General features: G+C 39.7%; 48 protein-coding genes and 1 pseudogene (1 of these 49 running past the window's edge). 26 read left to right on the top strand and 23 right to left on the bottom strand.

Annotation, left to right across the window (positions count from 1 at the left end; genetic code table 11):
• The 3 genes from I2I13_RS04865 to I2I13_RS04855 all read right to left on the bottom strand — a co-directional run.
• Positions 1-115: the 5' portion of a TonB-dependent receptor gene (locus I2I13_RS04865; RefSeq protein ID WP_195648948.1), read on the bottom strand. It extends 3,146 nt beyond the left edge of the window; only the first 115 of its 3,261 coding nucleotides appear in the window; the start codon lies at positions 113-115; the stop codon falls past the left edge of the window.
• Between the two features lie 242 nt (positions 116-357).
• Complete coding sequence (gene cysS / locus I2I13_RS04860; RefSeq protein WP_148364218.1) at positions 358-1,839, bottom strand: cysteine--tRNA ligase; 1,482 nt, start codon at positions 1,837-1,839, stop codon at positions 358-360.
• A gap of 231 nt (positions 1,840-2,070) precedes the next feature.
• Positions 2,071-2,883, bottom strand: a complete 813-nt coding sequence (locus I2I13_RS04855) for a Cof-type HAD-IIB family hydrolase (RefSeq protein WP_195648947.1) — start codon at positions 2,881-2,883, stop codon at positions 2,071-2,073.
• A 147-nt stretch (positions 2,884-3,030) separates the two neighbouring features.
• Here I2I13_RS04855 and I2I13_RS04850 point away from each other — a divergent pair.
• Positions 3,031-3,264 (top strand): annotated as a pseudogene (locus I2I13_RS04850) (AAA family ATPase); the annotation flags it as partial.
• A 137-nt stretch (positions 3,265-3,401) separates the two neighbouring features.
• Here I2I13_RS04850 and I2I13_RS04845 read toward each other — a convergent pair.
• From I2I13_RS04845 to I2I13_RS04835, 3 genes are all read right to left on the bottom strand, one after another.
• Positions 3,402-5,402 carry a PL29 family lyase N-terminal domain-containing protein gene (locus I2I13_RS04845; protein WP_195648946.1) on the bottom strand — a complete coding sequence of 667 codons (2,001 nt, stop codon included), beginning with the start codon at positions 5,400-5,402 and terminating at the stop codon, positions 3,402-3,404.
• Positions 5,403-5,423: 21 nt separating this feature from the next.
• Positions 5,424-8,012 carry a DUF4955 domain-containing protein gene (locus tag I2I13_RS04840; protein WP_195648945.1) on the bottom strand — a complete coding sequence of 863 codons (2,589 nt, stop codon included), beginning with the start codon at positions 8,010-8,012 and terminating at the stop codon, positions 5,424-5,426.
• A 144-nt stretch (positions 8,013-8,156) separates the two neighbouring features.
• Positions 8,157-10,994, bottom strand: coding sequence for a DEAD/DEAH box helicase (locus I2I13_RS04835; RefSeq protein ID WP_148364215.1), 2,838 nt, complete (start codon positions 10,992-10,994; stop codon positions 8,157-8,159).
• Between the two features lie 53 nt (positions 10,995-11,047).
• Between I2I13_RS04835 and mnmA the strand changes: the two genes are divergently transcribed.
• The gene (mnmA, locus tag I2I13_RS04830; protein WP_195648944.1) at positions 11,048-12,184 is read left to right on the top strand and encodes a tRNA 2-thiouridine(34) synthase MnmA; all 1,137 of its coding nucleotides are present in this window, start codon (positions 11,048-11,050) and stop codon (positions 12,182-12,184) included.
• Positions 12,185-12,437: 253 nt separating this feature from the next.
• Here the strand turns inward: mnmA and I2I13_RS04825 are convergent, their stop codons facing one another.
• Positions 12,438-13,964, bottom strand: a complete 1,527-nt coding sequence (locus tag I2I13_RS04825; protein ID WP_148364213.1) for a GH3 auxin-responsive promoter family protein — start codon at positions 13,962-13,964, stop codon at positions 12,438-12,440.
• Positions 13,965-14,101: 137 nt separating this feature from the next.
• Here I2I13_RS04825 and I2I13_RS04820 point away from each other — a divergent pair, with 137 nt between their 5' ends.
• Positions 14,102-15,112, top strand: coding sequence for an ATP-dependent 6-phosphofructokinase (locus tag I2I13_RS04820; RefSeq protein ID WP_148364212.1), 1,011 nt, complete (start codon positions 14,102-14,104; stop codon positions 15,110-15,112).
• Here I2I13_RS04820 and rnc read toward each other — a convergent pair.
• The 3 genes from rnc to I2I13_RS04805 are packed head-to-tail and all read right to left on the bottom strand — an operon-like array spanning position 15,054 to position 17,490.
• Positions 15,054-16,010, bottom strand: a complete 957-nt coding sequence (rnc, locus tag I2I13_RS04815) for a ribonuclease III (RefSeq protein ID WP_148364211.1) — start codon at positions 16,008-16,010, stop codon at positions 15,054-15,056. The two genes, I2I13_RS04820 and rnc, sit on opposite strands and share 59 nt — an antisense overlap.
• A complete protein-coding gene (gene fabF, locus I2I13_RS04810) occupies positions 15,976-17,238 on the bottom strand; it encodes a beta-ketoacyl-ACP synthase II (protein ID WP_148364210.1) in 1,263 nt (420 codons plus the stop codon). The genes rnc and fabF overlap by 35 nt, the downstream gene beginning before the upstream one ends.
• 15 nt (positions 17,239-17,253) lie before the next feature.
• Positions 17,254-17,490 (bottom strand): acyl carrier protein, encoded by a 237-nt coding sequence (locus I2I13_RS04805; RefSeq protein WP_002558672.1) that lies wholly within the window; start codon positions 17,488-17,490, stop codon positions 17,254-17,256.
• A 98-nt stretch (positions 17,491-17,588) separates the two neighbouring features.
• Between I2I13_RS04805 and I2I13_RS04800 the strand changes: the two genes are divergently transcribed.
• Entirely contained in the window at positions 17,589-18,224 is a 636-nt protein-coding gene (locus tag I2I13_RS04800) for a phosphoribosylglycinamide formyltransferase (RefSeq protein ID WP_008998182.1), read from the top strand.
• Positions 18,225-18,282: 58 nt separating this feature from the next.
• Here the strand turns inward: I2I13_RS04800 and pdxB are convergent, their stop codons facing one another.
• Positions 18,283-19,323 (bottom strand): 4-phosphoerythronate dehydrogenase PdxB, encoded by a 1,041-nt coding sequence (gene pdxB / locus I2I13_RS04795; protein WP_195648943.1) that lies wholly within the window; start codon positions 19,321-19,323, stop codon positions 18,283-18,285.
• Between the two features lie 117 nt (positions 19,324-19,440).
• Between pdxB and I2I13_RS04790 the strand changes: the two genes are divergently transcribed.
• The 5 genes from I2I13_RS04790 (at position 19,441) to I2I13_RS04770 (ending at position 24,271) form a co-directional block, all read left to right on the top strand.
• Entirely contained in the window at positions 19,441-20,046 is a 606-nt protein-coding gene (locus tag I2I13_RS04790) for a DUF4254 domain-containing protein (protein ID WP_195648942.1), read from the top strand.
• Between the two features lie 3 nt (positions 20,047-20,049).
• Positions 20,050-21,081, top strand: a complete 1,032-nt coding sequence (locus tag I2I13_RS04785) for a glycosyltransferase family 9 protein (RefSeq protein ID WP_195648941.1) — start codon at positions 20,050-20,052, stop codon at positions 21,079-21,081.
• Between the two features lie 22 nt (positions 21,082-21,103).
• The gene (glf, locus tag I2I13_RS04780) at positions 21,104-22,207 is read left to right on the top strand and encodes a UDP-galactopyranose mutase (protein WP_195648975.1); all 1,104 of its coding nucleotides are present in this window, start codon (positions 21,104-21,106) and stop codon (positions 22,205-22,207) included.
• 11 nt (positions 22,208-22,218) lie between these two features.
• On the top strand, positions 22,219-23,259 hold the full coding sequence (locus I2I13_RS04775) for a galactofuranosyltransferase (RefSeq protein ID WP_195648940.1): 1,041 nt from the start codon (positions 22,219-22,221) through the stop codon (positions 23,257-23,259).
• 100 nt (positions 23,260-23,359) lie between these two features.
• Positions 23,360-24,271: a serine/threonine protein kinase gene (locus I2I13_RS04770; protein ID WP_195648939.1), complete on the top strand. Its 912-nt coding sequence runs from the start codon at positions 23,360-23,362 to the stop codon at positions 24,269-24,271.
• Between the two features lies 1 nt (position 24,272).
• On the opposite strand, the gene I2I13_RS04765 is transcribed toward I2I13_RS04770, so the two are convergent.
• The 8 genes from I2I13_RS04765 to I2I13_RS04730 all read right to left on the bottom strand — a co-directional run bounded on the left by I2I13_RS04765 (position 24,273) and on the right by I2I13_RS04730 (position 31,506).
• Entirely contained in the window at positions 24,273-25,178 is a 906-nt protein-coding gene (locus I2I13_RS04765) for a glycosyltransferase family 2 protein (protein ID WP_195648938.1), read from the bottom strand.
• A gap of 5 nt (positions 25,179-25,183) precedes the next feature.
• Positions 25,184-26,314: a glycosyltransferase family 1 protein gene (locus I2I13_RS04760; protein WP_195648937.1), complete on the bottom strand. Its 1,131-nt coding sequence runs from the start codon at positions 26,312-26,314 to the stop codon at positions 25,184-25,186.
• 24 nt (positions 26,315-26,338) lie between these two features.
• Positions 26,339-27,151 (bottom strand): phosphorylcholine transferase LicD, encoded by an 813-nt coding sequence (locus I2I13_RS04755; protein ID WP_195648936.1) that lies wholly within the window; start codon positions 27,149-27,151, stop codon positions 26,339-26,341.
• Between the two features lie 18 nt (positions 27,152-27,169).
• A complete protein-coding gene (locus tag I2I13_RS04750; RefSeq protein ID WP_195648935.1) occupies positions 27,170-27,901 on the bottom strand; it encodes an NTP transferase domain-containing protein in 732 nt (243 codons plus the stop codon).
• Positions 27,898-28,950 (bottom strand): histidinol-phosphate transaminase, encoded by a 1,053-nt coding sequence (locus I2I13_RS04745; protein WP_195648934.1) that lies wholly within the window; start codon positions 28,948-28,950, stop codon positions 27,898-27,900. The genes I2I13_RS04750 and I2I13_RS04745 overlap by 4 nt, the downstream gene beginning before the upstream one ends.
• 9 nt (positions 28,951-28,959) lie before the next feature.
• Positions 28,960-29,760: a glycosyltransferase family 2 protein gene (locus I2I13_RS04740; protein WP_195648933.1), complete on the bottom strand. Its 801-nt coding sequence runs from the start codon at positions 29,758-29,760 to the stop codon at positions 28,960-28,962.
• 12 nt (positions 29,761-29,772) lie between these two features.
• Complete coding sequence (locus I2I13_RS04735; RefSeq protein WP_195648932.1) at positions 29,773-30,573, bottom strand: glycosyltransferase family 2 protein; 801 nt, start codon at positions 30,571-30,573, stop codon at positions 29,773-29,775.
• A 120-nt stretch (positions 30,574-30,693) separates the two neighbouring features.
• Complete coding sequence (locus I2I13_RS04730) at positions 30,694-31,506, bottom strand: glycosyltransferase family 2 protein (protein WP_195648931.1); 813 nt, start codon at positions 31,504-31,506, stop codon at positions 30,694-30,696.
• A gap of 195 nt (positions 31,507-31,701) precedes the next feature.
• On the opposite strand from I2I13_RS04730, the gene I2I13_RS04725 reads away from it, so the two are divergent.
• Together I2I13_RS04725 and I2I13_RS04720 are read left to right on the top strand one after the other, a co-directional pair.
• Positions 31,702-32,955, top strand: coding sequence for a glycosyltransferase family 4 protein (locus I2I13_RS04725; RefSeq protein ID WP_195648930.1), 1,254 nt, complete (start codon positions 31,702-31,704; stop codon positions 32,953-32,955).
• Positions 32,952-34,202, top strand: a complete 1,251-nt coding sequence (locus tag I2I13_RS04720) for a glycosyltransferase family 4 protein (protein ID WP_272225184.1) — start codon at positions 32,952-32,954, stop codon at positions 34,200-34,202. Before I2I13_RS04725 ends, I2I13_RS04720 begins: the two co-directional genes overlap by 4 nt.
• A gap of 127 nt (positions 34,203-34,329) precedes the next feature.
• Here I2I13_RS04720 and I2I13_RS04715 read toward each other — a convergent pair whose 3' ends face one another.
• A complete protein-coding gene (locus I2I13_RS04715; protein WP_195648928.1) occupies positions 34,330-35,529 on the bottom strand; it encodes a glycosyltransferase in 1,200 nt (399 codons plus the stop codon).
• A gap of 127 nt (positions 35,530-35,656) precedes the next feature.
• Between I2I13_RS04715 and I2I13_RS04710 the strand changes: the two genes are divergently transcribed.
• The 6 genes from I2I13_RS04710 (at position 35,657) to I2I13_RS04685 (ending at position 42,452) form a co-directional block, all read left to right on the top strand.
• Positions 35,657-36,475, top strand: coding sequence for a glycosyltransferase family 2 protein (locus tag I2I13_RS04710; protein ID WP_195648927.1), 819 nt, complete (start codon positions 35,657-35,659; stop codon positions 36,473-36,475).
• Between the two features lie 24 nt (positions 36,476-36,499).
• Positions 36,500-38,278 carry an LTA synthase family protein gene (locus tag I2I13_RS04705; protein ID WP_195648926.1) on the top strand — a complete coding sequence of 593 codons (1,779 nt, stop codon included), beginning with the start codon at positions 36,500-36,502 and terminating at the stop codon, positions 38,276-38,278.
• A gap of 179 nt (positions 38,279-38,457) precedes the next feature.
• Positions 38,458-39,162, top strand: a complete 705-nt coding sequence (locus I2I13_RS04700; protein ID WP_195648925.1) for a GNAT family N-acetyltransferase — start codon at positions 38,458-38,460, stop codon at positions 39,160-39,162.
• Positions 39,163-39,165: 3 nt separating this feature from the next.
• Positions 39,166-40,299: a dTDP-4-amino-4,6-dideoxygalactose transaminase gene (gene rffA / locus I2I13_RS04695; protein WP_195648924.1), complete on the top strand. Its 1,134-nt coding sequence runs from the start codon at positions 39,166-39,168 to the stop codon at positions 40,297-40,299.
• On the top strand, positions 40,296-41,570 hold the full coding sequence (locus I2I13_RS04690) for a glycosyltransferase (protein ID WP_195648923.1): 1,275 nt from the start codon (positions 40,296-40,298) through the stop codon (positions 41,568-41,570). The genes rffA and I2I13_RS04690 overlap by 4 nt, the downstream gene beginning before the upstream one ends.
• 21 nt (positions 41,571-41,591) lie before the next feature.
• The gene (locus I2I13_RS04685) at positions 41,592-42,452 is read left to right on the top strand and encodes a glycosyltransferase family 2 protein (protein WP_195648922.1); all 861 of its coding nucleotides are present in this window, start codon (positions 41,592-41,594) and stop codon (positions 42,450-42,452) included.
• Positions 42,453-43,095: 643 nt separating this feature from the next.
• On the opposite strand, the gene I2I13_RS04680 is transcribed toward I2I13_RS04685, so the two are convergent.
• A complete protein-coding gene (locus tag I2I13_RS04680) occupies positions 43,096-43,707 on the bottom strand; it encodes an HU family DNA-binding protein (protein WP_195648921.1) in 612 nt (203 codons plus the stop codon).
• A gap of 602 nt (positions 43,708-44,309) precedes the next feature.
• On the opposite strand from I2I13_RS04680, the gene I2I13_RS04675 reads away from it, so the two are divergent.
• From I2I13_RS04675 to I2I13_RS04645, 7 genes are all read left to right on the top strand, one after another.
• Positions 44,310-46,388 (top strand): BT4734/BF3469 family protein, encoded by a 2,079-nt coding sequence (locus tag I2I13_RS04675; RefSeq protein ID WP_195648920.1) that lies wholly within the window; start codon positions 44,310-44,312, stop codon positions 46,386-46,388.
• A 78-nt stretch (positions 46,389-46,466) separates the two neighbouring features.
• Complete coding sequence (locus tag I2I13_RS04670) at positions 46,467-47,600, top strand: ATP-binding protein (RefSeq protein WP_195648919.1); 1,134 nt, start codon at positions 46,467-46,469, stop codon at positions 47,598-47,600.
• 120 nt (positions 47,601-47,720) lie between these two features.
• Entirely contained in the window at positions 47,721-49,556 is a 1,836-nt protein-coding gene (locus I2I13_RS04665; RefSeq protein WP_148364182.1) for an ABC transporter ATP-binding protein, read from the top strand.
• 14 nt (positions 49,557-49,570) lie between these two features.
• Positions 49,571-50,374 carry a polysaccharide deacetylase family protein gene (locus I2I13_RS04660; protein WP_148364181.1) on the top strand — a complete coding sequence of 268 codons (804 nt, stop codon included), beginning with the start codon at positions 49,571-49,573 and terminating at the stop codon, positions 50,372-50,374.
• Positions 50,371-51,327 (top strand): glycosyltransferase family 2 protein, encoded by a 957-nt coding sequence (locus I2I13_RS04655; protein WP_148364180.1) that lies wholly within the window; start codon positions 50,371-50,373, stop codon positions 51,325-51,327. Before I2I13_RS04660 ends, I2I13_RS04655 begins: the two co-directional genes overlap by 4 nt.
• Positions 51,311-51,730, top strand: a complete 420-nt coding sequence (locus tag I2I13_RS04650; RefSeq protein ID WP_148364179.1) for a GtrA family protein — start codon at positions 51,311-51,313, stop codon at positions 51,728-51,730. The genes I2I13_RS04655 and I2I13_RS04650 overlap by 17 nt, the downstream gene beginning before the upstream one ends.
• A 46-nt stretch (positions 51,731-51,776) precedes the next feature.
• Complete coding sequence (locus I2I13_RS04645) at positions 51,777-53,756, top strand: LTA synthase family protein (protein ID WP_195648918.1); 1,980 nt, start codon at positions 51,777-51,779, stop codon at positions 53,754-53,756.
• Here the strand turns inward: I2I13_RS04645 and I2I13_RS04640 are convergent.
• Positions 53,743-55,518 (bottom strand): glycosyltransferase family 39 protein, encoded by a 1,776-nt coding sequence (locus I2I13_RS04640; RefSeq protein ID WP_148364177.1) that lies wholly within the window; start codon positions 55,516-55,518, stop codon positions 53,743-53,745. The genes I2I13_RS04645 and I2I13_RS04640 overlap by 14 nt on opposite strands.
• Positions 55,519-55,547: 29 nt before the next feature.
• On the bottom strand, positions 55,548-56,183 hold the full coding sequence (locus I2I13_RS04635; RefSeq protein WP_148364176.1) for a viroplasmin family protein: 636 nt from the start codon (positions 56,181-56,183) through the stop codon (positions 55,548-55,550).
• Between the two features lie 140 nt (positions 56,184-56,323).
• On the opposite strand from I2I13_RS04635, the gene I2I13_RS04630 reads away from it, so the two are divergent.
• Together I2I13_RS04630 and I2I13_RS04625 are read left to right on the top strand one after the other, a co-directional pair.
• A complete protein-coding gene (locus I2I13_RS04630; protein ID WP_148364260.1) occupies positions 56,324-56,926 on the top strand; it encodes a nitroreductase family protein in 603 nt (200 codons plus the stop codon).
• A gap of 115 nt (positions 56,927-57,041) precedes the next feature.
• A complete protein-coding gene (locus tag I2I13_RS04625) occupies positions 57,042-57,569 on the top strand; it encodes a shikimate kinase (protein ID WP_074558244.1) in 528 nt (175 codons plus the stop codon).
• The last annotated feature ends 102 nt before the right edge of the window (positions 57,570-57,671 follow it).

The following is a 57,671-nucleotide window of genomic DNA, read 5'->3' as shown; positions in this document are numbered from 1 at the left end:
CGGTTGAATCGAGTACTGTACCTGTGATCTGACGGCCTTGTGCAAAGGCAATTAAACATAGCATGCTCAGAAAAAGAGTCACTGCTAATTTTCGGACTTGCGTTTTTAGATCCATAATTTTATGTTTTTATAGTTATTAAATAAGGTGTATAACAGGATAATTTATGCTGTTACGATATGCGAAATTAAAAATTATTTATAGTTGTAATGTGGAAAAATTAATCTTTGATGTGAATTTTTTAGTCAGTATGCAGGAATGATGCCTTTTGCAGCAGTATCTTTACAATAAAAAGAAGATAGCAGATCTTTTACAGACCTGCTATCTTCTTTTTATTGTAAAGCTTGGAAATATAAATATTACTTATTCAGTCTCCATTCGAAACCGTCTTTGGTATCTTTGATTTCAAATCCGAGTGCTGTCAGTGTGTTGCGGATCTCGTCGGAAGTAGCCCAGTCTTTGTTGGCTTTCGCTTTCATACGTTGTTCCAGTAGCATATCTACTACCTTGCCGTAAGCTGCTTCACGACCATCTGAAGAGCCTTTTTCTTCTTTCAATCCCATGATGTCGAAACTGAACAGATGGAATGTTTCTTTCAGGTCTTTCAGGTCTTCGGCGGAGATAGTGGCATTGCCGGCAATGATATTGTTAATGATGCGGGCGCCTTCGAAAAGCTGTGCGATGACAATCGGTGTATTCAAGTCGTCATTCATTGCTTCGTAGCATTTTGCACGTAGCTCTTTCACGTTGATTCCCTCTGAAGTTGCCGATGCGGGAGTTATCTTATCCAATGCGTCGATAGCTTCCATCAGACGTTGCAAGCCTTTTTCGGATGCTTGCAATGCCTCATTGCTGAAATCTACCGTACTGCGGTAATGAGCTTGCAGGATGAAGAAGCGGATCGTCATTGGTGTGTAGGCTTGTGCCAACAGCTTATGGGTACCGTTGAAGAATTCGTCCAGTGTGATGAAGTTGCCAAGTGATTTACCCATCTTTGTTCCATTGATGGTAATCATATTGTTGTGCATCCAGTAGTGAACCATGTCGTCCCCTTGCGAAGCTACCGATTGTGCGATTTCACATTCGTGGTGGGGGAAAATCAAGTCCATTCCTCCTCCGTGAATATCGAAGTGCTCACCCAGGTATTTGCGTCCCATAGCGGTACATTCGGCGTGCCATCCGGGGAAGCCGTCGCTCCATGGAGACGGCCAGCGCATGATATGTTCCGGTTGTGCCTTTTTCCAAAGGGCGAAGTCGGCAGGATTGCGTTTTTCGCTTTGTCCGTCAAGGTCACGGGTGGTATTTAATACGTCGTCCAGATTACGTCCGGAAAGTTTTCCGTAGTGGTAATCCTTATTGTATTTGGCTACATCGAAGTAGACGGAGCCTTCGCTTTCATAGGCGTATCCGGCATCCAAAATCTTCTGTACCAGTTGGATTTGTTCAATGATATGTCCTGAAGCATGTGGCTCAATGCTTGGAGAAAGTACATTCAACGCTTCCATTGCTTTATGATAGCGGTTCAGGAAATATTGAACAACCTCCATTGGCTCCAACTCTTCCAGACGTGCTTTTTTGGCGATTTTGTCTTCTCCGTCATCGGCATCGTGTTCCAGATGACCTACGTCGGTAATATTTCGTACGTAGCGTACTTTATATCCTAGGTGGGTGAGATAGCGGAATAACACATCAAAGGTTATAGCCGGGCGGGCGTGTCCTAAATGGGCATCTCCGTAAACAGTCGGTCCACACACATACATGCCTACATGAGGTGCATGAAGCGGTACAAACAACTCTTTCTTTCTATCTAAGGTGTTGTAAATGGTAAGTTGATGTTCCATAACATTTTATATTTGTTTTATTGGAATCGCAAAGTTAGTATAAAATCTGAATATGCGCCCTATCTTTAATCGGTTGATTTTAAGTGTTGGGTCGTTTTTGCTAGTAAGGTGATTTGTTTCCCGGTATGAAACTGACAGTTTCACACCGAGGAAACAATAGTTTCACTACGAGGAACCAAAGGTTTCTCACCGAGAAACTAAAACTCTGTCAGCATGTCAGTAAATGTTTGGCTATTGTTGATTACAAAACTTATTGATTGCTTCTGCTACACCGTCTTCTTCGTTACTTAGAGTGATGTAATCTGCTGCTTTCTTTACAGGTTCTTGAGCATTTCCCATGGCAACCCCCAGTCCTGCAAACTTAATCATGGAAAGGTCATTATAGCCATCACCTATGGCAATAACTTCTTCACGTGCTACTCCTATTTCTTTTAACAGGACGGCCAAAGAAAGAGCTTTGTCAATACCTTGCGGGACTAATTCGAGAAAATAGGGTTCTGAACGGAAAACATTAATGCGACCTTGCAGCCGGAGACAAAGTTCGGCTTCAAGTGGAATCAGTTTATCGGCATCTCCTACGATGAGGCATTTGGCTACGGGAAGCGTGATGTCTGTCAGGAAGTCGTTTGTCTCCCGAACTGCCATTTTATTGAGAAAGGCCTCTTTTAATACGTATGGATCTTGAGAGTTTTCGGTTATTATCTCTGCTCCGTCATAGGTTAATATACTTAGTTGATGGGTACGGGCACATTCGTAAAGCATTGGAACGACTTCATTAGGCAACACATTTTCATATACCATCTCCTGTGTTTCCCAATTAATGATTTCTCCTCCGTTATAGGACAGGATGAATCCACCGAATTCATTCATACGTAACTCATTAGCTAATGGCACAATACCATAAGTAGGTCGCCCGGAAGCTAATACCAGTCGTATTCCTTGCTCTTGCATACGTATCAGAATTTCCCTGTTGCGGGGAGTGATTTCCTTTTTAGAGTTGGTGAGTGTGCCGTCAAGATCGAGCACGATAAGTTTGTATTTCATGTAGGGTTGTTTTGGATGCAAAGATAAATTAAAAAAGTTTTTCTGCAAGGTGGTGGGGGAAAAGATGTGGTTTTAGCTGAAATTGCACTGTGATAGTGCAATTTGTTTTGTTGTTTGCACTATTATAGTGCAAATAATCGTATCTAAGCCAGCCATCGTTTGTTCGACTTGGCAGATGCTTTTGTAAAGATGGGAGGCAAGTACTTGTTTATTGATGAAATTTATAAATATAAAGATTGGTCGAAAGAGCTTAATTTGATTTATGATTATCATTCAAAGTTGGATATTGTTTTTACAGGTTCATCTGTATTGGATATTAATAAAGGAGCTTCAGATTCGAGTCCTCGCGCTGTTATGTATCAGATGCAGGGATTTTCTTTTTGAACCAGACCCGTGTTTTTTCGGATGTAGTAGTTTCTCCTGTTTCTGATTTCTTGGTTGATGATATGACATTTAGATAAATAAAAGCCGCATAACTTTCGTTATGCGGCTTTTATTATTAAACTGGTAAAATAGTTTTATTCAATTGTTGCTCCATAACCAGCTACGTCGCTAGCTAATGTAAATATACCATTTACATAATCATATTGAGTAATAGGAGCTGTTGCGTGCTTGGTTATGTTATTACTGCTTGCTGGTTCTTTAACTTGAGAACCTGTATGATAATAATTCCAATTTTTTGTTAAGCCATATACGATATTGTCGGTTACATCTATTTGAGGCGTGCAACTTTCTAAGAAAGAATAATAGTAGGAGCCGAATTCTGCTTCCGGACTTACGTCAAAGATATTCTTGCTTATAGTCAATGATGTTCCTTTTTGGTATCTGAAGAATATATTGCTACCTACCATGTTGACAAAAGTATTATTTATAATTTCGGCAGAAAGTACACCATCTGATAAAGGAGTATTACCAGTAGCCCAGTTTAATATTTGTACGCCTTCTTGAGGTGTCTGACTATACACAATATTGTTCTTGAAGTTGAAAGTTTTATAATCTCCTAAATTGAAGCCTTTATATATATTTATCAAGGCAATTTTTATAGCATTAACTTCAATACGAGTGTCTTGAACAGAGATGTTATTTATACCAAAATATCCCTTTTGTGCTGCATCGTAATAAATTGGTTTCAAGACATTCGCAATCAGGCAGTTGTCAAAGCATATGTCAGTGAAGTCTCCACTGCTGGCAACACCTGCATTGTTTATGAAGTAACCAGTATTGCTAGCGACTCCATCGAGATCTCTTAAATCTATTTTTATATTTTTTAAAAGTAGCTTTCCTTTGCATGATTTCCAGCAATTAGCAGGACGAAGTGTTACTTGCTCGTCATCATATTGACCGATAATAATAACATCATTACTGATTGATTTTACTCCGGCTGTGGTAAAATTGTGTGCTGTACCTGTGAGGAACAGTATAACTGGTTTACTCATTGTGGCACTAAAGTAAGTATCAAGTGCTACATCGGCATCTGTTGCATCCAATATTTGTATGTCAGCATCTGAATAAATTTGGTTGTTGATGGTGATGCCGCCGATAGTAATGTCTTTTCCATTATCAAAATCAGCCTTATAATCCGTACGATTCTTGATACTAACCTGAATCTTTGCAATCATAGCATACTTTCCACTTGTTGCCAATACCGCAATATCAGTACTGTTATCAGCTGTTGCACGAGTCATCATCTTTGCGCTTGATGCAGGGGCAGTAACAACCAATACATTTTCTTTTCCAGCTTCCTTAGAGAATTTAGCACTCCATCCTTCGGGAGCAGTAATCATTGTATTTTCTACTCCTCTCACGGTCATGGTAAACTCTTTCACTTCACCTGCCGAAAACTCCTGTACTTGTTTTAAATCTTCGGCTGCAAAACTACATTCGAAATCACGAACGATAGGGATACGTATGGTTGGAGCATCCTCACCTGCAAGTACTAAGACCAGTTCGTTGTTTTCTACTGTTACACTCTTGAAGTTTTTGTCTTCTGTCGGAGCAGAACCGTCACCGGTTGCACTGACTTTGTCGTTAGTTCCTTCTTTGTATATATAACTATAATTCTTTCCTCCGTCATAGCTAACCTGCCAGTAGCCTTCACTATCTACATTGAATGTAGGAGTCTTACCACTCTCTCCATTAGCTTTCACAGGTTGTCCGTTTACAGTCAGACGTTCCGGGGTTTCATTTTTGTTATAAAGAACAGTCCAGTAGCCTTCTGAATCGATACCGATAATAGGGCATAACAGGTTATTATCGTTTTTCATATATAGATTTACTGTCTTTCCATTGCTCAAAGTGAGTGTGTAAGAATCAGACTTTTCCTCTATATTAGTAATAAATGTTCCTTCATTATAAAGTTCGCGAAGAGCTTCAGTATTACTATTTATATCACGTACTTGTGTTTCGAGTGCGGTAACGCGCTTTTTCAGTGCGTCTACATCATCTTCCAAATCGTCAATGTTGGTACATGCTACCAGGCATACAGCCAATAACATGAACATACTCCATACTTTTTTCATGATTATATTGTTTTAAAGTTATTATTTTAAAGAGGATAGCCAGGAGGGAACATATCCCAAACGTTTACGTAATTGAGCTTCATAGAGTGAATATGGTTCCACAGCAGTTCCGTTGCTTTCGAGTCGCTTCATTTGAGTATCATCAAAATCTAAAGGACTTCCATGGAAACCGACAATGATAGGAGGCATAAATTTCCACCAAAAGCCGTTACCATCCCACCAGGTAAATTTACCTCCTGTATCGATGTCCTGGTCTGTTTGTGCATTTGTTGCGTAGAAATTCCATATTGTCAGATTCTCCATATGATTAGGCATTTGGGCAGAGTCTCCTCCTTGTCTCCAATGCATGAAACCACCGGAACAGCAGTCGATTAGTGTTGCACGTGGCTGTGTGGCATGTGATTCAAAGCAAGAATCATCTCCCCATCTAACATTCCATATTACAGCACCCATACTTTGCTTTGAAACACCGCAAGCGTGATATTGTCCAACATTCGTTTTATATTCCATCAATGTGCTTTCACCTTCTCCTTTTCTAAGTGTGTAGCCATTGCTGTTTTCAGTTACTTTTCCAATAAAGATACGGGAAGAAGCTTGCGATCGGATAGAAGCATGTCCACGATTACCGCCAATAGTGATGTCATAAGCAGAACAGTTGGCAGAATTGGTGATTGACATGGCTTCACTAACACTCTCAAAATTAACCCGGCGCATCCACGAATTGGTCAGACGCACAAAATCGATGAGCTTAAAACCACCATCGTCAATGTCAGAGCCGTGGTGAATGAACTTCTCTTTGGCGTGTCCTTTGAAGGTCAGGTCTTCTACACCCACATTGGCATAGTTTGCGAACTTATGTACTTTCCATCCCCAATCTTTATTGATAGCGTGCATGATCGGCTCTTTGAAGGTAACATTGTTACCGCTGATTTTCTCAATCTGATGATATTCGTATATCTGAATCCCTTTTGTCTTGATATTGGGAGTACCACCTTGCTGTATCTTAATATCTTCCCATTTGTGTGGATATAATTCGGAGTTAATTACATTGTCATCCGTATTTTCCAACACAAGGCATACCCAGCTGCCTCCGCTTACTCCTGTTAAACTAGCCGTTATGGTTTTGCTGCCTATCGGAGCATCTTCGGTGATGGTACCGACAGATTCTCCTAATCCTGTATTGTGTTTGAACTCCATCATGACAGGAGCATTCCACATCTCTTCGGTTGGCTTGGGAGAATTATTGGCAGCGGTCATTTCGAGTGTCGTTTTGTTTTTTCCGGCTCCTTTTAAAACAATATCACTCATTGATATACGAATCCTGCGATCTTTAGAATCCTCATCTTGCAGAATATAGTTTCCTTCGGGGAAGTAGATAATAGCTTTAGCATTTTCCTTGATATATCGGTCGGTCATATTGTTGTCTTCTTGCTTTGTTTGACTCGCTATTTCTGCCAAGACCTTCATGAAAGCTGCTCTGTCAGATTTACCGTCGTTGGGGATAGCTCCATATTTGGGATCTGTAACATCGTATACTTTATATCCTTGCGCTGTTAGCGTTTCTATTTCGGGAGGAGCCATTTCACCATACTTATATCCGGCGTATGAAAAGTCTAATAACACATTCTGTTGGTCAGCGTTAACAAACTGCTGCCAGGCTTCTGCTCCGGCTTCGCTGGAAAGTTGTTTAACTTCAATAGATACAATACGGATATAATTCTTTGATGAAGTCAGTACAATTTTAATAGTTTCTTCCACATCCTTTGTCGCAGTTGCTTGTGGTGTGATAGTTAACAAGTTCTCGGACAAAAGAACATTCCATCCTTTAGGAGCTTGTACTACGGCTTGTTGTACGTCATTCTGTTCTACTTTATATTCCTTATGATTCTCATTGGGGGCGAAAACCTGCACGGCTTGTTCGCTGTCGGCATCATTGAGACCATAAATTATCAGTCCAAAGGTGTCATCTACCGGAAAGGTATATGTTTTTCCTCCATCGGATAATGTGAATGAGAAAGTGTGGTTTGCTTCATTATATTCTACCTTACTGAATATACTGGTTCCTCCCTGACTTCCACCTTCGGCCTTAGTTCCTAAGCTTGTATACGTTTGTCCATTATCGTAGCTCACTTGCCAATATCCACTGGAGGATACGCTGATTAATGGAGTTGCCACCACATTGCCTTCTTCATCACGGGGCCATGCCGATACTTTCTCTCCATCGGCTCCCGGCAGATATTTGAAATCGGTATCACTACTTGTTTTATATATCCAGTAGCCTTCTTCATCTACGGAAAATTCAGGGACAGATGCCTGTACCGCTTCACTTTCCATGACTTTAATGCTTGTTCCGTCACTAAGTTCCAGCAAATATCCCAGACCATCTTTAGTCGGAGTAATTCCGATAATGACTTTGTTTTTTTGCATAAGGGCTTGCAGACTGGCAAATGAAGTATTCAGTCCTTCCGTTGCTTTTTCCAAAGCAGCGACACGGTCTTTCAGAGAATTGATGTCTGCTTCCAGGTCATCTGTTTTCTGGCACGATTGCATGATTGCCAACATGCTGCAAATACCAAATAGTAATAGGTAGGTAATGCTCCTGTTTTTCATACGTTTATTATTTCGGGTTATTTATAATTTTCACAATGGCAAAGATAACCGGATAAAATAAGAATATATGGATAAAAAAATTCAGGAATACGATGAAATAATACATTTTACACGCCTCTGTGATAGATTGTGACTTATGTATTATTAGAGCAGGTCTACCCATTGCTCGTTGCTTAACATAGGTAATGGCTCACTATCGGCAACAAATGTTTCCGCCAGTTTCCGTTTCTCATCTTGTAGGTGAAGAATCTTTTCTTCGATACTGTTTTGGGTAATGAAGCGGTAAGCAATCACTTGCTTGTCCTGCCCGATACGATGGGCGCGGGCGATCGCCTGCGATTCGGCGGCAGGATTCCACCAGGGATCTATGATAAATACATAGTCGGCTTGAGTCAGATTAAGTCCCACGCCTCCTGCCTTTAGTGAAATCAGGAATGCCTGGACATCTTTTTGATCGGTGAAATGGGCGATTTCGGAAGGGCGGTTGTTGGTCGTTCCTGTTAATAAGGCATATTTCCAACCCCGTTCGTGGAAAGCTTCGGCGAGCACCTCCAGATGCCTGACGAATGAGGAGAAAATTAAAACTTTGTGGCCTTCGCTCTGTAGCGTATCGAATGTTTCGATTATCTGTGCCGTTTTTCCGGATGTTCCGGTATAGTCGGGAAGGATCAGTTGCGGGTGGCAAGATAGTTGTCGTAAACGTAAGATGCCATTTAATACACTAAACGAATGAAGCCTGTCGGTACTTTGAGGATGCTGAAGAAGGATGTTACGCAGACTGTTTTTCTCCTGTTCGTAACAAGTGTTCTGTTCTTCGGTCATGTCGCAGTAGATGGTCTCTTCGGTAAGTGCCGGAAGTTCCGGAGCTACCTCTTTCTTGCTTCTACGGAGGATAAATGGGGCTGTCAGCTGCTGCAATAATACTTTTGCACGGGTATTCCCCTGACGAATCGGCATTATAAACTGCTTTTGGAAAGCACTTTCCGTGCCCAGTAAGTCTGGTTGTATAAAGTGAAACTGAGCCCACAGGTCCTTTAATGAGTTTTCGATGGGAGTACCTGTAAGCACAAGCCGGTGTTTACTTTGTAGTCGAATGGCTGACCGGAAGGTGAGCGATTCACTATTTTTGATATTCTGACTTTCATCGAGCACGATGTATTCGAAACGGTATGAGCAGAGTATATCAATGTTATTCCTCATCATACCATACGTCGTAAAGATCAAGTGAAAATGACCGAAGAATTTTTCCGGTCGTTCCTTGTCTATAGCCACGGTGTTGTTGTATTCCGTCATCGAGAGCGCTGTAAAGCGTTTGGCTTCCCGTCGCCAGTTATGAAGTAGCGATGTGGGGACAACGATCAGGGTAGCCGGTTGCTTGGGAGTAGATGGCTTATATATATACTGTAATAGAGTGAGAGTTTGAAGTGTCTTCCCAAGTCCCATGTCATCTGCCAGGCATCCGCCAAATCCTTGTTTGTGCAAGTGTACCATCCATGAGAATCCTTTCTGCTGATAGGGACGTAACGTTGCTTTGAGTTTTCTGGGTACGGCAACATTTTGTATCTGTTGCTTCACCGGAAATTTCTTTAATTCCTCTTCACTTAAGGCAGTTTGTGCAGCACCTGCAAATGTATGTTTCAAGCGGATTCCTTTTTCCGTTTGAATTCCTATCTCTAATAAATTCGCATATTTGCTGAACCATTCCTCTGGCAGGAGAATCATGCGGCCATCGGGTAGCAGATACTCTCTCTTTTCTTCCAGGATATGTTTGCGGAAACGTGAAAAAGGAATACGCAGATTACCGATAACAACGGTGATGCGCAATTCAAACCAGTCGACCTCATCGTCGCAACTTTGCTCGATGCGTATCTCGTCCAGGCAATAAGGTGTGTTTCCCATATTGCTGGTGAGATGGAAGGACTGCTGCAACATCTCCCGATGGCTGTTGATCCATTCGACAATCGTTTTTTCCGGAGCTTCGGGGGATAGGCTGAAATGTGTATCATTGAGTTGTTGCAGGCCTGCATCCGTTAAGAGCTGAACGGCTTGTTTTTCAGCAGTAATGTTCCGGCGAAAAAAGAAGATCCCACCGGATTTCCGATAGACGATTTTCTTCATTTCAAGGGCGCTATCCGGTGTAAATGTCTGATCTCCATAACGGAAACCAAGCTGCAATGCTTGTCCGTTGTACGTCGTGTCTTCGAATGAGAGAATTGCTTCACAAGTACATTTTTCTTCCATCATACTCAAACCGTGAGCCTCGATTTCGTGATAGCGTGCAATCGGGATGACAATGTTATCTATGTATTTTTCAATTTGGGAAGCGTCTACGCTGATCGATCTTTTCTTTGTAAAAGGTAAGATACGTGCACTTTCAATGTGCGGAAAGAAGTATAGCTCCATTCCCAATAATAGTGTCGTCGGCGAGGAAGTCAGTACAACCACAGGTTTCAACTCGCTCAAAGAGAATGGCTGCCCTTCATAATAGCACTGCAACTGATAACGGAATGTTTTATTGTCAACATGAAACGTTACGCGAATTTCTGCATTATGAGGATTTATGTGATAGGCATGATGGGCGTATAGTATTTTACTGCCGGCTTGTTTCTGATAAAAAGGCAGTCCATTGTCCCGTATCAGTGCCAGCATCTCCAACAGTTTCTTTTCGATAGACGGACGGATATCATTTTTAATTCGTTCCGGATCTTCGGATAACTTATGTAGAAAACGCGATACTGTTTTTTCGCGGGAGTAAACGCTCATTAGATGCTTCTCTGTATAATAAGAGGCGATATGAATAGCTTGTCTTTCTGCCTCACTCATCTTGCTCATAGCTTCGGGAGAGGCGTGAAATGCTTGTTCCACCAATTGCAAGGTACCATCGTCCAGCCTTTCCGCAATATAGGGAATCAGCAATATGCCGAGTATCGGATGCTCTGTGAAAACGATTATAACTTGTCCGTTAGTTGGTCTCTCTTTCATTCTCTTTTAGGCTTTAACAGACAAAGATACGGGAAAATACTTAATTTTGCAGCATGATGGAGGAAAACAAACGAGTATTGCTTGGAATGAGCGGCGGTGCAGATAGTTCTGTTGCTGCTATGCGATTGTTGGAAGCCGGTTATGAAGTAATCGGAGTAACCTTTCGTTTTTATGAACTGAATGGCTCGACAGAGTATCTGGAAGATGCCCGTAATCTGGCAGAACGTTTAGGAATACGGCATATAACGTACGATGCCCGTGAAATATTCAGTAAGCAGATTATTGACTATTTTGTGCAGGAGTATCTGGCAGGACGGACTCCAGTCCCTTGTACATTGTGCAATAATTATCTGAAATGGCCTCTGCTTGCTAGAATTGCCGATGAAATGGGTGTTTTCTATATCGCTACCGGGCATTACGCGCAGAATATACAACTAAATAATACCTTTTATATAACATACGCTGCCGACTCGGATAAGGATCAAACTTTCTTTCTATGGGGATTGAAACAAGATATTCTTTGCAGGATGCTCTTGCCGATGGGAAATATTACGAAAGTGGAAGCCCGTGCCTGGGCTGCCGAACATGGGTTCCGGAAGGTGGCAACTAAAAAGGACAGTATAGGCGTTTGTTTTTGCCCAATGGACTATCGGACTTTTCTGAAAAACTGGTTGGCTCAAAATAGTGTGGTATTGGCAGGGGAAAAGCTGATGATGGAAGATTGTCAGAGATTGGTTGGAAGCAGTCAGGCAGGACTCAATAAAGTGAAACGAGGAAGATTTGTCGATGAAAAGGGAGATTTTATTGCCTGGCATGAGGGCTATCCTTTTTATACCATTGGACAGAGACGTGGCTTGGGCATTCATTTGAACCGTCCCGTATTTGTGAAAGAGATTAATCCTGAAAAGAACGAAGTGGTATTAGCTTCTCTTTCAGCTCTGGAGAAAACAGAAATGTGGCTGAAAGACTGGAATCTTGTCAATCAGGAGCGTACTTTAGGGCATTCTGACATCATTGTGAAAATACGGTATCGCAAACAGGAAAACCATGCTACGATTACCATTACACCGGATCATCTACTACATATGCAACTTCATGAGCCTTTAACCGCCATTGCTCCGGGACAAGCTGCCGCATTCTATAAAGATGGTTTATTATTGGGAGGAGGGATAATAGTCAATGCCCGGTAATCTTTATATGGGGGAAGGTGATTCGTCTGACAGGGGTGAGTCAAAACGAAATTTAGCTTATTGACTGACAAAGATTAGGCACGGATTACGCGGATTACACGGACAAGTTTATTCTCTTTCCATGTTCATCCGTGTAATCCGCGTAATCCGTGCCTAAAAGATACTAGAATGGTGCTTCTGTTTCGAAATACCTTCCTTGTACAAGCAATCTCTGTAATAAAGATACTTGTGTCGGTTATGTCTTGGTTTTTGGTTATTCTTCCGAAGGAATACTGTCATTCAGCGCTAGCATTGTTTCTATATATTCGCGCGTATTACTTAATCTGGGAACTTTGTGTTGTCCTCCCAGCTTTCCTTTCTGTGCCAGCCAATCATGGAATAATCCCTCACGGGCAACGATCACTTCCAATGGTTGCAAAGCTATGTCTTTCCATCGTTTCGCCTCATAATCGGAGTTAACCTCTTTCAGTGTGGCATCAAGTATCGCTGCAAATTTTTCTACTGAATCCGGCATCTTAGCGAACTCTATTAACCACTGGTGCCGGCATTTGGCATTCTCATCCATAAACACAGGTGCCGCGGTGTATTCACTAACTTGCGCTCCGGTTTCGGCACAAGCCTTTGCCAATCCTTTTTCAGCGTTATCGACAATCAGCTCTTCACCAAATGCGTTGATGAAATGCTTTGTTCTTCCTGTGATGACAAACTTATAGGGATTCTTGCTGGTAAACTTCACCGTATCACCAATCATGTATCTCCATAAACCGCAAGAAGTAGAAATAACCATTGCATAGTTTTTGTTGAGTTCGACTTCTTCAAGGCAGTAAACCCGTGGACTTTCTTTTCCTACTTCCTCCAGCGGAACAAACTCGTAGAAGATTCCATAGTCGATCATTAATAACATGGCAGGATCGGAGAGGTCGTTTTGAGTTCCGAAATATCCTTCAGAAGCATTATAAGTCTCAACATAATGCATCTTCGGTGTTTGAATCACCTGCTTGTATTGCTCACGATAAGGAGTGAAAGCCACTCCACCGTGGAAGAAAACTTCCAGATTGGGCCATACTTCTTCTAAAGTCTGTTTTCCTGTCTTTTCAAGAACACGTTTGATAAGTACGAGCATCCATGACGGTACGCCGGACAAACTTGTCACATTTACCGGAATAGTGCTGTTGGCGATTGCTTCTATTTTGGTTTCCCATTCGCTCATCAATGCAATTTTCTTGCTGGGTACACGAATGAAATTGATAAGCGGATTCACATTTTGAATCAGAATAGCGGATAAATCTCCTACTAAACTATGGTTGGAGTTGAGGTTCGGACTATGGCTACCTCCAAGAATCAGTCCCTTGCCGGAGAAAAAATGGCTATCCGGATTGATGCGGAAATAAAGAGCTGCCGCATCTTTTCCTCCTCTGTAATGAATGTCTTCCAGTGCCTCTTTGCTGACAGGAAGGAATTTACTTTTATCATTAGTCGTTCCGGAGGATTTTGCAAACCAGCGTATCTCCGATGGCCAAAGCAGATTCTGTTCCCCGGCTCGCAAACGTTCTACATAAGGTTTGATTTCTTCGTATGTTTGGATAGGAACACGTTTCCGGAAGTCTTCATAGTTACGGATAGAGGAGTAATCGTACTTTCTTCCCCATTCAGTCTGAGCGGCCTGGTGTATTAAGCGGCTTAACACACGATGCTGTATCTCACTAGCCTGACTAGCATATAGGTCTATCTGTTTTAAACGGGAATCGAAAGTCTTACTAATAATTTTTGTAATATTCATTTCTGCTTTAACATAATAATGTTTAGTCGTGCAAAAGTAACTTATTTATCTTTTTTTTCTATCTTTACGACGGAAATAATCGTTAAAAATTGACGACTTCCATAGAATACCCGAGTTTTAGACTAAAAAATGCGACAATGAGAATTGGAATCTTAACATCCGGCGGGGACTGTCCCGGCATCAATGCCACCATTCGTGGCGTGTGCAAAACTGCCATCAATTATTATGGGATGGAAGTGATAGGCATTCACAGCGGTTTTCAGGGCTTGCTGACCAAAGATGTCGAATCTATTACAGACAAGTCGCTTTCCGGTCTGCTGAATTTGGGTGGAACGATGTTGGGAACCTCTCGCGAGAAGCCTTTCAAAAAAGGAGGTGTTGTCTCGGATGTTGACAAACCGTCTTTAATTCTTCAGAATATCCGTGAAATGGGACTGGATTGTATCGTTTGTATCGGTGGAAATGGAACACAGAAGACCGCAGCCAAGTTTGCTGCAATGGGAGTTAACATCGTATCTGTTCCTAAAACCATTGATAATGATATTTGGGGCACGGACATCTCTTTTGGTTTCGATTCGGCGGTAAGTATTGCTACTGATGCCATTGACCGTCTACATTCTACCGCAAGTTCTCATAAAAGGGTGATGGTGATTGAAGTGATGGGGCATAAAGCGGGTTGGATTGCTTTGTATTCCGGTATGGCAGGAGGAGGGGATGTGATTCTCGTCCCAGAAATTGCTTATGACATTAAGAATATCGGCAATACGATTCTGGAAAGACTAAAGAAAGGCAAACCCTATTCTATTGTAGTGGTAGCGGAAGGTATTCAGACTGACGGGCGTAAACGTGCTGCTGAATATATCGCGCAGGAAATTGAATATGAAACCGGTATAGAAACCCGCGAAACAGTTTTGGGGTATATCCAGCGTGGTGGTTCGCCTACTCCTTTCGACCGCAATCTTTCTACCCGCATGGGCGGGCATGCAACAGAATTGATAGCCAATGGCCAATTCGGGCGTATGGTGACTTTAAAAGGGGATGATATAGCATCTATCCCTCTTGAAGAAGTTGCAGGAAAACTGAAATTAGTTACTGAAGATCACGATTTGGTGATTCAGGGTCGTCGCATGGGGATTTGCTTTGGTTAGACTCCGGAGCTTCTGCGTCCTGCATTGTGGAAATCTCATCGACGAGGATGTTTTCTTCTGAAATATTTTCCGGTTCAGCAGCAGTTGCAGAATGTTGTGCTTTGATCTCTTCGATAGTTGATATAAATGTAGGCTCCTTTACTTTCTTTATAGCCATCTGGGCGGCATTCTGTTGAGATTCCTTCTTGGAATACCCCGTACCTGTTCCTGCTGGAAGTCCTTCAATGCGTACTTCGGTTTGGAATACAGGATTGCTGTCATGATCGAGAAACTGCTCTATTAATTCAAAGGAAACCTCCATTTTGTTCTTTTGACTCCACTCGATAAGTTTGGATTTGAAGTTAACCTCTTTTCGGGATATTTTCTCCAGGTCGATATAACGGTTAATGATCCGTTGCTCCATAAACTGCTTGCAACGTTCATATCCCTGATCCAGATAAATAGCTCCGATAAACGCTTCAAAAGCATTTCCGTACATATAGCTATTGTGAGAGGAGGAGCGGGTGGAATACTTGATGAGCTTGTCCAAGCCGATTTCAACGGCCAACTTGTTCAACGTTTCCCGTTGTACAATCTTGGAACGTGTATTGGTCAGGAAACCTTCCCGTTTCCCTTCGAAACGTTTGTAGACAATATCTCCCACGATGGCGTCGAGGATGGCGTCACCTAAAAACTCCAGCCGTTCATTGTTGAGGGGACGTCCCTTGTCGGAGCGGACAGAAGTCGATTTGTGCAGGAGAGCCTGCTCATAAAGCTGGATATTGCGCGGGTAGAATCCGAGTATCCGGTAAAAACAAAGATAAGACTCTCTATCCTTGCGGAACAAGAGCCTTATCTTATCTATTTCGTTACGTAACACGATATTACTCTGCGTATTTCTTGAAGATAACGCACGCATTGTGACCGCCAAATCCGAATGTATTGGACAAGGCAACATTAACTTCGCGTTTCTGTGCTTTGTTGAACGTGAAATTAAGGTTATAGTCGATGTTCTCGTCGTTGTCACCTTCTTCGTGGTTGATAGTCGGAGGAACAATGCCGTTCTTGATGGCAAGGATGCTTGCAATAGATTCTACCGCACCGGCAGCTCCCAGCAAGTGACCTGTCATTGATTTGGTTGAACTGATGTTCAACTCGAACGCATGATCACCGAATACTTCCTTGATTGCTTTTGCTTCTGAAATATCACCAACCGGAGTAGATGTACCGTGTACATTGATATAATCTACTTCTTTCGGATCCATTTCCGCATCTTCCAGTGCATTTCTCATCACCAATTTCGCTCCCAGACCTTCCGGATGAGAAGCTGTCAGGTGATGTGCATCTGCAGACATACCTACACCGGCAACTTCTGCATAGATTTTTGCACCACGAGCTTTAGCGTGTTCCAGTTCTTCCAGGATCAAGCAACCGCCACCTTCGCCCATAACGAAACCATCGCGGCTTGCGCTAAACGGACGTGAAGCTTTAGAAGCTTCGTCGTTGCGTGTTGACAAGGCGTGCATAGCGTTGAAACCACCTACACCTGCCGGGAAGATCGCTGCCTCCGAACCACCGGATACAATTACATTTGCTTTACCCAAACGAATCAGGTTGAAGGCATCTGCAATGGCATTGGTTGAAGTAGCACATGCTGAACAAGTCGCGTAGTTAGGACCATGGAAACCATACATGATAGAAATCTGTCCGGCTGCAATATCCGAAATCATCTTTGGAATGAAGAACGGATTAAACTTCGGACCCATTTCCTGACGAGTGTAGTAGTTGCCTACCTCTTCTTCAAATGTATGTATACCACCAATACCGGCGCCAAAAATAACACCGATTTTGTTCAAGTCTTCTTTCTCGACGTCAAGCCCCGAATCACTTACCGCTTCTTTGGCAACAGCGATGGCATACTGAGTGTACAAGTCCATCTTTCTTGCTTCTTTGCGGTCTATGTATTTCGTTGCATCGAAGTCTTTTACTTCGCATGCGAATTGGGTCTTGAATAACGACGCATCAAAATGAGTAATAGGCCCTGCTCCACTAACCCCGTTCACAATGTTTTCCCAAAATTCGGGAACGCTATTGCCAACGGGAGTAATGGCGCCAAGGCCTGTTACTACCACTCTTTTTAATTCCATATTGATGAAATCGAATTACTTAGCGTGTTCTTCGATATAAGATACAGCATCACCTACAGTACCAATCTTTTCTGCTTGGTCATCAGGAATAGAGATACCGAATTCTTTTTCGAATTCCATGATAAGTTCTACAGTGTCAAGAGAATCTGCTCCCAGGTCGTTAGTGAAGCTTGCTTCGGTTGTAACTTCTGATTCTTCTACGCCTAATTTATCAACGATAATCGCTTTTACTCTTGATGCAATTTCAGACATAACTTTAAGTTTTTAATTAATAATTAGTTTTATTTCTTTAAATTTGCGGTGCAAAGGAATGAATATTTATCGTTTTGCGCAAATATTTGACTAAATAAATGCAATGTTTTGCACATTTTTCACTGTTTTGTGCATCGAATTTGAGGGTTATGAAGAAAAACATCGCAATTTTCGCTTCCGGTTCCGGCTCTAATGCTGAGAATATTATCCGGTATTTCCAAAAAAACGATTCCGTTCAGGTTTCGTTGGTACTTTCTAATAAGAGTGATGCCTATGTTTTGGAACGTGCGCATCGCTTGGGAGTGCCTTCTAACGTGTTTCCAAAGGAGGATTGGATAGCCGGAGATGAAATTTTGGCTATTTTGCAGGAGTACCGCATTGATTTTGTCGTGTTGGCCGGCTTCTTAGTTCGTGTACCGGATTTGCTTTTGCATGCTTATCCCGATAAAATTATAAATATACATCCTGCTCTTCTGCCGAAGTACGGAGGCAAAGGAATGTATGGTGACCGGGTACATGAAGCAGTGGTAGCTGCTGGTGAAAAAGAAAGCGGTATCACTATACATTATATAAATGAGCATTACGATGAAGGAAATACGATTTTTCAAGTTACTTGCCCTGTTCTCCCGACCGATTCTCCGGACGATGTAGCCAAGAAAGTACATGCTTTGGAATATGAACACTACCCGAAAATCATAAATCAAATATTAAGTAATAAGTATTACGTCCTGTGAATAATCGTTTGACAGAACTTTATTGACGTTTTCGGCCACTATGGTTATTACCTGATACTTAATACTTAATAATGTATACTTTCTCTTCCCGCCGCAAAGGATAATCTCCGCGTAGGGTTTCGAATAGCTCCGGTTGATTTTTTAGCCGGTTGCTGTCTTCGGTTGGATTATACATTTGGAGGACTGCTTCTTCGTGGTTTTTTGCATGAATAATGGGGGAGGCGGGTGCGGGTGCGTTAATTTCATAATCCCCTTTTATTTGGAAGAACTTGCAGATGGCATCCAATGACATACGTGTGGCGTTTGCTTTTCCATCTGCAGAGTAGCCTGCAATATGAGGAGTTCCGATAAATGCCTTTTCCAGTAGATCACGGTTGATTTCCGGTTCATGCTCCCATACGTCGATGATGGTATCCGAAATCATCCGGCTGTTCAAGGCTTTTAAAAGAGCATCAGTCTGGATGACTTCTCCTCGTGAGGTATTGATGATAACAGGCTTTCGTTTGAGTGACTGAAAGAAAACGTCATCCGCCAAGTGGAACGTTTTATACTTTCCTTCTTTATATAAAGGTACGTGAAAAGTGATGATGTCACACTCTTCTGCTATTTTCTCCAGTGAAGAGAACCGTTTTGCACCTTCTTTTTCTTCCCGTGGCAAATCATTCAATAAAACACGCATGCCAAAATCCTGGGCAACTTTAGCTACCTTACTCCCGACATTCCCTACTCCTATAATTCCAATTGTCAGTTCATCCAGTCTTTTATTCCTGACGGACTTCCATACAAGAAGCGATGATTGTATATATTGGGCGACAGAAGCGGAGTTACATCCCGGTGCATTCGTCCATTCGATACCGGCCTGTTTGCAATACTCCGTATCAATATGGTCGAAGCCTATGGTTGCGGTCGCTATGAATCTCACTCGACTACCTTCCAATAAATCCCGGTTGCAATGTGTGCGGGTACGGACAATAAGAGCGTCCGCATCTCGTACGAGTTCCGGGGTGAAATCCTTTCCCGGTGCATAAACCACCTCATCGGCTATTCTCTGAACCGCCTCTTTTATATAAGGTATTTTATTGTCGATAATAATTTTCATATACAATTCATCTTTTATACCCACAAAGGTAACAAATAAAAAAGTAAGAAACGGTTGCTTGTCTGAAAAATATTACATAGATTTGCCCTATTATATATCTATTAGCTAGTTAAGATTATGACATTTAGTAACCTTTGCAACGAGATTTTCTGGAAATCGACAACCGATTACCATGTGACGGATAGTGTGGATGCTCCGATGAACAATCCTTACGAGTTGAAGTCGATTGAGTATTATTTATACCTGAAGAATTGGATTGATGCTGTTCAATGGCATTTCGAAGATATCATCCGTGACCCCCAGATTGATCCAGTGGCAGCATTGACTTTGAAAAGAAGAATTGATAAATCCAATCAGGACCGTACAGATTTGGTTGAATTGATTGATAGCTATTTCCTGGATAAGTATAAAGAAGTAAAACCTCTCACAGGTGCGACAATCAATACAGAAAGTCCTGCATGGGCAATTGACCGTTTATCTATTCTTGCATTGAAAATTTACCACATGCAACAGGAAGTAGAACGTACGGATACTACCGAGGAACATCGTGCGCAGTGTCAGATTAAACTGAATATACTGCTGGAACAGCGAAAAGATCTTTCTTCAGCTATCGATCAGTTGTTGGCAGATATTGAAGTAGGAAATAAATACATGAAAGTCTATAAACAGATGAAGATGTATAACGACCCGGCGTTAAATCCGGTGCTTTATGCAAAGAAATAACGAATGGCGCGTATTCTCATTATCCGTTTTTCAGCTTTAGGTGATGTCGCAATGACAATACCGGTTATACATTCGCTTGCTGTACAATATCCACAGCACGAGATAACTGTGTTAAGTCGTGCTGTATGGCAGCCTCTTTTTCAGGAACTGCCCGGCAATGTGAATTTTGTCGGAGCTGATTTGACAGGTAAACATAAAGGGTTGTGGGGACTGAACAGTCTTTATTCGGAGCTGAAAGCGATGCACTTTGACTATATCGCAGATTTTCACCATGTGCTCCGTGCCAGATATTTATGTTTACGTTTCCGGCTTGCCAATATACCGGTTGCCCATATCTGTAAGGGACGGGCAGGCAAGAAGAAACTGGTTCGCCGGCATCATAAAGTAATGGAAAATCAGAAGAGTTCTTTCCGTCGTTATGCTGATGTGCTGGAAAAGCTCGGGTTTCCGGTCTTATTGAATTTCTCTTCCATTTATGGAGAAGGTAAAGGAAACTTTGCAGAAATAGAACCGATTATTGGTTCTAAAGAGAATCAGAAGTGGATTGGTGTTGCTCCCTTTGCTAAACATGCGGGAAAGATTTATCCGTTAGAATTGCAAGAGAAAGTGATCGCTCATTTTGCCGCTAATCCTGCAGTGAAAGTCTTTCTGTTCGGAGGTGGTAAAAGTGAGCAAGAAATTTTTGATGTGTGGATCGCCAAATACCCTTCTGTCGTTTCCATGATTGGCAAGTTGAATATGCGTACGGAATTGAATTTGATGAGTCATTTGGACGTAATGCTTTCAATGGATTCTGCCAATATGCATCTGGCCTCTTTGGTAAATATTCCGGTTGTCTCTATATGGGGCGCGACCCATCCGTATGCAGGATTTATGGGGTGGAAACAACTGCCCGTCAATACCGTGCAAATCGATTTGTCATGTCGCCCCTGTTCGGTATATGGACAGAAATCCTGCTGGCGGGGAGACTATGCCTGCTTGAGAGAAATAAAGCCCGAACAGGTGATTGCAAAGATTGAAGGAATCATAGATTAAATTATAATGATTTTGAATGCCTATGAAGGAATATGATTATTTAGTAGTCGGTGCAGGATTGTTCGGAGCAGTGTTTGTCCGTCAGGCAATCGATGCAGGAAAACGATGCCTTGTTATTGATAAACGTAATCATATTGGTGGAAATATCTATTGTGAAGATGTAGATGGCATTCATGTGCATCAATATGGCGCACATATATTTCATACGGATAATAAGGAGGTCTGGGATTATGTAAACCGTTTTGTGGCATTCAACCGCTATACGAATTCTCCATTAGCTAATTATAAAGACATATTATATAATTTGCCTTTTAATATGAATACCTTCAATAAGTTATGGGGAGTTAATACTCCGCAAGAAGCTAAGGACAAGATTGAAGAACAGCGTCGGGAATATGCACATATTCAATCTCCTGCTAATTTGGAAGAACAGGCTCTGACTCTTTGTGGTAACGACATCTATCAGAAACTGATAAAAGGCTATACAGAGAAACAATGGGGGCGTCCTGCTACGGAACTACCGGCTTTTATTATCCGTCGGCTTCCTTTTCGCTTTGTTTATGATAATAACTATTTTAACGACGAATACCAGGGCATTCCCAAAGGTGGGTATAATAAATTGATTGAGAAACTGCTTGAAGGTGCTGATGTGCGTTTGAATACAAATTATTTCTCTGACTGTCAGAATTTAAACGCTTTGGCAGACAAAATTCTTTTCACTGGCTGTATTGACGAATTCTATGATTTCCGTTTTGGTCATTTAGAGTATCGCAGCCTTCGATTTGAACATGAACGTTTGGAGATGGATAATTATCAGGGTAATGCCGTAATCAACTACTGTGAAAGAGAAATTCCATATACCCGTATCATAGAACATAAACATTTTGAGTTTGGTAAACAGTCGCATACAGTAGTAACACGTGAGTATCCGGCTGACTTTACTCCTGGCGATGAACCTTATTATCCGGTAAATGATGAAAAGAATATGCGGCTATATGAGAAATACAAAGAAATGGCTACTGCTGCTCCGGATGTTTTGTTTGGTGGGCGTTTGGCTCAATATGCCTATTTTGATATGGATGACACAGTTGCTGCGGCAATGCTTCTGGCACAGAATGAACTTTAAAATATTAAAATATGATTTGCTATCTATCAAGGAATTATAGAGGTGTTGATAATGCAGGTAATAAAGCAAAGACTGATATTGAACAAATCATGGAAGTGCATGGCTTCCGTAATGTCGGACTGAAACAAACGCGATATACAAATGTCGTTATCGCTTTTTGCTTTACCTTGTTCAGTGTATTGAAAAGCTTCTTCAGTTTACGTAAAGGGGATGTGCTGGTGCTCCAGTATCCATTGAAGAAATACTATACTTTTGTGTGTAATACGGCACATTTGCGTGGTTGTAAGGTCATCACTTTGATTCATGATCTTGGAAGCTTTCGCCGTAAGAAGCTAACAATTCCTCAGGAAATAGCCCGGTTGAACCATTCGGATTGTGTCATAGTACACAGTGAATCAATGAAGAACTGGCTGCTGGAAAAAGGTATCAAAGCAAAACTTCAAGTATTGGAAATCTTTGATTATTTGTCAGAGACACAATCTTCCGCCAACGATGCTTTACCGCAGTCACCTTGTCGTGTTTTATTTGTCGGTGGCTTATCTTCCAAGAATAATGAGTTTTTATATAAATTGGGCAATAATGTTCCCCGCTCTTATGAAATAGTTCTGTATGGTAGCGGTTTTGAACCAGAAAAGCTCCATAGGGATAAGGTTGATTATAAGGGTTTTGTATCCTCTGACCAGTTAATTGCATCAGCAAGGGGCGAATATGGCGTTGTGTGGTATGGCTCTGCTTTAGAAGGTGGCTGTGGGGCCTTGGGGGAATATCTTCAGTATAATGCACCACACAAAATGTCTCTTTATATCCGTTGCGGACTTCCTGTCATTATCTGGGAAAAGGCAGGTTTGGCATCTTTTGTTAAAAAGAATAATATAGGGCTCTGTGTTGCTTCTTTGTCAGAACTTGAAGAAATCTTTTCTAAGATAGATGCTGACCAGTACCAGGAGATGAAAAAACATGTTCTGACTATAAGTGAAAGGCTTTCGCAAGGTTTTTATTGCTTTAAGGCCATACAGCAGGCATGTGCTGATTTAGGAGTAAAAATAGGATAGTTAGTCAATCTTTGTGAGAAAAGAGGAAAATATAGTCAGAATCTGCCTTAAATTCTTTATCTTTGCTCAATCTTTGTAAGCAGATTTATAGGAGAGTGTAATGAGAGTGATAATAAACCCCAAATACGTACATTTACAGAAACAGATTGAAGGCATTCCTGAGTTTTTTGAGAATGAAGAGAATGTAGTGTATGATGGTCGTAATATTTTAAAACGGGTAAACTTGGATAATGTTGATGTTGTTGTGAAGAGCTTCAAGAAGCCTCACATCATCAATCGTGTTGTCTATTCATTCTTCCGCCAATCAAAGGCCGAGCGCTCCTATATATATTCCATGGAAATTCAGAAGCATGGTTTTGAGTCTCCGGAGCCGATTGCCATGATTGAGCAATATCAAAAGGGACTTCTTTCGCATAGTTATTATATTTGTTGCTATGATGGCGGAGAAACTGTTCGCGGGTTAATGGGTGGAAAGGTTGAGGGAAATGAAGACAGACTATTGGCTTTTGCACGTTATACTGCTGCGCTTCACCAAGCGGGTATTCTACACCTTGATTATTCACCTGGAAATATTTTGATTCATCATAATGAAATTGATGGATATAGTTTCTCTTTAGTTGATGTGAATCGTATGCAGCTATTGACTGATATTGATTGTGATACTGTATGTCGCAATATGTGTCGTTTGTGTACATCACAAGAGGCTTTGGCTTATATAATGACAGAATATGCATCTATACGCGGATGGAATGTAGAACATACTGTTGACCTTTCACTCTATTATACAAATCAGTTCTTTAAGAGATATGTATTCCGCAGAGCAGCACGCAAAGAAACTGCCAAACATATTGTTTCTCATATTTTGTTGTTTCGTTTATCCCGGTCATGTCGTTCCCTTTTCTCGCATTCCTCGGGAGTGTATCGCCATCTTTGGAAAAAGGAGAAAAATATTTATGATACATATCTAAGAAAATATGATTATCAAAATATCTTTTTAAAAGATTACCATTAATCTATTCCCATAATTTTTTAGCAAGCCCATTTTGGAATAAATATAATATCTTTTTAAATTTGCTTCTGAAAATATCTCTTCTTAATTTTTTATGATAAATGTTGCATAGTCTCTTTTCATCAAAAACTTCTCCTTTTTTCATCATATCTTTTCTAAATGAACCAGAAGTTATTCCCCATTTAAGTAAAAACTGTATATGCCCTTTGTTCTTTTTTACGCGCGTTGTTGAACGGGCTTCAAAATGATATACTCTACTGTCGGAAACGCCTTTGAACAGTCGTACACCTGCCATCCATAGTTTTGCTGAGAAATCAGGATCACTATACATTCCAGGTGAGTATTCTACGCTATATCCTCCTACTAAATCCCATATGTCGCGATGCACTATATTGGGAGGAGGGGTAGCTCCGAACCAATCATGATGTGGTAGAGTTTTATATTCTTTTAATAGTTTTTCTTCCTGGAAGCTTTCAGTATCTTCTCCGAAATTGACAGGCGCTATAACCCCTTTGTTGCCACATGGAAAGGGTTGTATCAGTGTTGAAGAAAAAAAGAATAATTTATCAGGTGCTTTATTGACTTCGTTCCATAGAATCTTATCCCATTCAGGGCAAACATACATGTCGTCATTCATGTAGACGATATAGTCGGTCTCAACTTTAGTTCGTAATAAATTTAATGACCAACAGATTCCTATATTTTGCTCACTATGTGTATATGTTATATTATTCTTTTTTACCCATTCTAATGTTCCGTCGCTTCCGTCGTTGACGTGTATTAGAATTTGATGATTAAAGGTGGAATTTTGGGTAATACTTTTAAGGCATAGTTCTAAGAATGCTAAATTGTTCCATGTTGGAATTAAAATGGAAAATAGCGGTTTCTGTGTGTTTACATCGTTATCCATATCTTTTATATGATGTTTTTGTATATATTTATGATTTGTGTAGCATGATTTTCGGCGGCGAATCTTTTTACAAATTCCTTTCCTTTTTCAATCATCAACTTCTTTTTTGAAGGGTTAGATAAAATCTCTTTAAGTACCTGAATGGTTTCATCTACATTATTAGGATTCACATATATTGAATCCGGTCCACCGGCTTCTTCCAAACATGAACCCGTGGCTGCTACAACAGGAACTCCAGAGTGTAAGGCTTCTATTATTGGTATTCCAAAACCTTCGAAATAAGAAGGATATACAAATATCTCTGCAGATTGGTAGATGGCGGGCAAATCACCAAAAGGGATATTGTGCATTATGTGGACTCTTGAAGTTAAACTATGCTCATTAATAAAATGCTCTATTTTTTTTGTATAAGTCGTGCGACGTCCCACAATGATGAGATGGATGTCTTGTGGTAGTTGTGCCAGTGCCTGAACTATTAATAGAGCATTTTTGCGTTCTTCGATACTACCAACATTTAATATATACCTAGCCGGTAATTGGTATTTAGCACATACTTCCTCTTTTTTCTTATTGTCGATTGGATGCTCGAATACAGGATCGCATCCTTGATAAACGACTTCTATTTTATCAGTGGGAATATGGAAATACTGGATAATGTCACGCTTGGTGCATTCGCTAATAGCGATTATCTTATCAGCATTTTCGCATGCTTTCCGGAATTTATATGTATATATTTTCCTGTCAATGAAATGATAGTATTGCGGGTATCTCAGGAAAATTAAGTCATGGATGGTTACAACGCTTTTAATATCACTTTTGTGAATATTCAGCGGAAGCTCATTGCTAAGGCCATGAAATATGCTGGCATTTTCTTTCTCTAGTTGGTGCGTAATCCCGAATATGCGCCATAGGGAGCTAAACTTCCTCCAGAAAGACGCGGCAGGGTAGGAAAGATGTAACTGTGGATACTTCTCAGTTAATATATCCAATCTTTTATTGTTGCGCTTTTGGGGAGCGTATAGGACATACTCATTCTCCGGACAAAAATGACATAATATATCCGCAATATAGCGGCTATAATTGCCTAATCCTGTGAAATTCTGTACAGCACGTTTTCCGTCGAAGCCTATTTTCATCTTTATTCCTTCAAGTGTTTCTACTTAGACTCTGAAATCCCGATAAGGTTTATTCAGATCCAAATAATGAAAATTATGTTGTCTTTGCCCGCTTTGTTTGGGAATGGTCATATAATCCCCATATTTTTGAGTCAGGTAAGTGTCGTATTCTTGTACTCCCCATACCTCTTCGCCTTCAAAAAGGACAGGGGTCGGAGTTCCTAAAATCTCCTTTGACATAATTCCTTTCATGCCATCATCGTAATCACAGACAAGAGAGCTTTTGTCAAAATCATATTTAGTCATTACCTTTTTGATTTTCTCTTGCACTTCTGTAAGTGTATAAAGTTTCCTGCATAATAACGGTATCCATGAACTCGGGCCTTTCCCATGTTTGTAAGGATCACGATGAATCAGGTATAACACACGTTTGTAGAATTCATATTTGGCAAAATGCATTCTTTGTGTCATACAGCTTTCTGGTGCTCCATCCAATGGAAATACATCGATATATACGCCACCTAAATATTTAAGATGCATACGTTCAATTAAAGTTGTGCCAGCATCCTGTATCTTGGCAAATGGAAGAGGATATTCTTTATCATTCTCTGCGCAAACGGCTTCATAGGGTTCGGGCAGCCATTCTTTGGCATTAGCCATTAGTAAGTCATAGTCAGTGCGAGGCATGCCAATATCCAGGTCGTCATCCCAAGGAATAAACCCTTTGTGACGAACGGCTCCCAACATGGTTCCTGCCATGATGTAATAGCGTAGATTGTGCTTTTTGCAAACCTTGTCTATAGCTAGTAGGTTCTTTAAAATGCGAAGCTGTAAAGGGCGTATGTCGTAAGTGGCCATATTTATTTGACTTTGATATTAATAAAGACTGGCTGGAATCAACTTCTGCGCCTGTTGGAAATCTTCTACAGTATCTAACTCGGCCGAAAAGAATTCGGTCGTGTCTATCACGTAAAAACTATGCCCTTGTGGAATCAGCCTTTCAAAAGCCCGTTCGTAGAATATGTTATCCAATCCTTCTATTGTAATCATAGTTTTTAACTCCTGAAATAGTGCCTTTGTATATGCAGTTGACATTTTCTCGATTCCTATAGACTCTCCGATGGCTTCGGAAATTGAGCAGACCTTACTAATCTCAACGACTTTTTGCTCTTCGTCTGCAATAACCTTTATTTCTTCCGCTCCTAGTTCATGACGATTGAGCGCCAATGCGTCAACTTTGTCTGAGCCAAGAATCTTTGTTACAATTTGAGGGTCGAACACGATGTCGCTGTCCAAAAGCAAAACCTCTTCTCCGTCAACATAGGGCTGAGTAAGCCATAGGGAATAGATATTGTTGGTCGACTCATATTTATCATTATAAATAAAAGTGATCTTTTGGGCGGGATAGTGTACCTGCAGAAAATCGACTATTTGTTGCTGACGATATCCTGTGACAATAATGAACTCATCAAAGCCATTTTGCATCAAGGCATCGAAAGCTCTTTCTAGCAAACAACGCTCTCCTATCTTCAGAAGGCATTTAGGAGTTGTATCGGTCAGCGGGCGCAAGCGTGAAGCTATTCCTGCGGCTAATATTATAGCTTTCATTTAGAGACTATTTCTTTGATTGTATCTATAACGATTCGGTTCTGTTCCGGACGTCCCAGCGTAATGCGCAGGTGAGTGTTTATATCTGGTTCATTCATAAATTTCACTTTATAGCTCTGTTCAGCAAAGGTCTTTTGTAAAGCCTCTTTCAGTTCTATCGGGTATTTGATTAAAATAAAATTGGCAACCGATTCATACACTTTGAATCCAGGCAACACGCCGATTTCCTTTTCGTAACGCTCACGGTCTTCGTTCATCAGTTTGGCGATGTTTCGGTAGTGTGCGTCCGATTTAAGAGCCGCAATGGCGATATCTTCGGATATCCGGTTATATCCCAAATATTTATTGCTGTATCTGCTGAATTTTTCCAGCTCCTTACTCATAAATCCGAATCCCATACGTAAACCGGGCAATCCATAAAACTTGGATAAAGTACGGGAAATAATCAAATTCGGATATTTATTAACCAGCTTTTTGATATAACTGGTATCAGTTGAAACAAAAGAAGCGTATGCTTCGTCTATCAGCACCACTGTTTGGCTGGGTACTTCTGCGAGCAGTTCATCCAATTCTTTTGGAGTTAAACCATTGCCGGTAGGATTATTGGGAGAAGCTAGTAAAAGAATCTTCGGATTCTCTTTCTGAATCATATCTTTTAGCGTCTCAAAGTCATATTTAAAAGTATTTCCGTCTTCGTAGAGAGGATATTGCAAAGTATGGCCATTTACCTCATCTGCAATTGATTTATAATACCACCATGAGAACTTAGGAATCAACATCGTTTTATTTCCATCTTCTTGAGTCAGAAAATAATGTACGGCTTGTTTCAGGATATCTTCCCCGCCGTATCCTAACAAAACTTGTGTTTCATCTATATCATAAAGTTCAGATAAGAAAACAGATAATATACTTTTCTTTCCTTCATCATAAATGCGGGTATAAAAACAAAGTTTATTTATATCGAAGTTTTTTAAAGCTTCTACTACTTCTTTTGATGGGCTGTAGTTAAATTCGTTTCGATCCAGAAAATTTAATTTCTTTTGTTCCATATTTTTTGTCTATTTTTTCTTTGTTAAATACTGGTCTATTCCTTTGGAGCACCAAGTACGTTTTTCGTCAATTGTTCGTTCTAGTATCTCGTTGTTAATATTAAATTGTGCTCGTGAATTATCTTGGTGATACAAGTGAAATACAATTCCTGCATTTTTGATGATGCGCTTACGAATTCCCGCATTGATAAGTCTGCAGGCAATCTCACTATCCTCCCGTCCCCAGCCGATCATATTTTCGTCATATCCGTTGACCATTAATAAGTCGCTTCTCCAAAAACCCATGTTACAGCCACGTACATATAATAGGTCGGTTTGGTGATAATTCTGTAAGAACCATGTTAGTAATTGACAGCGTATGCCATTGAGGCGGTTGTGTACTCCTTTGTTGCGGATTGAAACTTGAATACTACGTTCTGCTATTAGTCTTTTAGAAAGCTCTGGCTGTATATTGAGCCGGCTACCGCTTACAAAACTGTTTCTGCGTGCAAAACGTTTATGGTCCTTGATGAAATATTTATTTAAAATGATATCTCCGTCAATTTGTATCACATAGTCCATGTTAGCTCTTGCAATGGCTTTGTTTCTGATAACAGTTAGGCGAAATCCATTGTCTTCATGCCATACGTGTATGACTGGTACTGGTGATAGTTTTTTGAATTCTTCCACTATCATTTGGGTTTCTTTGCCGGAACCATCATCTGCAATCACTATTTCGTCAGGAAGTATTGATTGTCGAAGTACACTCATGAGGCATAGATCTAATGCCTTGGGAGAATTGTATGTCGAAATAATTAATGAAACTGTCATAGGTTTGGTTCGTTAGATTTCTTCAAGTCCGTTATTTGTTCTGGTTATTTTTTCTTCTTTTATTTTCTGCATAAAATCCCGGTGGTGAGGTTCCTCTTTTCGGGAAAGCTGTTTATGATATAGATGATAGGCAATAGCAGAAAATTTAATGATTTTTTTCTGTCTGCCTAAATTGACTAACCTCCAACTCAGCTCTTCGTCTTCATGCCCCCATCCTTGTAAGTTGTTGTCGTATCCATTAATAGCAATAAGGTCTTTTTTCCAGAAAGACATATTACATCCTTTCACCCTTCTTCCTGACATTTCTTTGCGAGTAGCAAACTGTGCAATTATGGGATAGAGCCGTAAAGCATTTGTTGGCTGCTTCATTACTAACTGAAGTTTATTGGTTATTGAAAATTTCCCTTTATCAAGTATAGATATAGTAGTTCTTGCATTGAGATTTGCCCGAGTCCCTCTAATAAAGCAACCTTGTTCCGCCATGCGTATGTGATCTTCAATAAAATGAGAACTGGCTACAATATCTCCATCGATTTGAATAATATAAGGGGCAGAGGCCTTTAATATAGCCCTGTTTAGTATAATTGTTTTACGAAAACCTTTGTCTTCGTGCCATTCATGTAATATTGGAATAGATGTTTTTTGTGCAAAATCACGTATAAGTTTTGCTGTCCTTTCGTCGGACCCGTCATCTGCAATAATAATTTCAGAAGGTAATATCGTTTGTCTTAAAATGCTGTTTAGGCAGAGTCTCAAAGCCTCTGGCCAATTATATGTAGCAATGATTAACGATATTGTGACTTCTTTTTTCATATTCCAAATATCTAACGAAGAATAAATGTGCAAATATACATTACTATCCGTAGAATAGCAATTATTTAGGGCTTTATTTCGTTTTCGTTAATAGTTCGTTTTCTAGTATTAAAGCTTTATTTAGCGTTTGGATTTTGTATATTGAGTAATCCCCTTGGCGCACCACGTTGCTTTAGAGGAGATTGTCTGCCGGAGTATCTCGTCGTTTTTGTTGACACTTGTGCGGGGGCGCATTGGATGGTATATGTGGAACATAATACCTGCAAATTTTATGATTCTTTTTTCGATTCCCAGATTGATTAACCTGCTCGCAAGTTCATTGTCTTCTCGTCCCCAGCCTGTCATTTCCTCATTATAGCCATTAACTTGTAGCAAGTCATTTCGCCAGAAGGCCATATTACATCCCCTTACATACAAAATGTCATCTTGCCGATACTTCTCTTGTAAGGAACTAAGACATGGTATATGTATTCCGTTCAATTTACTATGAGTACCTTTTGTGCATATTGATATATTAAAAGTTTGTGATGATAAGAGCCGTTCAGCAAGTTCTTTTTCTATAATAACTCGGCTACCACTTACAAAACTACCTTTGCGTGCAAACCAAATATGATCTTTGATAAAATCTTTGTGCAATATAACATCTCCATCTATCTGGATTATATAATCTTTGCTACTTTGAACTATGGCTTTGTTGCGAATTTGTGCAAGCCTAAATCCATTGTCCTCTTGCCATACATGTATGATAGGCACCGATGTTTTTTTTCTTATATTGTCTATTAAATCTCTGGTGTCTTGTTTTGAGCCATCGTCCGCAATAATGATTTCGTTAGGAAGAACAGATTGGACTAGAACGCTTTGTAAACATAAGTTTAGAGCTTCTGGCCAATTATAGGTTGGTATGATTACTGATACACTGATTTCCTTTTTCATGCTGCTAAATTTATGCTGTTCTTTTGAATTTAAACTAATATGCGAAATTACATAAAAAACTTGAATCGATAGAATATATCTTTGTTTTTAGGTAATATATGGTTAATTTTAGGGAAATCATTTGCGACTTGTCTTCGATAATATGTACTTTTGTAAAATAATCAAATAATCACTTATAGTAGAGGATAAAACGTGATGGCGAAAGAAAAAATAGCCTTGGTTGCCATTAGATATGGAAAAGATATCAATGGCGGTGCAGAGTATCATTGCCGAATGTTAGCCGAGAGACTAGTTGATGATTATGATGTTGAGGTTTTTACAACCTGCGTTCGTAATTATAACACCGGAATGAATGAACTTCCTGAAGGTGAAGAGAATATTAATGGTGTGTTGATTCGCCGTTTCAAAGCTGCCCCGCTTGATCGGGAAAAGCATAAGTTGTATTCTAAAGAAGAAAAAACTGCGCGAAAGTGGAGGCGTTTTTTGTTTCGTATCGGAATTTTGAAATATTTGGCTAATGTATTTCCTGTATGGAGATGTAAACATGAGGCAGAATTGAACTCTTTTTTGAGTTATCCTTTTTATTCTCCTGATATGCGTAAATTTATACGTGATAATAAGGATGAGTATAAGGTGTTTATTCCTGTAAATATGGCTGAGCCTACTACATTTTTTACGGCTATTGAAGCTCCTGAAAAAACGATATTGATTCCTACAATGCATAATCAAGGAATTTTCTTTAAAGCTATTCAAACGGAGGTGATGACAAATGTTGCATATATTGGCTTTAATGTAGAAGCAGAACAGAAATTGGCTGAAAACGTTTTTGGTAAACATTTGTCTCCCCATGGAATTATTAGTGTTGGGATTGAAGAAACAAAGCCGGCTTCATGGGTAAAAACTCAAAAGAAATACAAACTTCCCGAAGATTATCTGTTGTATATTGGGCGCGTTGATCCCAATAAAATGGGAAAAATATTTGATTATTTTATAAGTTATAAAGAGAAATGCCCTCAGAGCTCACTCCAATTGGTCTTGGTAGGAGGTATTAATTTCGACCGATTACCTTTTGAACATCAGGATGTAATATATACAGGTTTTGTAAGTGATGAGGAAAAAATGGTCATATTGCAACATGCTAAAATTGTGATAAACCCATCAAAGTTTGAAAGTCTCTCATTGATATTACTGGAAGCAATGAACCAAGGGAAGCCTATGATTGTAAATGGAGAATGTGAAGTTTTGAAAGAACACTGTGTAAAGAGTGATTATGCGGCTCTGTACTATACAGCGAAAAGTGATTTTATTGCAAAACTTTACAAATTGGATATGTCAGAGTCTTTGAGGTTGGAGATGGGGGAAAGGGCTGTAAAATATGTGCAGGAAAATTATAATTGGCCTGTTATCTTGGCGAGATTAAAAGAAAATATAAAAAAAATTGATATATAATGAAAGAAAAAATCGCTTTTGTCGTAGTTCGTTATGGTAAAGATATTAATGGTGGGGCTGAATATCATTGTCGTATGTTGGCAGAAAGATTAGTAGATGATTATGATGTTGAGGTACTTACTACTGGTGTAAAAGATTATATAAAAGGAGGGAATGATATTGCTGATGGTGTAGAATTTATTAATGGAGTACGGGTGCGTCGTTTTAAAGTTGAGCCGGTTTCAGGTGCGTCAGAATGGGAGCTCCAGAAGAAAGCAAAGCCTGTGCGACGCTTGAGAATGTTTCTTTATCGTATTGGATTATTGCGATTACTCTCATATTTTGTTCCTGTTTGGAAGTGGCAAAGCGGTAAAGAATTGGAGGCCATGAAAAGAAGTGTTTTTTATTCTCCTCAATTGCATCGATTTATAAAGGAACACAAAGACTTTTATAAGGCTTTTATACCTATAACAGTAGACTTTGTCCCGTTTTATTATACTGCTATTTTAGCAGGTGAAAAGAGTATCGCAATTCCGACTATGCATTATGCGAAAGTTTCTTTTAAAGCTTTACTGACTGACGCATTTTCGCGTTTTGCGTATGTCGGTTTTAATACGGAAGCCGAACAAAAATTAGGTGAACATATTTTTGGAAAGGCGCTTGGGAAGCATGGGATAATTAGTGTGGGTATTGAGTCTGTAAGGCCGGCTGACTGGAAGGAAACAAAAACAAAATACTCTTTACCTGATAAATATTTATTATATGTGGGACGTATTGATAAAGGTAAAGTGAATGATGTTATAGTTTATTTTTCTAAATATAAAAGAAAATATGAGGATTCGGTTTTGAAATTAGTGATGGTTGGAGGGTTATTTGATGAAGTTGCAAGTGCTCCTGATGTGTTATATACGGGGTTTGTGTCTGATGGGGAAAAGGTTTCTATAATTCAACATGCGGATCTCGTTGTGAATCCGTCACGATATGAGAGTCTGTCATTAATCCTTTTAGAAGCACTAAGTTTAGGGAAGCCAATGTTGGTAAATGGACGCTGTGCAGTTTTGAAAGAGCATTGTAAATTGAGTAATGGTGCAGTGGATTATTATATGAATGAGCGGCAGTTTGTTTCTAAGTTGCATAAGATCGAAAATTCGTTAGGACTGAAAGAACAGATGTCTGATCTAGGTAAGAGATATGTTGCGGAAAATTACGACTGGGTATTGATTATGTCTCGTTTAAAAAATGCGATAGAGTCTATTCCATCGCGATAGGCTATTGTGCAAAGCTATTGACTGATTAAGAAGTTCCTTTCTTAATCAGTCAATAATTGTTTCTTTGTTTTTTAGATACAAAGAAATGGTATTTATAATTGAGGACTTTGTTGGAAACTATAACTTCTTAAAAATTTATTTGTGTTAGTTTGTCGAATAGTTGAATCCATTTGCGACCAATATTGTCAATGGAGTATTCTTTTGATTTAGTGATAACGTTTTTTTGCATTGTTTTTTGTAACTGTATGTTCTTTAATAGTTTGATGAGGGTTTTTGCGTATTCTCTGGACTTAAAAGGAGGGATGATAAATCCGTTGATGCCTGAAGGGGAAAGGATTGTTTTTACTCCATCTGAACATCCATAAGCAATGGGTATAACCCCGTTTGCTTGTGCTTCTGTTAGACAGAGCGGCCAACCTTCAGTAGTTGAAGTTAGGCACAATATAGCAGCATTTTTATAGAATTCATCAACATTGGTGCTATGCCCCATAAAATAGATATGTTGTGAACCTAATTGTGTTACTGTTTTTTCTAGCTTTTTCTTTTCAGGTCCTTCCCCGACTAGTAACAACTCCCAATCAGGGACTTGTTTGTATATCTTGTCCCATATGTGAATTAGTCGATCTATTCGTTTGTCTGGATAGGTCATTCTTCCAACAAAGATTAATTGTTTCTTTTTATCTAAATTAGGTTGGTTGACTATCCTTTCGGGATTATGAATCACGAATAATTTATTGTTTGACTTGTCTAATTTTAGTTCTTTTATAAATTGATCTTTATACTCTTCGCATAGGACTAAAAATGCATCTACCTGACTGTATGTGTTAATGTAGGAGTTTAATACTATCTTTTTATATTTCTTAGTTATTCGAAATTTGATATTACGAATGTATTTCCACTCTAATCTTTTGAGTAGGGGGCGGTTGGCTGTGTGTCTCTCTGTTTCAGAGATCTCTATATAAGTTGCCTCGCAAAAAGGTTTCCCATGGAAAGAGAATATGAATTTACATGATAATGCTTCTTTTTTTAGCAAGGGAAGGTACGGTAGTTCATCTCCTTGAATAATAAAGATTCTGATATTGTATTCTTTTATTTTTTCTAAGATGAATTGAGCGTTGTTTGTAGAATGCTGTTCTTTCTTATCAGGCAATTCTATTATGGTAATGTATTTCCTTGTGTTATCTGATAGTTTGTCTTGAAATTGATTCCAAGTGAAAACAATAGATTTATATTCATGGTGAGAGGCGTATTCTGCAATGTCAATAGTAATTCTTTCAGCCCCTCCATATGGGAAATTTTTATGTAAAAAGGCGATGTTTTTAATCATATTTACGGTGTTAGTTTTTAAGACATATTTATTGGCGACAATTTTAATACAAAGATATTTAAGTTTTTATAGATTGCACTTATTATTATAAGATTTTCTATATCTTTGTATATTTAACATTTTAGAAATGAAAAAGCTGTCGATTATAACAATTAATTTGAACAATTTTGAGGGGCTGCAGGTTACAATGAATAGTGTGTTCCAGCAATCCTATTCAGATATTGAATATATCATTATTGATGGTGGAAGCGTAGATGGGAGCATTGAATTTATAAGAAAAAATGCAGATAGAGTTGATTACTGGATTTCAGAGCTAGACGCTGGGATTTATAATGCTATGAATAAGGGGGTGCTGCGAGCAACCGGTGAATATGTTTTGTTCTTGAATTCTGGCGATTATTTGGCAGATAATGATGTGCTTTCATTTATGTCAAAAGAACTAACCGGTGAAGAATTGGTATATGGAGATCTATATGAAGGAGTGGAAGGGCAAGGAACTCTAACTATATTTCCTGATATATTAACTGTTCGTTATATGATGCAATATTATCTAGGGCATCCTTCTACATTTATAAAACGATGTTTATTTGAAAATGATTTGTATTCTGAGGACTTGAAAATTGCTGCAGATTGGGAGTTTTTTTTAAAAAAAATAGTGGTTGAAGGTTGTTCCTATAAGCATGTGAATAGGACTGTATCTATTTATAATTTGGATGGGTTGAGTGCTACTGCTGTAGGAGTAGGAGATAGCGAACGCATATTGATTCTAAGTAGATTATTCTCTCCTATTTTATATAATGAGATGAAATATTTAATCGAGATTGAAAAATCCCCTTTTGTCGAGTTGATTCCTAAATTGAGTGAAACGAAAAGGTTTCAATATAAAATGAAAAACTTGGTTGCATTTTTGCTTAAAGTGGAAAACTTTATAGTGCATAGGAAATAATAGAACAACTTTAAATATTTAGGGATGAAACAAGCATTGAGCAGGTTGTATGAGAATATTCACGTAAAAATTCTATCAATTGATTATTTAAAGATTCTATCTAATAGGTTAGTAGTTTATATTCTCCTAATAATTGCATTTTTGATTAGTATAAGTCAATTAAATCACAGTGTATCAACATGGCATGTTGATGATTGGAGTGTTAAACTTCATAGGCTTGAGGATGCTATGTTATTGGCAATCCCTATCTTATTTCTTTGTAAAAAACGTTTTGTTTTTTTGTATTTACTTTTAGTTAATATTTATCTATTGTCTATAATTTGGTATTTTCGTACCTATGGCACAATAATGCCTTTGTCTTCTTATTTAATGTTCGATAATTTGAATGGTTTATTGCCTTGTATAGTAGACTCTATTCATTTTAAGGATGTATATGTTATATTGCCATCTGTTTTTTTTATGGCACTATATTCATTGATGTATGCTAGGATAGGTATAAATTGGCGTTTAAAACTTCATGTATTTTTTATTGCTGTATTATTTACCACAGGATTAGTTTCATCATCTTACTTGTTTGGTAGAAATGGTTTTTATGATACTCCATTATTCTTTTTTGGCATTGAACAAGTGAAAAGTTTTAAAGAATATGGAATTGTTAATTTTTGGATATATCAATTTTATTTTTATAAAGGAGTATCGAAATCAGAGGAGAATTATGCAAGGAAGTTTATGGAGAATTTATATCAAGATAATCATGAGATAAAATATTACTCTACTGTACATAATAAAAACTTAATTGTTATTTTGGTTGAATCGTTACAGAGTTGGCCTATAGGGTTGAGTGTAAAAGAAGTGGATATTACACCTAATATTGATAGTTTGTTGTTGAAAGAAAATACAGTTTATTTTCCTAAAGAGGTGCCACAGGTGAAAGATGGGAGGTCTAGTGATGCGCAGTTGCTTATTAATACGGGACTGTTGCCTTTAACGACAGGAGCTGCATCTGCTATGTGTACATCTGACTCTTTTTTATCATTACCTATGGCGCTAAAAGAGAAGGGATATTCTACTGCTTCTTATGTTTGTGATAATAAGCACTATTGGAATCAAGAAGCGATGACTCATGCTTATCATTTTGATTATTTATATGATTGTTTGGGAGGTGATAATGGCATTAAGGGGGCTGATGAAAGTCTTTTTAGAAAGTCTATGCCTATATTGAAACAGATGCAGCCTCCTTTTTATGCGCAGCTGGTAACTCTTTCTAGTCATTCTCCTTATAGTGATTCTCCTATTAATACACCTTTGGAAGATATGACTTTTGAAAGTAATGAAGTTAAATATTATTTGACTGCTATTCAGTATGTTGATCGTTGTATTGGGGAATTTATTGTGAATTTGAAGAAAGAGGGATTGTATGATAATAGTGTTATTATCATTACAGGCGATCATGAACAAGTGACCTATAATAAATATGAGGGACGTGAACAGATGTGTGTTGAGGATTGTTTTGTTCCTTTTATTATTGTGAACTCTCATTTGGCTTCGAAACAGGTAGATAAGGTTATTGGTCAGATGGATATATATCCATCTTTGTTGAATTTGATGGGGTGTTGCGATTATTCGTTTATGGGTTTAGGTGAAAGCGTTTTTGGAGATAGTATAAGTAATTACGCTACTTATCGAAATGGAATGTCGGCTGGAGGAGAAGAAGTGTCTGATATAGTTAAAAGATATAGGATGGAATGTTGGAAAGTCTCTGATATTTTACTTCGTATGGATTATTTTGGAAGCTGTAAATGAAAATAGATTGTTAGGTGGTTGAATGTTTATCTATTTAGTAGTATTCTTGATGCCATCAGATTTTATTTGCAAGCTATGGTGATTGATTTTTTTTAAGATACTCGGAGTTTTTTGTGTGTGAATTAGAAATATAATCTCTATATTTGTGCAATATATGTGTATCAATTTTATTTATTGGGATGAATGGTGTATATAAGTTGATATGGGATTCTCTTTTCTTCGGCTATTCTGTAGGGAAAATCGATTTGTCCGTCGCTGATAAAAGTCTTCTTAGTAGGATTTTAAATGAATCTAAAGTTAGAGGCTATAAGTTGATCTATGTCTTTTTACCTTATTCAGAGACATTAAGCGATGATTATTTGAGAGAATATAATGGTTTATTGGCTGATGTTAAAGTTCTTTATCGATGTGGAATTAAAGATGTGGATAGAAGTACTGTTGTGTTGGAGGAATATGATGGATGTGCTGACGGCTTGTATCCTTTGGCTTATGCTAGTGGCGCATATTCTCGTTATTTGACAGATAAAAACTTTTCGAAGGAGATCTTTTATCGGTTATATAGAAAATGGGTTGATAATTCTTTGAATAAACAATTGGCGGATAAAGTTTTTGTTTATAGAAGGGAAGAGATGATTGCTGGTTTTGTTACATTGAAGTTCTGTGAAAATAGTGGATCTATTGGTCTTATCGCTGTTGATCGTGCTTTTCGAGGAGCATCAATCGGTAGTCGTTTAATTGATAGTTGTAAAAGATGTGCGTTTAATAATGATATAAAAATCCTTTCTGTGGCGACGCAATTGAATAATAATATTGCTTGCTCATTTTATGAGAAGAATGGATTTGTAAAATCGCAAATCATGAATATTTATCATTTTTGGTTGTAATATATGATACCATTTAATAAACCTTATTTAACAGGAAGGGAGCTTGAATATATTCAAGAGGCTGTAATCAAAGGGAAGCTTTCTGGGAATGGGTATTTTACGAAGAAGTGCCAAGCATTTATAGATGAAAGGTATGGCTTTCGTAAAACTCTCTTAACTACCTCGTGTACGGATGCTTTAGAAATGGCTGCTATTTTAGCGGGAATAAAGGAAGGTGATGAGGTTATAATTCCTTCATATACATTTGTGTCAACTGCTTTAGCTTTTGTTCGACAAGGTGCTAAAGTGGTTTTTATAGATTCATCGTCTGATGAACCTAATATGGATGTAAGGCAATTGGAGAGTTTAATTACTTCTAGAACCCGAGCGATTGTGCCAGTACATTATGCTGGTGTTGCATGTGATATGGATGCTGTTATGCTGATTGCGGAAAAGTATAACCTTGTGGTTATCGAAGATGCTGCACAAGCTATTGATTCATATTATGTGTCTTTAAATAAGGGAAGGAAAGCTTTGGGGGGAATTGGTCATATGGGATGTTTTTCTTTTCATGAAACTAAAAATGTTATATCAGGAGAAGGGGGGCTATTGGCTATAAATGATGAACGTTTTATTAAGCGATCGGAAATAATATGGGAGAAAGGGACAAATCGAGCGGAATTTTTTAGAGGAGAAGTCAATAAATATGGTTGGGTAGATGTGGGAAGTTCTTTTTTGCCATCTGAACTGACTGCTGCATTTTTATATGCCCAATTGGAGTCAATCGATATGATACAGAAGCGGAGAAAAGATTTGTGGGAAAAATATTATGAGAAATTATTGCCATTTGCAGGAGATGCATTCCAACTTCCATTTATTGAAGATTATGCCACAAATAATGCTCATATGTTTTATCTTGTTTGTGATTCATTAGACCGCCGTAGTGAGATTATAGATTATTTAAAGGAAAATGGAATTTTGTCTGTTTTTCATTATCAAAGTTTGCATAGTAGTCCTTATTATATAGATAAACATGATGGTAGAAAGTTGCCGCAAGCAGATCGTTACTCTGAAACTTTGGTTCGTTTGCCAATGTATTATGAGTTAGAGTTTAGCGAGATAGAATTAATTTGCGATTTGATAAAAAAAATGATATGAGTTCCATAAAAATATTGAATTTGGCAACTTATGATTATGGTGGTGCGGGAATGGCGTCTATCTGTATAAATGATTTGCTTAATGTGGCTGGTTTTGAATCTAAATTGATGGTTTCTGAGAAAAAAACAGAATTGCCTAATGTAGTAAAATGTAGGTTGTATTCAAAGAATCCGATATCTTCTAAGATGTATAGAATGTGGGCTAGAGCAGAGAATAAGAAGTGGCGAAAAATTGTATCTGATTATGGGTTTATAAATAAAACCGTTTTTGCTCCTCAAAGCTCTTATGCATCTGCAAAATCAATTCTGTCTCAATTGGGTTTTATTCCAGATTTAATATTACTTCATTGGGTTAGCTATTTTATTACTCCTGTCATTATAAATGAATTAAAAAAAATGACTGGTGCTAAAGTAGCTTGGCTAATGTTGGATAATTCTCCAATAACTGGTGGCTGTCATTATCCTTTTAAGTGTGTAGAGTATCAGTTTAAATGTGAGAGCTGTCCATTATTTCGGATAAAAAATACCTTAGCTCAAGAGCATTTGTCTTTCAAACTAAAGTTATTGCCTAAAGACTTGGAGTTTTGGGGAACCTCATCAGATGTGTTGAGAGCTAAGAAATCTGCTTTAGGAAAATTGCGAAATGCGAGAGCTATGCTTTTCCCTATTAATGAATCGTTAATATCAAATATTTCTAAAGAAGAATCACGTATGTTGTTGAGGTTGCCAATGGATAGAAAAATAATACTTATTGGTTGTACAGATCTTAGCGATATACGGAAAGGTGGAGAATATTTATTGTCTACACTGATTTTGTTGAGAGAACGTTATCCAGAGTGGTATTCTAATGTATCTTTGTTGTTGGTAGGAGATAATCAGAGTGAATCTTTTGGAAATATTGGCTATGAAGTCTATGCTTTAGGGAGGCTTTCTCTTTCTGAGTTAATGCGGGCTTATAATGCTGCGGATTTCTTTTTGAGTACTTCGGTTGAAGATTCAGGGCCATTAATGATTAACCAAGCGATTGCATCTGGTACTCCTGTTGTCTCTTTTAATATAGGTGTGGCAGAAGATCTTGTTTTTAATGGTAAAACTGGGTATAAGGCTCAATTAGGTGATATAGAAGGGTTGCTGCATTGTGTTGTTGATATGTTGTCGCTTTTGGAACAGAAAGAAGATGAAATATCTTGTAATTGCAGACATCTGTTTAAGGAGAAGTCTTCAGAATTATCTATATTGTCTTGTATTCAGAGTGTAATGTCTAAAAAATAATAGATTTGTAAAAAAATAGTTATGCCACAGCTGTCGATTATAACAATTAATAAGAACGATGCGGAAGGTTTGAAAAGAACCTTGGAATCCATCTGGGATAAGCAAGTATTTAAAGATTTTGAACATATTATTATTGACGGAGCTTCAACTGATAGAAGTGTTGATGTGATAAAAGAGTATGAATCAAAATTAGCATATTGGATATCTGAACCTGATAATGGAATTTATAATGCTATGAATAAGGGAATTGTTAAAGCGCAAGGAGATTATTTATTATTCTTAAATTCTGGTGATTGGTTGGAGGATGATATATTGTCGCAGGTGTTTAAGGAAGGTTTGACGGAAGATATTGTTTATGCCGATTTTTATTGGTATTATAATGAGGATAAAATAGTTCCAGAATTATATCCTGATGAATTAACCGTACCATTTATGCTAACTCATTCTTTGGGGCATCCCTCTTCTTTTATAAAAAGAGTATTATTTAAAGATATGCTGTATGAAGAAAAATATCGAATAATTTCTGATTGGGTGTTTTTTGTAAGAAAAATTTTATTGTGTAATTGTTCTACAAGGCATTTAAATCTTGTCACTTCGTATTTTAATATGTATGGTATAAGTACAGACCCGAATAGTCGAGATTTAGTTTTGCGGGAGCAGGCTGATTTTTTTGAATATGGATTTCCTCATTCTATATGTGATCTTTCTCGTACTATATGTAATCTTTCTCGTGAACTTGAAAATTATGAAAAAGCATTAGATATTTTGTCTAAACACAGGGTGATACAACTTGTAGAGTCGACTTGGGTTCAAAGGAAAGCTCGGCAATGTATAAAACTATTATTTAAACTAGAAAAAATATTAGGGAAGAATAAACATTAAAAGACCACTTTCTAAAATTTATTTAATTTGCAGGGTAGCGATATCAAAATAATTTCGTCCATTGTGCAAACTTGACAGAAACGTATCTAGTGTCATGTTGTATTTTACCGCCAAGTACGGGAGTTGCATTATTTAGGTTTGAAAATCCCAGAAAACGCGCTTTATGGTTGGTTCAAACTCGCTAAGTTATCCTATTATACAAGTAACAAGGAGAAAGACCTAAAAGAGTTACTACTCAATTGCTGGAAACGCAGAAACTCCCAAAGAAATTTAATAATATTTTAATGAAAAGCATTCTATAATAAAAGGAATTGCTATAGCTCTAATAAGGCTATAGCGATTCCTTGCTCGTACAGATACTTTGGGGGCTTACGTAAGAGGGGTAGTTCAAACTATACCTTAAAATTGAAGTTTATAGTAGATGAAAACAAAATGGATAGTTAAGAAAGGATAAAATCCCTTCAGAAGGGCTAATTGCTCTTTCTTGAATATAAAATATTCGTTTCTCATATTCTCATAAATAGATGGTAAATATCAGATAATTAGCAAGGTAAGCTATGAGAAATGTTTTTAAAATTGGCATTTCTCATAGTTTCACTCGCAAATAGACCTTAATTTGGCTTATTTCTCATACCCGTTGAATTTATTTCTCATAATATCCCGGAGCTGGTACATAAATTGGTTGTGTGGGTTTACCTATATTCTGTAAGTTGCCTTGCGCTTTTAGGCGACGAATCTGTCTGCTGGCCATGCTTTGAGTGAAGCAGCAAAGTGACTGCATATTACTACGGGTCAATACGGGGTGGATTGCAAAATAAGCAGTGAGCTTCTTGTCGATCTCTTCTTCTGAAAGAGAGGCCGAATGTGGCTTGTATTTCGAACGTCGTAAGTGACTGCTCATGCATAAACTTTTTAAATCTCTGTCCGACTGAAAGTTAATGGACTTTAGTCTCACTTTATCTGCACGAGTGGTAAGCGAATGTACGGGTTCAGTAGCTTGTAATGTAACCTGAAAATAACCGATTCCATCCAGATGTACTCGTTCTCCTTCGCATAGGTGGTTTCCCATGCATCTGCTTAATTCCATTAGCATTGCTTCTACTTCTGCTTTTCCAAAAGTGGTTGCCATGTGGATTTCTCTTGCCAGTTTTTGAGTGGTCACATGCTGAAAGTTAACTACTCGTGGATGATAACTAGGTTCTTCTCCTTCTTTCTCCGGTTGGGGATTCTTATAAAACTCGAATTGTATTGCCATCTTTGTTTTAGTTTAATGGTTGTTTATATGTTATATACCTGATGCGCTTAGTACATCTTGCCTTTATCCTTTTATTATTTAACCGACATCCTAACCGTTCTACTCCAGTGAACGGTTCTTTTCACTCTAGTAGACAGATCTTTTTACTGTAGTGAACAGGTCTGTGCACTCTAGTGGAACGAGTGGGATGGTCTTTCAAAGATACAACATTATTGGGTGGAAAACAAGTGATTAAGCTATTGTTTACATGAAAATGATAGTTCAATATTGTGTAAAATAAGGTTGCTCAATGAGTGGGGCGAATAGTTGGTGGTTGACTATGAGAAATACCTTGAGATACTATGATGAATAGACGTTTTTTGAGGAAAAATGAAAGGTAAAGTATGAGAAATGCCAATCTTAAAAACGTTTCTCATTGTGTACTGTTTTGATTATGTGGTCTTTATCTAAAACTTATGAGAATATGAGAATAAGAATTGCGAAATCTTTTCTAGTGGCGGGGATAAGTGTGTTGTAAAACTTGTTTGTACGGGATATTAACCGTACATTTGTCTGTGGTAATAATCGCCCTACAAACACATGCAGGACAAATAAATAAAGAAATGAGAGTAACATTGGTAAGAGACGATGGCAAGGCGAACACTATGCGTACGTTAAGAATCGAACAGCTCGTAGAGCAAATGAAAGTGGAAACCAAATCACAGCCCGTCTCAAAAATGAGAGAAGTCCTGCCTTTTATGATTCCAGGTGACAAAAATGACTATGTGCAGAAAGTGCCGAAGTTGCTGCCTGCAGCAGCCTTTTTTCGCAAAGACGGCATAACGACCATGAGTGAATACAACGGAATTGTGATGATTCAGGTGAATAACTTGTCGGGGTATATGGAAGCGAATGAAGTGAAGGAACGGGTGAGGGAGTTTCCGCAAACTTATTTGGCTTTCACCGGTTCTTCCGGAAAATCGGTGAAAGTATGGGTACGCTTTACCTATCCTGATGATTGTTTGCCGAACACTCGTGAACAGGCGGAGCTTTTCCATGCACATGCCTATCGGCTGGCAGTGAAGTTTTATCAACCCCAGCTTCCTTTTGATATTGAACTGAAAGAGCCTTCATTGGAACAGTATTGTCGCTGGACTTTTGACCCGGATTTGTATTTTAATCCTGAAGCAATGCCTATTTATATGCAACAGCCTGTAAGTATGCCGAGTGAGACAACTTATCGCGAACGAGTGCAAACGGAAACTTCACCACTGCAACGGCTTGCACCCGGCTATGAGAGATGTGGTGCACTTTCTTTGCTTTTCGAGGCAGCTTTTGCACGTGCATTGGATGAAGAGGCAGGCTATCAGCAGGGAGGGGATAAGCAATCTCTGTTGATTCATCTGGCGGAACATTGTTTTCGTGCCGGTATTCCTGAAGAAGACACGGTGCGATGGTCTCGTGCTCATTATCATTTGCCGAAGGATGAGACATTGATTCGGGAGACTGTACGGAATGTATATCGGACTTGTGAAGGATTTGCAGATAAGAGCAGCCTGTTACCGGAACAATTGTTTGTCATGCAGATGGATGAGTTTATGAAACGGCGTTATGATTTTCGTTTCAACCAACTGGCATCACAGGTGGAGTGCCGTGAGCGGAATAGTTTTGATTTTTATTTTCGTCCGGTGGATAAACGATTGATGGCAAGTATTGCAATGAATGCACATTATGAAGGGCTTAAACTTTGGGATAAAGACGTTGTGCGTTATCTGAATTCGGATCATGTACCGGTTTATCAACCTATCGAAGAGTTTCTTTATGACCTTCCTCGTTGGAACGGTAAGGATTATATTGGCAATTTAGCCAAACGGGTTCCTTGTGACCATCCTTATTGGACTCAATTGTTTCGTCGCTGGTTTCTTAGTATGGTCGCACATTGGCGTGGGATGGGTAAGAATCATGCGAATAGCACTTCGCCTATATTGATCGGCCCGCAAGCTTATCGTAAGTCTACATTTTGCCGCTTGATCTTGCCGCCATGTTTACAGGCATATTATACGGACAGTATCGATTTCAGCCGGAAACGGGATGCTGAACTGTATTTGAATCGCTTTTTATTGATTAATATGGATGAGTTCGATCAGATTGGCATCAATCAGCAGTCTTTTCTCAAGCATATTCTGCAAAAGCCTGTCGTCAATACGCGACGTCCGAACGCTTCGGCAGTGGAGGAACTCCGCCGGTACGCTTCTTTTATCGGTACAAGTAATCATAAGGATCTGTTGACGGATACTTCCGGTAGTCGCCGTTTTATCGGTGTCGAGGTAACGGGAGTGATTGATGTTGTCCGCCCTATTGATTATGAACAATTGTATGCGCAGGCAATGGCGCTGCTGCATAGTAATGAACGCTATTGGTTTGACGAAAAGGAGGAGGCGATTATGACAGAGGCTAATCGGGAGTTTGAGCAGTCTCCGGCGATTGAGCAATTGTTTCAGGTATATTACCGGGCAGCGGAAGAGGAAGAAGAGGGAGAATGGTTGCTTGCTGCAGATATATTGCAGCGGATACAAAAAGCAAGTAAAATGAAATTTTCTTCCGGGCAAGTTAATTATTTCGGGCGTATCTTGCAGAGATTGGGAGTAAAGTCGTTCAGGAAAACGCGCGGGGTTTATTATCATGTGGTGCCTGTTGAGTAAGGATGATGATGAAATAATGTATAGTAGATGGCTTTTATTATTTTATAATAATTATCTTTGCGTAATAACGTGAGATGTATGAAGACTATGATAAGAAATCCTTTTATAACAAGCGGCTATGTCTCTGCTGATTATTTTTGCGATCGCCGTTTTGAGAGCGAACAGTTGGTGCGCGAGGTGATGAATGGGAATAATTTGGCTCTTGTTTCTACCCGGCGAATGGGAAAGACAGGGCTGATCCGTCATTGCTTTCAGTTTCCTGAAATTAAACAGGGTTACTATACCTTTTTTATTGATATATATGATAGCCGCTCATTGCGTGATTTGGTCTTTGCACTTAGTAAGGAGATTCTGGAAGTGCTGAAACCTGTGGGGAAGAAAGCTTTGCAGAGCTTTTGGGAATGTGTGAAATCTTTGCAAGCCAGTATCTCTTTTGATGTGAATGGTATGCCTTCTTTGAATTTGGGGCTAGGGGATATACAAGCTCCGGCTACTACACTCGATGAAATCTTTCGGTATTTGGAACAGGCGGATAAACCTTGTCTGGTTGCAATTGATGAATTCCAGCAGATTTCCGGATATGTAGAGAAAAATGTGGAAGCTACTCTTCGGACCTATGTGCAACATTGTAATAATGCACGTTTCATTTTTGCAGGGAGTCAGCGGCATGTGATGGGAAATATGTTTTTAACGCCTTCCCGGCCTTTTTATCAAAGTGTATCAATGATGCATTTGGAAAGTATTCCTTTAGAAGAATATATTCGTTTTGCAGGTACTCATTTCAAGCGTGCGGGCAAAGAAATAGAAGAAAACGCTATTATTTCGATTTATCAACAGTTTGAGGGAATCACATGGTATATACAAAAAGTGTTGAATACGCTTTATGACATGACTCCGGAACAGGGAGTCTGTAGAGTTGAAATGGTGCCAGGCGCTATTCGGCAGATTATTGATTCATTCAGATATACTTATTCGGAGATTCTTTTTCGTTTGCCGGAAAAACAAAAGGAGTTGCTGATTGCTATCACTAAAGAGGGAAAGGCTAAAGCTGTCACTTCCGGTGCTTTCATTAGAAAATACAGACTGGCTTCTGCTAGTTCAGTCCAAGCAGCACTAAAAGGGTTACTGGAAAAGGATTTCGTGACTCAGGAAATGGGAATCTGTCAGATATATGATCGTTTTTTGGGAATTTGGCTGAAAGAGAATTATTAAGTCATTTTTCATTTATTGAAGAACGCTTTTCGATAAATCGCGTTAATAATTAGCTGAAACTGCTGTCTGTTAATCAGTTTTATTGTATCTTTGCGGTCTTAACTTTTTTAATGGTAAATAATGAAGGAATTTCTACAACTAATGCGACGTTTTGTGTCGCCTTATAAGAAGTATATCGGCTGGGCTGTTTTGCTGAATATTTTGTCTGCTGTATTCAATGTATTCTCATTTACTTTTTTGATTCCTATCTTGAGTATTCTGTTTAAAACAGAAGGAGCGGATAAAGTGTACCATTTTATGGAATGGGGTAGTGGAGATTTAGCGGATGTTGCCAAGAATAACTTCTATTATTACATATCTCAGATGATCGTGGATAATGGTCCCACTATGGCTCTTATATTCTTGGGACTGTTCCTGATGGTAATGACATTGTTTAAAACTGGTTGTTACTTTGCTTCTTCAGCCGTGATGATTCCATTGCGTACAGGAGTGGTACGTGATATTCGTATTATGGTGTATGCTAAGGTTATGCGTCTGCCGATGTCTTTCTTTTCGGAAGAAAGAAAGGGAGATATTATAGCTCGTATGAGTGGTGATGTGGGGGAAGTGGAAAATTCCATCACTAGTTCATTGGATATGTTGATGAAAAGTCCAATTCTGATTATTATATATTTTGTGACATTGGTTACGGTTAGTTGGCAGTTGACACTCTTTACTATCGTTGTATTGCCGGGAATGGGTTGGCTGATGGGAGTAGTCGGAAGAAAACTGAAACGCCAGTCATTGGAGGCGCAGTCGAAATGGAGTGATACGATGTCGCAATTGGAAGAAACACTGGGAGGCTTGCGCATCATCAAGGCTTTTATTGCGGAAGATAAAATGATTAACCGCTTCACCAAATGTAGCAACGAGCTCCGGGATGCGACAAACAAGGTTGCCATACGTCAGGCTATGGCTCATCCGATGAGTGAGTTTTTAGGAACAATCCTGATTGTAGCCGTATTGTGGTTTGGAGGTACATTGATTTTGGGACAGAATGCAAGCATCGATGCTCCTACATTCATCTTCTATATGGTTATCTTATATAGTGTAATCAATCCGTTGAAAGACTTTGCTAAAGCTGGATACAACATTCCGAAAGGTTTGGCTTCCATGGAACGTGTTGATAAAATCCTGAAGGCAGAGAATAAGATTAAGGAAATTCCGAATCCGAAACCGTTGAAAGGTTTGTTTGATAAAATAGAATTTAAAGATATCTCTTTCAGCTATGATGGTAAGAGAGAGGTGCTGAAACATGTAAACCTGACAGTTCCTAAAGGGAAGACGATTGCACTGGTTGGACAATCGGGATCCGGTAAATCCACATTAGTCGATTTGTTGCCGCGTTATCACGATGTGCAGGAGGGTGATATTACCATTGACGGAACAAGTATTCGTGATGTACGTATTGCAGATTTGCGCAGTTTGATTGGTAATGTAAACCAGGAGGCTATTCTGTTTAATGATACATTCTTCAATAACATTGCTTTTGGTGTGGAGAATGCGACAATGGAACAAGTTGTAGAAGCGGCAAAGATAGCCAATGCGCATGATTTCATCATGGAGAAACCGGAAGGATATAATATGAATATCGGTGACCGTGGTGGAAAATTGTCCGGTGGCCAGCGCCAGCGTATCAGTATCGCGCGTGCTATTCTGAAGAATCCTCCGATTCTGATTCTTGATGAGGCTACTTCTGCTTTGGATACCGAATCAGAACGTCTTGTGCAGGAAGCGTTGGAACGTTTGATGAAAACACGTACGACGATTGCTATTGCCCACCGTCTTTCTACAATTAAGAATGCAGATGAAATCTGTGTGCTGTATGAGGGTGAGATTGTGGAACGTGGTAAGCATGAAGAACTCATTGAGTTAAACGGTTACTATAAACGTCTGCATGATATGCAGCAGTTGTAATTCTTGATATTGCAATGATATTATTAAGTTTTGATACGGAAGAATTTGATGTACCTCGTGAGCATGGTGTAGACTTTCCGCTGGATGAAGCAATGAAAGTGTCAGTCTATGGTACGAACCGGATACTGGACTGCCTGAAAAACAACGGGGTGAAAGCTACTTTCTTTTGTACAAGCAATTTTGCAGAAAATGCGCCGGAAGTGATGCGGCGCATTATGGACGAAGGACATGAAGTTGCTGCGCATGGATGTGACCATTGGCAGCCACAGGCTTCGGATGTCAGTCGTTCAAAAGAAATTCTGGAACGCCTCACCGGCAGGACGATACAAGGTTATCGCCAGCCGCGTATGTTCCCCGTATCAGATACGGAACTTGAACGGATGGGGTATGTATATAACTCCTCATTGAATCCCGCATTTATCCCCGGAAGATATATGCATTTGTCGGAGCCGCGTACCTGCTTTATGACGGGTAAGTTACTTCAAATCCCGGCTTCTGTAACTCCGTGGATTCGCTTCCCGCTATTTTGGTTGTCTTGTCATAATCTGCCGATGTGGCTGTATCAACTCCTGGTAAACCGGGTATTGAAGCATGACGGATATTTTGTGACTTATTTCCACCCGTGGGAATTCTACCCGTTGGGTGAACATCCTGAATTTAAGATGCCTTTTATTATCCGCAATCATTCCGGTAAGGGAATGGAGGAACGTCTGGATAGGCTGATCCGCAAACTGAAAGAAAAAGGATATGCTTTTATGACTTACTCGGAATTTGCACAGATAAAACTGGCTGAACTGAATAAACCGGACGAAAAATGATAAAATTGGCTATTGTATCCCCCTGCTATAATGAGGAGGAAGTGTTGGAAGATTCGGCCGCCCGTTTGACAGCCTTGTTTGATGAACTGGTGGCGAAAGAGAAGATCAGTGCCGACAGCTTTGTGCTCTTTGTGAATGATGGCAGTAAAGATCGTACATGGAGCATCATTAAGAAACTGCACGGGACGAATCCTTATATAAAAGGAATGAATCTGGCACGGAACGTAGGACATCAGTATGCAATCATGGCGGGTATGATGACCGCTAAAGACTGGAGTGATGCCGTTATTACCATGGATGCCGATTTGCAGGATGATCTGAATGCGATTGAGGAGATGATCGATGCCTATACGGAAGGATATGATGTAGTATATGGGGTGAAAGTATCCCGTCAGGCAGACCCGATGCTGAAACGTCTTTCCGCAACTGCTTTTTATAAACTACAGCACCGGATGGGAGTAGAGACTATCTACAATCATGCGGATTTTCGTTTTCTAAGCCGGAGAGTGCTGGAACAGTTGTCTCATTATCAGGAACGCAATGTCTATCTGCGTGGTATTATCCCGTTGCTCGGCTTCCCTTCTACTACGGTAGATGATGTGATCCGGGAACGGACAGCCGGAACTTCCAAATATACAGTGAGAAAGATGTTCAGTCTGGCTTTGGACGGGATAACCTCTTTCTCGGTAAAGCCTATTTACGGAATTGTTTATCTGGGAGGTATCTTTGTTTTTATCAGTATTTTGATTGGAATCTATGTTCTTTACGCATTGATTTCGGGTACTGCGGAACATGGCTGGGCTTCTTTGATGTTATCAATCTGGTTTGTAGGCGGAGTTGTTTTATTATCCATAGGAGCTGTCGGACTGTATATTGGCAAGATTTATAAAGAGGTAAAACGTCGTCCGCTCTATAACGTGGAAGAAGTGTTGTACGATGATCAGAATAAGTAAGGCTATACTTGAGAAGCATCCGGATTGGCGGGATAAGTTCTGGCAGTTTGTCCGTTTTGGAGTTGTCGGCACTATATCTTCGGCCATTCATTACGGCGTATATTGCCTGGTCTTGTTGGTTGCGAATGCCAATATCTCCTTTACGGCCGGTTATGCTGTGGGATTTGTCTGCAACTACTTCCTGACAACTTTCTTTACCTTTCGTTCCAAGCCATCCTCGCATAATGCGATTGGCTTTGGTTTTAGTCATCTGATTAATTACCTGCTTGAGATCGGTTTGCTGAATCTCTTCCTTTGGATAGGCGCGGGTGAACTGCTTGCACCGATACTGGTAATGATTATCGTGGTGCCTGTCAATTTCCTGATTCTTCATTTCGTTTATATCTATAAAGGGAGGAAATAACACTATTCAACCCCTTTTATTTAATTCATAAAAAGAAAAGGCTATTATGAAACGTTTTCTAAATCTTGTTGTATATATACTTGCCATACATGTTTCGGCTTTGCTGGTCGCAGGACTGTTTCGCCTGGTACTTTTCATCTCATCTTATCATCAGTTGACCTCTGAAGCCTTGTCGGATAAGACACTTTCGATGCTTGCTTTTGTGCATGGTGTCTGGTTTGACAATGTGATAGGCTGTTACATACTTCTGTTGCCTCTGGTAGTTGCAGTGGTGTGTGGAGTTTGCAACTATTATGGGAAAGCGTTGTTCCGTTTCTTTACGATCTTTTTCAGTGTCTTTTATGGATTGGTTTATTTAATCAGTGCGTCAGACATTCCTTATTTTGCCTATTTCTTTAAACATATCAATTCTTCCATATTCGAATGGTTCGGTTATGCGGGAACTACCGCCGGAATGATATTGGGTGAAAGTGCCTATTATCTGTCCATCGGATTATTTCTTCTCCTTCTGGGCGGATTCGTAGCTTGGCTTATCTATCTGGCGCGTTATTTCCATCATCGTAGCCTTACCATTTCCGCTCCGTTTCCTTATTGGAAGCGAGGAGGGGCGGTTCTGATCGGAGTCTGTTTAATTGGACTCTGCATTTTTGGAATCCGGGGACGTACAGGGTATAATCCGATCAAAGTGAGTGCGGCATATTTCTGTCAGGACGCTTTTCTCAATCAGCTGGGAGTAAGCCCTACCTTTAATCTGCTGACAAGCGTGATGGATGATATGCGGCCTGAAAATAAATACTTGCATCTGATGGATGAACAGGAAGCAATCACTAAGGCGCAGGCTCTGCTCAACCGGCCGGGGGAAGCGAATGTGTCACCGCTGGCTGTTTATAGGCATCCTTCGATGACGGATAGCGTACAACGGCACCGTCCTAATGTTGTATTGATTATGATGGAGTCTATGTCCTGCAAGTTTATGAAGCATTTCGGGCAATCGGAGACCTTGACTCCTTTCCTGGATAGCCTGTATACCCGTTCTATCAGTTTCCGCAATTTCTATTCCGCAGGAATCCATACGAACCACGGTTTGTATGCTACCTTGTATTCTTTTCCCGCTATGATGAAACGGAACCTGATGAAAGGCTCTGTCATTCCCCGCTATTCGGGACTGCCTACCGTATTGAAAGAAAACGGCTATTACAACCTTTTCTTTATGACGCATGAAGGGCAGTATGATAATATGAACGCTTTCTTCCGGACAAACGGCTATGATGAAGTGTTCTCACAAGAAAACTATCCGGCTGATAAGGTGGTGAATAGCTTTGGAGTGCAGGATGATTTCTTGTATGACTACGCAATTCCGGTATTGAATCAGCGGGCTGCTACCGGACAACCGTTTTTTGCTACGTTACTGTCCATCAGTAATCATCCGCCGTATGTGATACCTCCTTTCTTCCATCCGAAAACAAGTGAACCGGAGACGCAGATCGTTGAGTATGCGGATTGGGCTTTGCTCCAGTTCTTTGAAGAGGCGCGTAAACAACCCTGGTTTGATAATACGATATTCGTATTGGAAGGGGATCATGGCAAACTGGTGGGAGACGCCGAATGTGAATTGCCGGAGTCTTATAACCATATTCCGCTGATGATTTACTCCAGCCGTATTCAGCCGGAAGAGAAAACTACATTTGGCGGTCAGGTAGATATACAGCCAACGATATTAGGGTTGTTGAATATTGATTATTTACAGAATAATTTTGGGGTAGACTTGTTGAAGGAAGAACGTCCCTGTATGTTCTATACTGCTGACAATATGGTGGTGGGACGCAATGATACGTTACTCTATCTTTATAATTACGAGACTCAGCAGGAACTTACTTATCATATAGGTAACGGCAAATTGAATGCTGTTCCGATGGATGATAGCTTTTTGCCTTTGAAAGAATATAGTTTTTCCATGCTCCAATCGGCGGAGTTCCTTGTGAAGCATGGAAAAACGCTTAATTCTATACCTTTCACTCAACAATAGGAGTAGTCGTTTCGGTATTTTCAGGCTGTTGTTTTTTAACGAACTTGTATACCTTGGCTATTTGCCGGAGTACTCGTTTGGGAGATTCATACACCTGCTCAAACTGATACCCTTCTTTCTCGAATTCGGGAAGATATTTCTCTGCATCATTCGTGCCGATTAACAAGAAACCTTCCGAAGGACGTTTCCGGTAGAAGTTGTCGAGACGGTTGCGCAGATAGAAGTTGAGTTCGAAGTAATGTACGGGGTCACCTGCTGCATGCAGACTTTCTTCAATGAACTCATACATAGTCCCTTCGTTTTCCGGCGCAACCTTTTCTATTTCTGCAGCGATGAATTTCACCGATTTCGAATTTAATGCCGCCGGTTGGTAAGCACCGTCCAGTGCAAGGTATAATCCCATTGTTAGCACAACGAGGGCATACAGGAAGCGGTTGCTTAATGCATTTTTCCGTTGATAGAACCACCAGTAGATACCGAGAATGGTAGGAATGGCAATCAGTATCAAGGCTCTTGCTCCGTTGATATTCTGTATGGCACGCATGAAATTAATGTTGTCTTGTGCGTGGCGACCGTGGAAAATCGTTTCGGGGATGAGTCCGCATTTTAATACGATGAAGCAGGTGAACAGTAACAGGCTGATTACTGCAAGAATACTTCCGTATACCTTGATGACTTTGGATTGCTTCTTAACCAGATAGAATAGATATTTGGCAAGGAAATAAGCAATGAAAGGATAGATCGGCATCAGATATACACTACGTTTGCTCTGCGGGATACAGTAGAAGACGAAGATTACGACGATGCTGGTGAAAGAGAATAAATCCACCGGGTCCATATTCTTTATCCATGTGGTGAAACGTTTCCACCACGCGGCAGGTTGGATGCTGAATTTATGGTAAGTCAGGCTGAACAGGGAGAGCACGACTAACAGTGTCCAGGGAACGTATCCGGCAAACAAGGTCACAAAATTATAATGCCAGGGGTTCACACATGAATCATAACTCATGGTATTGGTCATACGACCGAGATTTTCTTCCATAACCAATGCCAGAAATTCTTCTCCGCCTTGTTGGTAAGCAGCGACATACCAGCAGAAAGGCAGGATGAGTGAAAGAATGGCCCAAGCGGAAAGTAACAGGAATGCTTTGAAGAAGTTGACACCCCGGAGTAATAAAAAGATGCCTACAACCAAACATGGAATGATAGTACCTACCGGCCCTTTAGTCAGTGTGCCGCAACTCATCAGGAGAATGGCCAGCCAGGGAATACCTTTAAGCCCCTTCTCATACCATTTGTAGAGACAATAAAGAGCGCCAACGGTGAGAGCTGTCAATACCATGTCTACCCGGCAGTTTGCTCCGGCCCGATGCAGTTCAAAATTAGTCAGGGTAATAAAGGCGGCTAACAGCGCCAGTTCCACTCCTTTTCTTTTGGCAAAGAACAGAAAGCCGCAGAGAGTCATGGCAATCAAGGCGATGGCAGACGGCAAGCGGGAGGTCATTTCTGTGACTTGCCCTCCGTTTACTGCTGCCGAGACAGCAGCAATGCTCCAGTGGAAGAAAGGCGGTTTGTAAGCCATTTCTCCTCCGTTGTTTCTGGGTAAAATCCAGTTCCCGCTATCCAGCATGGAGTAGGAGACGATAGATTCGCGAGGCTCCCCTTTGGTGTGGTACTCCGATAAACCGAGGAAAGGCAGGATGGTAACTACGCAAATGACTAGTAACAGCCAGAAAGCTTTGCTTGAAGTCAATGTTTTCATCTTTTTCTTATATTGAAATTTATGTTCTTTTATTTTCTGCCGAAGTCGGCCGGAATCTCTCCCCATTCTTTGGTTTCCCATTTCAGGATACGAGTAGTATACGTGTTTCCTTGCAACCATTTCTCCGCCCGTTCAATTAGTAGAAACAGTTCTTCTGTTTCCGGAGTCCGGGGAAGTTTGGTCTTGCACTTTTTCTGTCGCACCCAGCTGATGGCATTCACGCTGTCGCTGTAAATGGGCATATCGAAACCTTTCTTCTTCAACAAAGCCAAGCCGTGTACGATGGCTAGAAACTCACCGATATTATTTGTTCCCTTCATCGGGCCGAAATGAAAAATCTCCTGACGGCTGGCAATGTGTACGCCGCGATATTCCATCGGTCCCGGATTACCGCTACAGGCCGCATCGACAGCCAGGCTATTGTCGATCACACAAGAAGGTAAAGTATCTGAAGAAGGTTTGGGACCTCCTGATTTAGCCTTTGCGTTCTTGCCGATATAAGCATAGGGAGACATTGTCAACGCGCGTTCCGCTTCTTCGCGCGTGTCAAATGATTTGTATTTGGCAGCTTCATATCCTTTGATTTGAAGTTGGCAGTCTGTCCAGGAAGTATAAACTCCGGGTGTGACACCTTCCCATACTACATAAAATTTCTGTTTAGCCATTTTTTCCGACGATAATTTTAGATAGTCAATGAATTGACGCTGCGAAGGTACAAATATATTCTCTAACTGAACAAGTTAGGGGGGCTACTTGTTATAAAAAAAAGAGAGTTTTAAGAATATAAAATAAGAAAGGAACCATGATGGAAAGATCTTTTAGTGAAGCTTTGAAACAACGTCGAACTTACTATTCAATTACTAATCAGTCTCCTATATCCGATCAGGAGATCGAATGTATCGTTAATATGACTGTGCGCCACGTGCCGTCGGCATTCAATTCGCAATCTACCCGTGTGGTACTTCTATTGGGAGAATCGCATCAGAAATTGTGGCAGATCGTGAAGGATGCATTGAAGAAGATTGTGCCGGCCGAAGCGTTTGTCAAGACAGAAGAGAAGATAGATCATTCGTTTGCCTGTGGTTATGGCACTGTGTTGTTTTTTGAGGATCAGAAGGTTGTGAAAGGGCTTCAGGAGGCTTTCCCGTCTTATCAGGAGAATTTCCCGGGATGGTCATTGCAGACTTCTGCCATGCACCAGTTAGCTATCTGGGTAATGCTTGAAGATGTAGGTTTCGGAGCATCGCTACAACACTATAACCCGTTGATTGATGAAGAAGTGCGCCGTGCATGGGATTTGCCGGAACATTGGCATCTGATTGCGGAAATGCCGTTCGGACTTCCTGTCGGCAAACCGGGTGAAAAAGAATTCCAGCCGCTTGAAGAACGGGTGAGAATCTTTAAATAAATCGGAAATAAAGAAGGAATAATGAAGAATTGGATGACATAATGGCTAAAATTCTTTATTCTTCATTCTTCATTCTTCATTAAATGATTAATTTTGTGAGCAAAATTAATCATTTATGGTTCGTATCTTCCTTACCGGCTATATGGGTGCCGGAAAAACGACGTTGGGTAAGGCTTTTGCCCGGCATATGGATATACCGTTCATTGATCTGGACTGGTATATTGAAGAGCGTTTTCACAAAACCGTTGGAGAATTATTCATTGAACGAGGCGAAACAGGATTCAGGGAGCTGGAGAGAAATATGCTCCATGAAGTAGCCGAGTTTGAGAATGTGGTAATCTCGACGGGAGGTGGAGCGCCTTGTTTTTATGATAATATGGAGTTTATGAACCGGACCGGAAAGACGGTTTTTCTCGATGTGCATCCGGATGTGCTTTTCAGGCGTTTGCGTGTGGCTAAGCAGCAACGTCCTATTCTTCAAGGGAAAGAGGATGAAGAACTGAAAGCGTTCATTATTCAGGCACTGGAGAAGCGGGCTCCTTTTTATCACCAGGCTCAATATATCTTTAATGCAGACGAATTGGAAGACCGTTGGCAGATTGAAACATCGGTGCAACGGTTACGACAACTTTTGGGATTATAAAATAGGCACGGATTACACGGATTTCACGGTTCCTCTAAATATCTGTATGATAGAGTAACAGTGCAGTCCGCGTAATCCGTGCCTAAATAGTATATCAGTCTT

Source organism: Bacteroides sp. D55t1_190419_B8 (assembly GCF_015558905.1).
In the GTDB taxonomy this organism is placed as follows: Bacteria; Bacteroidota; Bacteroidia; order Bacteroidales; family Bacteroidaceae; genus Bacteroides; species Bacteroides vicugnae.
The sequence above is the reverse complement of the archived record's forward strand: the minus strand, read 5'-3'. Positions and strand labels throughout refer to the sequence as shown.

Coding starts and splice junctions, on each gene's coding strand:
- cysS (WP_148364218.1), bottom strand. CDS start 1,839: ATGGAACATCAACTTACCATTTACAACACCTTAGATAGAAAGAAAGAG.
- I2I13_RS04855 (WP_195648947.1), bottom strand. CDS start 2,883: ATGAAATACAAACTTATCGTGCTCGATCTTGACGGCACACTCACCAAC.
- I2I13_RS04845 (WP_195648946.1), bottom strand. CDS start 5,402: ATGAAAAAAGTATGGAGTATGTTCATGTTATTGGCTGTATGCCTGGTA.
- I2I13_RS04840 (WP_195648945.1), bottom strand. CDS start 8,012: ATGAAAAACAGGAGCATTACCTACCTATTACTATTTGGTATTTGCAGC.
- I2I13_RS04835 (WP_148364215.1), bottom strand. CDS start 10,994: ATGAAAGAGAGACCAACTAACGGACAAGTTATAATCGTTTTCACAGAG.
- mnmA (WP_195648944.1), top strand. CDS start 11,048: ATGATGGAGGAAAACAAACGAGTATTGCTTGGAATGAGCGGCGGTGCA.
- I2I13_RS04825 (WP_148364213.1), bottom strand. CDS start 13,964: ATGAATATTACAAAAATTATTAGTAAGACTTTCGATTCCCGTTTAAAA.
- I2I13_RS04820 (WP_148364212.1), top strand. CDS start 14,102: ATGAGAATTGGAATCTTAACATCCGGCGGGGACTGTCCCGGCATCAAT.
- rnc (WP_148364211.1), bottom strand. CDS start 16,010: ATGCGTGCGTTATCTTCAAGAAATACGCAGAGTAATATCGTGTTACGT.
- fabF (WP_148364210.1), bottom strand. CDS start 17,238: ATGGAATTAAAAAGAGTGGTAGTAACAGGCCTTGGCGCCATTACTCCC.
- I2I13_RS04805 (WP_002558672.1), bottom strand. CDS start 17,490: ATGTCTGAAATTGCATCAAGAGTAAAAGCGATTATCGTTGATAAATTA.
- I2I13_RS04800 (WP_008998182.1), top strand. CDS start 17,589: ATGCAATGTTTTGCACATTTTTCACTGTTTTGTGCATCGAATTTGAGG.
- pdxB (WP_195648943.1), bottom strand. CDS start 19,323: ATGAAAATTATTATCGACAATAAAATACCTTATATAAAAGAGGCGGTT.
- I2I13_RS04790 (WP_195648942.1), top strand. CDS start 19,441: ATGACATTTAGTAACCTTTGCAACGAGATTTTCTGGAAATCGACAACC.
- I2I13_RS04785 (WP_195648941.1), top strand. CDS start 20,050: ATGGCGCGTATTCTCATTATCCGTTTTTCAGCTTTAGGTGATGTCGCA.
- glf (WP_195648975.1), top strand. CDS start 21,104: ATGAAGGAATATGATTATTTAGTAGTCGGTGCAGGATTGTTCGGAGCA.
- I2I13_RS04775 (WP_195648940.1), top strand. CDS start 22,219: ATGATTTGCTATCTATCAAGGAATTATAGAGGTGTTGATAATGCAGGT.
- I2I13_RS04770 (WP_195648939.1), top strand. CDS start 23,360: ATGAGAGTGATAATAAACCCCAAATACGTACATTTACAGAAACAGATT.
- I2I13_RS04765 (WP_195648938.1), bottom strand. CDS start 25,178: ATGGATAACGATGTAAACACACAGAAACCGCTATTTTCCATTTTAATT.
- I2I13_RS04760 (WP_195648937.1), bottom strand. CDS start 26,314: ATGAAAATAGGCTTCGACGGAAAACGTGCTGTACAGAATTTCACAGGA.
- I2I13_RS04755 (WP_195648936.1), bottom strand. CDS start 27,151: ATGGCCACTTACGACATACGCCCTTTACAGCTTCGCATTTTAAAGAAC.
- I2I13_RS04750 (WP_195648935.1), bottom strand. CDS start 27,901: ATGAAAGCTATAATATTAGCCGCAGGAATAGCTTCACGCTTGCGCCCG.
- I2I13_RS04745 (WP_195648934.1), bottom strand. CDS start 28,950: ATGGAACAAAAGAAATTAAATTTTCTGGATCGAAACGAATTTAACTAC.
- I2I13_RS04740 (WP_195648933.1), bottom strand. CDS start 29,760: ATGACAGTTTCATTAATTATTTCGACATACAATTCTCCCAAGGCATTA.
- I2I13_RS04735 (WP_195648932.1), bottom strand. CDS start 30,573: ATGAAAAAAGAAGTCACAATATCGTTAATCATTGCTACATATAATTGG.
- I2I13_RS04730 (WP_195648931.1), bottom strand. CDS start 31,506: ATGAAAAAGGAAATCAGTGTATCAGTAATCATACCAACCTATAATTGG.
- I2I13_RS04725 (WP_195648930.1), top strand. CDS start 31,702: ATGGCGAAAGAAAAAATAGCCTTGGTTGCCATTAGATATGGAAAAGAT.
- I2I13_RS04715 (WP_195648928.1), bottom strand. CDS start 35,529: ATGATTAAAAACATCGCCTTTTTACATAAAAATTTCCCATATGGAGGG.
- I2I13_RS04710 (WP_195648927.1), top strand. CDS start 35,657: ATGAAAAAGCTGTCGATTATAACAATTAATTTGAACAATTTTGAGGGG.
- I2I13_RS04705 (WP_195648926.1), top strand. CDS start 36,500: ATGAAACAAGCATTGAGCAGGTTGTATGAGAATATTCACGTAAAAATT.
- I2I13_RS04700 (WP_195648925.1), top strand. CDS start 38,458: ATGAATGGTGTATATAAGTTGATATGGGATTCTCTTTTCTTCGGCTAT.
- rffA (WP_195648924.1), top strand. CDS start 39,166: ATGATACCATTTAATAAACCTTATTTAACAGGAAGGGAGCTTGAATAT.
- I2I13_RS04690 (WP_195648923.1), top strand. CDS start 40,296: ATGAGTTCCATAAAAATATTGAATTTGGCAACTTATGATTATGGTGGT.
- I2I13_RS04685 (WP_195648922.1), top strand. CDS start 41,592: ATGCCACAGCTGTCGATTATAACAATTAATAAGAACGATGCGGAAGGT.
- I2I13_RS04680 (WP_195648921.1), bottom strand. CDS start 43,707: ATGGCAATACAATTCGAGTTTTATAAGAATCCCCAACCGGAGAAAGAA.
- I2I13_RS04675 (WP_195648920.1), top strand. CDS start 44,310: ATGAGAGTAACATTGGTAAGAGACGATGGCAAGGCGAACACTATGCGT.
- I2I13_RS04670 (WP_195648919.1), top strand. CDS start 46,467: ATGAAGACTATGATAAGAAATCCTTTTATAACAAGCGGCTATGTCTCT.
- I2I13_RS04665 (WP_148364182.1), top strand. CDS start 47,721: ATGAAGGAATTTCTACAACTAATGCGACGTTTTGTGTCGCCTTATAAG.
- I2I13_RS04660 (WP_148364181.1), top strand. CDS start 49,571: ATGATATTATTAAGTTTTGATACGGAAGAATTTGATGTACCTCGTGAG.
- I2I13_RS04655 (WP_148364180.1), top strand. CDS start 50,371: ATGATAAAATTGGCTATTGTATCCCCCTGCTATAATGAGGAGGAAGTG.
- I2I13_RS04650 (WP_148364179.1), top strand. CDS start 51,311: ATGATCAGAATAAGTAAGGCTATACTTGAGAAGCATCCGGATTGGCGG.
- I2I13_RS04645 (WP_195648918.1), top strand. CDS start 51,777: ATGAAACGTTTTCTAAATCTTGTTGTATATATACTTGCCATACATGTT.
- I2I13_RS04640 (WP_148364177.1), bottom strand. CDS start 55,518: ATGAAAACATTGACTTCAAGCAAAGCTTTCTGGCTGTTACTAGTCATT.
- I2I13_RS04635 (WP_148364176.1), bottom strand. CDS start 56,183: ATGGCTAAACAGAAATTTTATGTAGTATGGGAAGGTGTCACACCCGGA.
- I2I13_RS04630 (WP_148364260.1), top strand. CDS start 56,324: ATGGAAAGATCTTTTAGTGAAGCTTTGAAACAACGTCGAACTTACTAT.
- I2I13_RS04625 (WP_074558244.1), top strand. CDS start 57,042: ATGGTTCGTATCTTCCTTACCGGCTATATGGGTGCCGGAAAAACGACG.